The organism is Microvirga puerhi, assembly GCF_020089865.1.
GTDB classification, from domain to species: Bacteria; Pseudomonadota; Alphaproteobacteria; order Rhizobiales; family Beijerinckiaceae; genus Microvirga; species Microvirga puerhi.
The window spans coordinates 57,672-113,334 of the sequence record NZ_JAIRBM010000016.1 but is presented as its reverse complement, the minus strand read 5'-3'; the positions used below and the strand labels follow the sequence as shown (position 1 = coordinate 113,334).

The window sequence follows — 55,663 nt, the reverse complement described above, 5'->3', positions numbered from 1 at the left end:
GCTCAACCGCTTCCGCCGTCTCTCCATCCGCTATGAGCGTCGCGAGGACATCCATCTCGCCTTCACCACGCTTGGATGGGCTCTCATCTGCTTCAACCAATGCAGACGGTTTTGTTAGGAGCTCTAAATCAACAAAATCGGCACGTTCCTGACGTAGGCGGCATCAAGGGAAGCCGAGCTCACTCTCCGGAATACCCGTAGGTCCGCCGCTTATGCGGTGAGATATTACGTTGACCTGCCTCGCTGGGATCGTTGGTGGGTCTCTGGGGCGCCCGTGAGGATGCCCCGCTCAGCGCAGCATCCGGCGACGCTTGCGATAGTCCTCACCGCCGGACAAAGAACTCTCGGCCAATGACGGTGCCGAGCAGCGGCAACGCCGCTGCATATGCCTCAGAACTAGTCAAAGAAGCCGGCATCTTCCTCTTTAAGATAGCGCTTGGCGGCTTTAGCGTCGATTTCGAGACCGAGGCCTGGACCGGGTAGCAGATCGATCATCGAATTGTTGACGATGCGACCCGTCGGGAGTCCTAAGATGATGTCGTGCCACCACGGATCCGATGCGGTCGGATATTCGAAGGCGATGTAATTGGCGGGCAGCGTGGCGCACACGTTGATCAATGCGCCAAGCCCTAGGAGACCGTTTGCGGTGCCATGAGGCGCCATGAGGATCGAGTGCATGTAAGCGTGCTCGGCGACCCATTTGAGTTCTGCGATACCGCCGACATCAGCCGGATCGGGTCCGATGATGCGCACGGCCTGCGTCTCGATGAGTTCCTTGAAGTTGTGTCGCAGATAGATCTGTTCGCCGGTATGGATCGGCGTTGAAGTTGATAAGGTGAGTTCGCGATAGGCCTGAGGATTGACCCAAGGCACGTAATCGCCGGTGAGCATATCCTCGAGCCAGGTAATGTTGTATTTCTCGACTGCTCGCGCGAACTTGATCGCATCGGGCAACATCCAGCCTGGGCCGCAATCAAGCGCCAAGCTGACTTTGTCACCAAGTACCTCCTTCATCGCGATGACGCAATCGAGCATGTGGTTGAAACCATGCTCGCTGATCACGCCCTGGTCCATTGCGCCGTGGTAGCCTGAGCGCGTCTGGCGTACGCCATAATGGAAGTCCTCGACCGTATCCTTCATGTTGGAGTGGAAGCTGATACCTTGCTTCACCATGAAGAAGTTCTCGGGGAGTTCGGCCATCCACTTCACGTCGGCGGCGTAGTCCTCCGGGCGGTCGCCCGTCCGCTTCCTGCGCATATTCCCGTTGTAGCACCGAACCTTGTCGCGGACTTTGCCGCCGAGCAGCTTGTAGGTCGGGACGTTCGCCGCTTTGCCGGCGATATCCCAGAGCGCATGTTCGATGGCGCTCACGGCCGCGCCATAGGGCTTGAACGAGCCACGCTGACGAATCTTCAGCATCACACGCTCGACGTCGGTCGGGTTCTCGCCGATCAGTGCTTCGCGAAAATGCAACACCCAGGGCTTGATATAGCCCTTGGTGAATTCCACTTCGCCAAGCCCGTGAATTCCTTCGTCGGTGGTGATGCGGACGATGGGGTGCTTGCCAATGACGGCGCAGCGCAAGTCGGTGATCTTCATGGCCAAGCTCTCTTCGTATGGTGGATGGCTGGGATGCGATAGACAGGTGCAATCCCGACGACAGGCGCCGTTGCGACGCCAGCAGGCGCGCAGACCCTTCGAACGGTGACGTCAGCTCCAAGTGCGATCCCAGGAATATTCGTGATCCCAGTGATCCGTTGGTTGCCAGATGCCGGCAACACCTGGCTGCAGATGCTGGGCGATGACTTCGTCAACGATGTCGTCGATGCCGAGGCCCGGCTTATCGGGGACCTCAATGAAGCCGTTCTTTAGCAGCGGCTTAGGAAGGCCCGTCACGATATCATCCCACCAAGGCACATCGGCCGAGTGATACTCAAGCGCCATGAAGTTTTCGGTGGCGACGGCGACATGGGCCGCAGCCATCGCGGCGATGGGGCTCTCCGCCATGTGAATCGCCATGGCGACGCCAAACTCCTGCGCCATGTCGCCGATCTTCTTGGTTTCCAGGATGCCGCCCGATGTGAGCAAGTCGGGGTGAATAATCGAAATCCCAGCCCTCAGCAAAGGCTCGAAACTCTCTTTCAGATAGATATCTTCACCCGTGCAGATCGGAACCGATGTCGCCTCCTGCAAATGCCGATACTGTTCCGCATACTGCCATGGAATCACGTCCTCAAGCCAAGCCGGAACATATTTTTCGATGCGTTTCGCGAGTCTGATGCCGTTTTGCAGCGAGATGTGTCCAACGTGATCAATGGCAAGCGGGATGTTCGGGCCGATGACATCGCGGACCTCGCAGATGTACTGTTCGAGATAATCTAACCCTTTGTCCGTAAAGTGGAGGCCGGTGAACGGATGACGCACATTCTGCGCGTCGTAAGCGGCGTTGCGCCGCCGGCGCTCCTCCGGCGTATGCGCCCTGCCTTGCGCCGCACGCGAGCGGAGGCCTTCGAGAGTGCCGGCCGGCGCCACTACGGCGTCCGGCAGGTCGGCAATCTGCATTAACCCGAGATCCATTTTGAGGAACGTGAAACCGAGGTCCATGCGCTCTTTGAGGCGGATGCCCGTCGCCGTACCACTGGGTTGCTCCGCATCGGTGTCGCAATACATGCGCACCTTGTCACGGAATTTGCCGCCCAGCATCTGATAGATCGGCACGCCATAGGCCTTCCCGGCAAGATCCCACAAGGCGATCTCGACAGCCGAGACGCCGCCACCTTGCCTCCCATGTCCACCAAACTGCTTGATGCGGCGGAACAGACGGTCGATGTCGCAGGGGTTCTCGCCGAGAAGCCGGCTCTTCAGCATCAGCGCATAGGTCGCGCTGGCGCCGTCCCGCACCTCGCCGAGTCCGATGAGGCCCTGATTGGTGTATATTTTGACCAGCACGGACGCGAAGGGAGCGCCGACGATCTCGGCCACGCGCATATCGGTGATGCGAAGCTCCGACGGCTTGGAGAACGGATTGACTCGATTCAGCGCCTCGTCAGCGCTATCCAGCTTCTGCATGACGGTATCCTCCCTGTTCCCGACGTTCGGCCCGCGCGATGGACCGCAACCGCTTCGCCGGCATGTGTTTGTGGATTGCAGGCGTTACTCACTCCCGACTGCTCAGGCGCTGGCTCGACGCGCGTCGCACATTGTGTCTCAATCGACGACGTTGGCTTCGAGGTACTCGCGATTCATCTCGATGCCGAGACCCGGCGCAGGGCTGAGCTTGAGACTGCCGTTGGAATTGTCGAGCGGCACATTGATGAGAGGATCATATTTGGAGAGGTTCCATTCCGACGTTTCGAGTTTGTAGAAGTTTGGCACCGTCATCATCACCTGAGCACCGGCTACGACATTGATCGGCCCGGCGGCATCATGAGGCGAGACTGGGATGTAATAAGCCTCGCATAGCGCCGAGACTTTTTTCAGCTCGGTAATACCACCTGTCCAGGTCACGTCCGGCATGATGTAGTCGGCCAGCTTATTCTCGAGAATGGGGACGAAGTCCCACTTCGTATGTCCACGCTCGCCCCAGGAGATCGGCACGTTGATCTTCTCGCGCACTTGCTTGAGGGCATTGACGCTTTCTGGCGGGCAGGGTTCTTCGAACCAGTCGATGTTTCCGGCCTCCTCGAGAGACCGGCAGAGTCGGATCGCCGTTGGCACATCGAAGCGGCCATGGGCGTCGATCAGGATTTCGATGTGAGGTCCGGCCGTCTCCCGGATCAGCGCTGTCAACTCTGCAGCCGCATGCTCGTCCTGGCGCGTCATGCTGCCGTCGAGGTAGCCGTCGCGCTGCTCGCGCGCGATGCCATCAGCATGCGGGCCCTGCAAAGGAAACGGATCGAACTTGAGCGCGGTGTGTCCCGATTTCACAATCGCCTGAATCTCGGCGACGACGGCTTCCTTGCTCGTGAACTTGCGCTGATCAGGATGGGTATAGAGCGCAACCTCGTCGCGCACAGGTCCGCCGAGAAGCTCGTATATAGGCTTTCCAAGGGCCTTTCCCCTGATGTCCCAAAGGGCGATGTCAATGGCGCTAAGGCACTCCACAGCGGCGCCCCGGCTCCCCATGTAAGTGAAGGCGCGAAAGAGCTTGTGCCAGAGGCGTTCAATGTGCGCGGGATCCTCGCCGACCAGTGTCAAGCCGATCTGTCGTAGCATCGCCGTCAGGGCACGGTTTGCAATCTTTGTTGTCGTGGTGATTTCGCCCCAGCCGGTGATGCCTTCATCCGTGCTGACTTCAACAAACAGGAACTCTCCCCAGTAGGAGGCGCTCGACTTGATAAGCCACGGTCTGACGCTGGTAATCTTCATGTGTTCCGCTTTCCTGTGAATTCGAGAAGAGGCTGTGCCTCAGGTCGGAAACCTACCCTGCCTGGGCGGCAGCCATGGCTCGCATATGCTCGAGAATGTGGAGTCCGGATCCTTCGACATGCCGCGCTACGAGTTCGGCCGCCCGATCGGCGTCACCCGCTTTGATGTGGGCTATCAGCTCACGATGGTCGCTGATGACCTGCGCTCGCCGCGCAAGAGTGAAGCCGAACCGGCGGCTGACCGCTCGGAGAACCTCGCGATGCTTCCACCACAGTTCGGCAGCGTGCCGATTGTAGTGTCGCTGGTAGATCACGGTGTGGAACTTCGTGTCGAGCTCGCTGTGCAGGGTCTGGTCAGCGAAATTGTTGGCCTCGATCTGGCTCTGGACCGCTTCGAGTTCCGCGATGTCGGCCTCAGTGGCCATTCCGACGAACCAACGCGTCAGCGACGGCTCGATCAAAACCCCGATCTCATAGATGTCGCGAATAAAATCGCGGTCGATCGGCCGGACGCGCGCGCCGCGATTTCGCGTGAAAATGACGAACCCTTCGCCGCGCAGGAGTTGCAGCACCTCCCGAACTGGCGTCGTCGAGCTGCCATGACGCTTGGCGAGGTCTGCCACGACGAGGCGCTGATTGGCCTTGAGCCGCCCCGAGACGATGTCGTCTCGGATCACCTTATAGAGCAGCGCCGTGGAGTCGGTGGAGGCGCCAATCGGGTCAATCCCGATCGGCGGCGCCGCCTGGTAGTCACTTGCCCCCCTCAATCTTACCTCCAATGCCCAGATCATACGTCAGCTGACACAGATAATATACGATCTGACGCAATTGACATACAAGTCTAGCTCTGTAATCGTCGCTCAATAGGAGCATCGATCAAGAAAAAGCTCCAAAAGAGGGTGGAAGCCACAGTGCCAGTGCGCGCTGGCCCTGAAGAATTGGAGGGACTTGATGTCGACCTTTAACTTCGGCCAGGCCATTCGCGGTGGTGTTTCCGCGGCTGCTATCACGTCGCTGCTAATGTCGTCGCCAGTGTTGGGCGCGCCCCCCGTCGACCTGAGCAAGTGGTCGCCGGAATATGTGCGCTCGATTGCGGGCACAAAGGACTTCGACACCGCTGCCGACTGCAATAAAGTCACGCCACTCGATTACAAAGGACGTCTCACGTTCTGGTACCAAGGCGTGTTTGAGGGCGATCCTGACCTCTTGCGGCAGTACTATAAAGACTTCTTTGCTGCCTTCCGAAAGACCTACCCCAACATTGACTTGCAGGAGCAGGCGCTCACCTACAACGACCTGCTCGACAAGTTCCGGACGGCGCTGCTCGGCAACGCCGGGCCGATGATGGTGCGGCTGCAGATCTTGGGTGGCGTCGAATTCGCCTCCAAAGGATATCTCCAAGAGCTGAAACCCGAAGACGTCGGCTACGCAACGGAGGATTTCTGGCCCGGAGCCATGAAGTCGAACATGTGGAAGGGTAAAACCTACGGCATCCCGACCAACAACGAGACGATGGCATTCATCTGGAACGCGGACATTTTCAAACGGGCCGGTCTCGATCCCGACAAGCCGCCGGCCACCTGGGACGACGTCGTCAAATACTCCAAGCAGATCCACGATAAGCTCGGGATCGCAGGCTACGGACTCGTCGCCCGCAAGAACGCCGGCAACACACCGTATCGCTTCTTGCCTCAGCTCTGGGGCTACGGCGGCAGCGTGTTCGACGAGACCACGCAAAGCCCGACATACGGGCGGATCGAAATCAACAGCCGGGCAAGCAAGCAGGCTCTGCAAGCGTCGTATGACATGTATGTGCGCGACAAATCTGTGCCGGTTTCGGCATTGACCAACCAGCAAGCCGACAACCAACCGCTCTTTCTGGCGGGTCAGCTCGGAATGATGATTTCGCACCCGTCCGACTACGACGTGATGCTGGATCTAAAGAAAAAAGCGTCCGGGACCGATGTGCAGAAGGCTCAGACGGTCATCGACAACATGCGCTACGGGCCAATCCCGACCGGGCCGGACGGCAAGCGCGCGGTCGTGTTCGGCGGTTCGAACATGCACATCCTGAAGCCGGAATACGTGGACGGGGGCAAGGTGGATCTGCCGGCCGCCAAGGCGCTCGCTTGTTTCTGGGCAAGCCCGGAATGGTCGCTGAAAATGGCTTATGCCGGATCAAACCCTGGCAACCTGAATGGCTTCAAGACGAAGTGGATGAAAGAGCGCCTGGACAATATCAAGTTCCTCGACGTCACGACCTCCATGTTGCCTTACGGCGTCCCGTTCCCGACTATTCCCGAGACGCCTGAAATCATGAACATCGTTGTGCCCGATATGCTGCAGAATGCGCTCACGGGCGCGATGACGGTGGACCAAGCTACCGAAGACGCTGCCAAGAAGATCAAGAATATCATGAGCGGTGGAAAGCTCTAGCCAGCTTGGCCGGCGGTGGTCGCCGGTCTCTTTCCCTCACAGGAGAAGGGCGCCCCGATGACCATGGCGACGGGCCTGGTTGACGCTCCTTTGAAGGCAAAAGCGAAGCGTTTTGGCTTCCTTCGGCAGGCATGGGACCATCGCTTCGATTATCTCTACGTTTTGCCCGCGATTGTGGTGATGCTGATCGTGATCGCCTATCCGATCTACTACACCGTGGAACTGTCCTTTTTCACCACGCCACCGAGTCTCCAATTGCGTGACAAGGAGTTCGTCGGCATCGACAATTATGGGCTGATCCTGAGTAGCGACGTGTTCTGGCGCGTTACTGCCAACACATTCATCTGGACCCTCGCCTCGACTGCGTTCGCTTTTACTCTGGGGCTAGGGAGTGCGCTCGCTCTCAACCACGAGTTTCTCGGCCGTGGTGTTTTGCGCGCCATCCTCATCATTCCATGGGTCATAAGCGCGGTCGCCGCGTCCTATATCTGGAAATGGATTTACCATTCGGATTTCGGCCTGATCGGCGCCGTTCTGGTCGGGCTGGGTCTCGCCGAACGGCCGCCTAATCTCATCGACAGCGTGGGCACCGTTCTGCCATCGCTCATCGTCGTTAACGTATGGCGCGAGTTTCCGTTCGCGATGATCATGCTGACGGCCGGCCTGCAGACCGTTCCCGATCAGCTGCTTAGGGCGGCGAAAGTCGACGGCGCAGGCGCGTGGCAGCGTTTCTGGCATGTCACGTTCCCCCATCTTCAGGGCGTGTCCACCGTGACGATCCTGTTGCTCGCGGTGTCTAACTTTAACTCCTTTATCATTCCTTGGATCATGACCGGCGGCGGCCCATCGAATGCGTCTCATATCTGGATCACCCATATCTACGAGCTCGCCTTCGGGCGCCAGCGGTGGGGCATCGCGTCAGCCTACTCGGTGCTTTTGTTCCTCACTCTGATGACGCTGGGCTATTTCTATGTACGTGCTCTGAGTAGCGCCGAGAACAAGGAGCGCGTTGCTTAATGTCAATGACCAGCATCGTCACGACCAGGAGAGGCAAGCCGATCGATGCCTGGCGCTGGATCGGGCGGATCTTCCTTGTGATGATGCTCTTCTACACAGCGGTGCCAATGGCATGGATGTTGCTCACGTCGATCAAATCCGGTTTCGCAGCCATGCAGCTCCCGCCCCAATGGTTGCCCAACGAACCGACGCTCGCGAGCTACAAGAAACTGCTTGATCCCAATAACAGTGTCGGCCAGGACTTCCTGAGATTCTTCTGGAACAGTCTTTTTGTATCGACCATGACGACCGCGCTCGCGGTCATCGTCGCCGTCCCTGCGGCCTACGCTTTCTCGCGATTCGACTTTCCTGGACGTAAGTTCCTGTTCTTCGCGGTGCTGCTGCGCAACATGTTTCCTGCAGTTATCTTCCTTGTGCCGCTCTTCATCTTGATGCGGCTGCTCGGCCTTGTGAACACCCACGGTTCCCTGATTCTAACGTATCTCACGTTTGGCCTGCCGCTCGCAATTTGGCTGCTCAAGGGCTTCTACGACAATATTCCCTACCAACTTGAGCAGGCGGCGCGCATCGACGGCGCGACCCGATTCCAAGCGTTCGTACTGATCGTGATGCCGCTTTCCGCGCCGGGAATTGTGGCCACGGCCATCTATTCCTTCATCGGTGCTTGGAATGAGTACATCTTCGCCTACACGTTTCTCAACAAGAATGAGCAGTTGACGCTGCCGGTCGGCATTCAACGGTTCTTCTCTGAAAACACGACTGACTTCCCAGGCCTCATGGCCGCCAGTTTCATGATGAGCCTGCCGGTCGTCGTGCTCTTCCTCCTGCTGCAACGCTACTTTGTCCGCGCCCTTACTGAAGGTGCTGTCAAACATTAGGGGAAAGGTCTCATGGCCCATGTGGTCTTGAAGAGTCTGGTTAAGACCTATGGCGCCTTCGCCGCCGTCAACAACGTGTCACTCACAGTCGAGGACGGTGAGTTCGTTGCGCTGGTCGGTCCCTCGGGATGCGGCAAGACCACCACGCTCAATCTGGTCGCCGGGTTGATTCCGGTTACGTCTGGCGAGATCACAATCGGGGACCGCGTGGTCAACGACGTCGACCCGAAAGATCGCAACATTGCGATGGTGTTTCAGAATTACGCGCTCTATCCGCAAAAATCGGTCTACAAAAACCTGGCGTTTCCGCTGCAAATGCGCCGGCTCCCCCGTGACGAGATCGATCGGAAGGTTCGGGAAGCAGCGCGCGTGCTCGACATGACGCACTTGCTAGAGCGAAAGCCGCGTGAGCTTTCAGGCGGACAACAACAGCGCGTGGCCCTTGGCCGGGCGCTCGTGCGCGATCCAGCGGTCTTCCTCATGGATGAGCCGCTCTCCAATCTCGATGCCAAGCTTCGCGTGCAGATGCGCTCTGAGATCAAACGCTTTCACCAGGACCTCAAGGCAACGATTATTTACGTGACGCACGATCAACTCGAAGCTGTCACCATGGCCGACAAGATGGCCGTCATGAATGGCGGTTATCTGCAGCAGTACGATTCACCGGCTCAAGTCTTTGCCCACCCGGTCAACATGTTCGTCGCCAGCTTCATCGGTAGCCCGGCGATGAGCCTTATCCCACTTGAGGCATCGACAGTAAATGGGCAAACCGTGTTGACCGGTGCAGAAGGCTGGACCATGACGCTCTCGCCGCTCAACGCTCGGAAGGTGCAGCGTTCGACCACCAGAAAGATCGTGCTGGGGGCACGTCACTCCACGATCAAGCTGGCCAAGGACGCGTCTCCAAACGCGATTCCCGCCAAAGCCTACACCGTGGAACCAACCGGGGATGTGACTTTTGTGCAGGCATTAATGTCCGGGGCCGTCGTCAACATAAGCGTGCCACCTAACGTCGCCATCACACCGGACGAGCAGATCTGGCTCGAGTTCGATCAGGAACGCATGCATCTTTTCGATGGCGCGACCGAACTGGCCCTAAAGGTCGATTGAGACAGATCGATCCGATGGGGCGTAGGGGCAGGGGATGACCGCAAAGCTTAGGATTACTGAGATTATTCCCTACCCGGTTTGGGTCGGGGTGCGGAATCAGATGCTCGTCAAGGTCGAGACCGATCAGGGTGTCTTCGGCTGGGGCGAAAGCGGCCTGAGTGGACGCGAGAGAGCAGTCGCTGGCGCCATTGAGCACTATCGCGAGTTCCTGATCGGGCGGGATCCCATGCAGATCGGACGGATCTGGCAGGAAGCATACCGCAGTCAGTATTTCGAAGGCGGGCGGGTGCTGCAGGCCGCAATTTCCGCGATTGATATCGCTCTGCACGATATCAAGGGTAAGGTCTTGGGAGTGCCGGTGTACGAGCTGCTCGGTGGCAAGCAGCGCGACCGGGTCCCCACTTTCGCCTCCACCGGGGACGAGGCAGAGGGCAATGTCGCCATCGAGCGTGCCCGCGAACTGATTGCACAGGGATGGCAAACGATCCGCTTCTTCCCGGTCGGACAGAGCAGCAAGAAGATCTTCGAACCGCGCGAGTCGATCGGTGCGTCTGCCAGAATGCTCAACAAGGCCCGTGAGGAGCTCGGCAATGACGTCGTCCTTGGCATCGATTATCATCACCGTCTCTCCATTGCGGAGGCTGCAAGCTTCTGCAACAAGCTCGGTCGAGGCGTGCTCGATTTCATTGAGGAGCCGATACGGGACGAGACGCCCGAGGCCTATGAAGCACTGCGCACAATGACGGACGTTCCTTTTGCCATCGGCGAAGAGTTTGCCAGCAAGTGGCAGTTCCTGCCTTATATCGAGCGCGGTATCCACCAGTTTAACCGGATCGACGTTTGCAATGTTGGTGGGCTTACCGAGGCGATGAAGGTGGCCGGCTGGAGCGAAGCGCACTATGTCGATTTGATGCCGCACAATCCGCTTGGTCCCGTCTGCACGGCTGCTTCTGTGCATCTCGCCGCAGCGGTTCCTAATTTCGCTTGGCTCGAAACGAGAGCCCCTGAGACGAAGCTGGGCTTCGACAACTCGGACTTCTTTCCGGTACAGCCGCGCCTCGATGGTGCCGATTATCTGGTCAGCGACATTGTCGGACTTGGCGTGGAAATCAACGAAGCTGCGGTTCGGTCGCAGAGCCCGCGCTTTTGGGAAGCGCCGCATCTCCGGCGCCGCGACGGATCTGTCACTAACTGGTAACCCATTGGACCGAGGGGACAATGACGCAGACATCCGACATCGTAAGGCCCGCCAGAGAACTGATCGAGGGGCTCAGGGAAATCGGCGCCGCAACCGTCGCCGGTACGCTCGGACATATGGGTTTTCGCAATCCTCACATCGTCGGCCCGGTTGCGCAGAACCCTGGCAAGGCGATCGTCGGACCGGCTTTGACTCTTCAGTTCCTGCCTCAGCGACCCGACCTCTTCTCCGAGGGCGAGTATGCCGATCCAGAGACGCAACTGCATCGGCACGTGCTGTACCATGTCCAGGAGGGCGACGTGGTCGTGGTGGATGCGCGCGCTGACATGAGCTCGGGAGTCTTTGGCGACATGATGAGCACCTACTTCAAGGGTAGAGGAGGGGCAGGAATCATCATCGACGGGTGCATGCGTGATCGGCCCAATGTTACGCGACTTGACCTTCCGCTCTGGTTGCGCGGGTGGACGCCTAACTACCACGTGCAGACAAGTATCTATCCCAACGCTGTGAATGTCCCCATTGCATGTGGCGGCGTGACAGTGATGCCCGGCGATATCATCGTAGCCGACGACGACGGGGCCGTCGTGGTGCCCGTAACCATGGCAAAGGCCGTGATAGAAGAGGCGCAGAAGCACCATGAGTGGGAAGTGTTCTCACGAATGAAACTGTTGGAAGGGGCGCCGTTGCAGCGGTACTATCCGTTGCACCCGGATGCTGAAGGAGAGTACCAAGCTTGGCGAGCCGCGCATCCGAAATAATGTGCGTAGACCTCGTTGGCGATCGATGAGGTCTGGGGGAAGTGCCGCTACAGCACAAAGCGAAAATCCTCAGCGGGTTCGGAAGCCTTGGCCTCGGATGAGAGGGCGGCCTCGACAACAATGCCGCTCCAACAAGGGGCAGCAGACCGGTTCGGCCAGGCAGAGAAATTCTAGGCTCACCCTCCAACGTGAAGGGAAACCGATGAAGGTCACGGACATCAAGACGGCGGTCGTTGCCTACCACGGTAAGGCGACGCTGATTAGGATCGATACTGACATTGGCATTTCGGGATATGGCGAGTCTAATCCCGACGCCGGCGCTGCGGCAATCGTAGGTCTGATCTCCGAGCTGAAACCGGAGCTGGTTGGCGAGGATCCGCGCAACGTCGAAGCTTGCTGGGAGAAGATCCGGCGCAAGCACGTTTTTTCCGGCACACAATCGGGCATCTTTCTGATCGCGTTAAGCGGAATCGAGATGGCGCTTTGGGATCTCGCAGCCAAGGCGGCCGGTCAACCGCTGTACCGTATGTTCGGCGGCAAGTTCCGTGACCGCATCCGCCTCTACGCTGATTGCGGCGACGGAGACGACCCTTCGGGGTCCCCTGAAGGTTGCGCCGCCAGGGCAAGGTGCATGGTTTCGGAGGGTTTCACAGCACTCAAGTTCGATATCGACAATCTGGACCACCAGGCGAAGTTCGACGTAGCCAATCACACGATTAACGGCGCAGAACTGCGCTCCATGGTGGAGCGGGTGGCTGCGGTTCGCGATGCAATCGGGCCCGACATCGATTTATGCATCGATCTTCATGCGCGTTACGATGTGCCGAGCGCCTGTCGCATTGCCAGCGAGATGGAGCGCTTCAGCTTGCTATGGCTAGAAGAGCCGATCCCGGCAGAGAATGTCGAAGCGCTGAAGCAGATACGTATGCGCAGCAAGACGCCGATCTGCGTCGGTGAGAACCTTTATCTGCGTTGGGGGTTTCGTGAGCTCCTCCAGGGGCAGTGTGCCGACGTGGTAATGCCGGACGTTCCCAAGTGCGGAGGACTTTCGGAGAGCCGGAAAATTGCGCATCTCGCGGAGATCTACTACCTGCCTTTCGCCCCGCATCTCGTATCCACCCCCCTTGGCACCATGGCCACCTGCCATGTTTGCGGTTCGGTGCCGAACTTCCTCGTTCTCGAGTGGCACGCCCTTGAGGAGCGCGAGGTGTGGGACAGCTATGTCCATGTCCCTCACGGTCGGAAGTCGATCGTCAATGACGGCCACATCGCCTTGCCTGATGCGCCGGGTATTGGCGTCGAATTGAACCTCGAAGGCGTCCGCAGGCACGCCGTCGGGGGCTATGGCGTTTTTGATTAAGGCCTCATGCATAGCCCACCCGTCGCTCCAACATCCGGTCGGTCGTCGGGCTCACCGTCCCTGGGAGCATCGTGCGGACGAGTTGACTTCGTCTTCCACCATCAACGATGCTCTCCTCCGAGGAGAAAGCATCGGATTTAACCCACAAGCTCGAACCCTCTCTTTCGGTCTGATGCTTCAGGGCTCCCCACGAATGGGCCGCAATCTAAACAGGTCCCTTTGGCAATCCGGCTTGGCAGAGCGCCTCGACATAGGTCCGCAAAACCGGCTCGCTGACATAAGGCATCCGGTCAGGGAGATTGGCGACAGTTGCGTCCGGCTCGATCTTCAGGATCTCGTCACCGATCCCCCGTGCACTGTCCATCTCACCCATTATCACCAGGGCGACCGCGAGGCTGCGAAGTGCGAGAGCAAAGCGGCGGTTCCGGATCACCGCCTGTTCTGTCCACAAAGCCGCCTCTGCATATTTGCCTTCGACGATATACGTGAATGCCATCCCGGTCAGCGCAACCCATGGCGTTGGCTGCGTGGGATTGAGACGCGTGGATTTTTCGATCAACTCACGGCCGGCTGCGGGATTTCCATTCGCGGCCTCGACCTAGCCTGCCAGTGCTAAGGCGATGTCGGAGTTCTGATTGATGTTCAGTGAGCGCCGAAACAGCTCCTGTGCGCGGGGGCCATCCTTGGCCAAGTCCCAGATCGCGAATGCCGCCATCCACAGCGCGTTGGGGTCATGGGGCAAGGGCAATCGCGTCCCACGCCAGATTCCCCCCTTGATCCTGGCCCTTCCGACGGTCCTGCCCACCCCTGGAATTGGCATAAGTCACGATAGCACGCCGATGCGGCCATGGCTTGAGCGTAACCAGGTTCGCACACCATAGCCTTGTCGAAGCATTGTATGGCTGCGGTCGTGGCTTCGGCGCTGTATTCATTGATCAGTGAGAGCCCCCGAAGATAGAGGTCATAGGCATCCAGGCTCTGCGGCGGCCGACGACGGACCCGGTCGGCCTCGCTAAACAGAAGCTTCGGCTCGTTGGCCGCAACGACGTTCGCGGTGATCCGGTCCTGGAGTTCGAAGACATCTTGAAGGACCCCATCGTAGCGGTCGGCCCACAAGTGGATTCCGAATCGTGCATCAATGAGCTGGGCCGTAATACGAAGTCGCCCGTTGCTACGGCGGACGCTGCCTCCCAGCACATAGCCCACGCCGAGCTCTTGCCCGATCCGACGAATGTCAATCGATCGTCCCTTGAATGCGAACGAGGAGTTCCGGGCCACGACGGTCAGCCCAGTACACTGGGGTCAGCGCAAGATCTGCTCCTGATCATACGCTAAGATAGAATAGATCAGGAACTCGCCTCTCCGCTCCTTCACGATCCTATCGTCCGGCGCTCTCGGCGATTAGCCGGAACCCTACTGGTAACGATACCCAGAACGTAACGTGTGGATACGGAGGTTAGCAGCTGTACGGGGTTCGTGGATCTCGCACCAATGTCCGGCTCCTCAGGAGCGATTGAGCCGACAATCTGCGAGGTGATCGATGGCGCGCCGGTAACTCTTATCCCCTGACGAACGCCAGGCTTTGCTCGGTATCCGGTCGCCGGACACGGGGTCCGGCAGTGGATAACGCCCGCGTCCTTCCGGCCCTCGTTGCGGGGCAGACGTTCGAAGGGTACCGTTTCCGGCTGTGGATCGGCGGCGAATTCTTGCATCTGGCGGGGCAGGCGCCCGCATGTGCGTTGCGCCCACGGGACGCCGACTGCCATATGCTTCACGCAGCGCTGGGGAGCTGTGTGATCAGCTTGTCGAGAGTGATCGGATAGTTTCGCACGCGGATTCCGGTAGCGTTGTAGACCGCATTCGCCACCGCCGCGCCGACGCCGCACAGTCCAAGTTCACCAACGCCCTTAGCCTTCATCGGCGACGACATCGGATCGATCTCGTCGAGGAAGATCACCTCCTGGTGCGGAATGTCGGCATGGACCGGAACCTCGTAGCCCGCGAGGTCGTGATTGACGAAAAAGCCGCGCCGCTTATCGACGGCGAGTTCCTCCATCAGGGCGCCTCCGACGCCCATCGTCATCGCGCCGATTACCTGGCTGCGCGCGGTCTTCGGGTTGAGGATCCGGCCTGCCGCGCACACCGAGAGCATTCGCCGTACCCGCGTCTCCGCCGTCGCCGCGTCGACGGCTACCTCCACGAAGTGGGTTGCGAAGGTCGATTGCTGATGCGTCTTCTTGAGGTCGCCGAACTCGATCGCATCCTCCACGGTGATTTCGCCATTGCTGGCCGCGTGGGCCAGTAATGCACGCCGATCTCCCGACCGGACCTCGCTATCAGCGAAGACAGCATCCGTAGAGTTGAATCCAAGGCGTTGCGCCACAATCTCGCGCAGCTTGACGCAGGCGGCATAGACGCCGGCCGTCGCGCTGTTGGCACCCCATTGGCCGCCCGAACCTGCCGAGACCGGGAAAGCCGAGTCCCCGAGGCGCACCGAGATCCTCTCGATGGGAAGGCCCATCATTTCAGCGGCGGTTTGAGCGATGATCGTGTAGCTGCCGGTCCCGATGTCAGTCATGTCGGTCTCGACCGTGACCACGCCGCGACCATCAAGTCTCACTCGGGCGCCCGACTTCGTGGTGAGGTTATTGCGGAAGCCGGCCGCGACCCCAATGCCTTTGAGCCAGCGACCATCCCGCGCGGTCCCCGGACGGGCATTGCGGGCCGACCAGCCGAAGCGCTCGGCGCCGATACGCAGGCATTCCACGAGTTGGCGATGGGAGAACGGCCGATTCGGATTGCCGGGATCGACCTGCGTGTCGTTGATCACCCGGAACTCGATCGGATCAAGCCCGAGTTTCTCGGCCATTTCATCCATGGCGATCTCAAGCGCCATCAGGCCGGGCGCCTCGCCCGGCGCCCGCATGGCGTTGCCTTCGGGCAGGTCAAGCGTCGCAAGACGGTTGCCCGTCAAGCGGTTGGCACCGGCATAGAGCAGCTTGGTCTGATCCACTGCATTCTCCGGATCGCCGTCTGGCAAATTCCCTGACCAACCCTCGTGCGCAATGGCCGTGATCCTGCCGTCCCGCCCAGCGCCGATCCGGATGCGCTGGATGGTCGCCGGCCGATGGGTCGTGTTGTTCATGAGAAACGGCCTCGGCAGCGCGATCTTCACGGGCCGTCCGGCGGCGCGAGATCCAAGTGCAGCCAGGATAGTGTCAGACCGCACGAACAACTTCGACCCGAACCCACCGCCGATATAAGGAGAGATGACGCGCACGTTCGCCGGGGGGATCTTGAGTGTTTTTGCGACGTCACCGACGCTCCAGGCGATCATCTGGCTGGACGTCCAGATCGTCAGCTTGTCGCCGTCCCAGGCTGCGAGAGAGGCATGCGGCTCCATCATCGCATGCGATTGGTCCGGTGTGGTGTAGGTCTCGTCGAGCCGCACGGCCGCTTCGGCGAAAGCCGTCTCGAATTCACCGACCTTCACGTCGGAATCGGTCGGCCCAAGGCCATCCTTCTCAGCGCTGAGGTCGAACTTGCCCTCTGCTTCCTCGTAGGTGACATGCACAAGCGCCGCGGCCGCGCGGGCCTGTTCGAACGTCTCGGCCACCACGACGGCAATGGCCTGATGATAATGCTCGATGACCGGGCCACCCAGGAGCGTCGCCGTGTTCAGCGATCCCTTACCGAGCTGGCCGGCCTCCTTGGCCGTCACGATCGTGACCACACCCGGTGCTGCGCGAGCCTGCGAGAGATCCATCGTAGCGATCCGACCCTTGGCGATGGTCGATCCGACCGGGTAGCCGTAGGCGAGCCTTGCATCGGGATCATGCCACTCATAGGCATAGGTTGCAGCGCCCGTGACCTTGAGGGGACCATCCACTCTGTTGACCGCCTGACCCACGATCTTGAGTTGGTCGATCGGGTTTGTCGTCTCCGGCTTGTCGAACTTCATGGCTCAGCTCCTCGCCTCTTCCAGTACGGAGCCGAGCGTTCGCTCGACCAACGTCACCTTGAATGCATTCTCATGGCTCGGCTTTGCGCCGTCCAGCAACCGCTCAGAGGCTGCCTTCGCGCCACGAGGCAGCTCAGCCTCGGCAGCCTCGACCCGCCAGGGTTTGTGGGCGACGCCACCAATCGCCACCCGACCCGTGCCATCTTGCTGGATGACCGCAGCCACCGAGACCAGGGCGAAGGCATAGGACGCGCGGTCGCGAACCTTGCGGTAGAGGTGCTTGCCGCCGACGGGCGAGGGGAGCGTGACCGCCGTGATGAATTCACCCCGTTCCAGCACGGTCTCGATATGCGGCGTATCGCCGGGTAGGCGGTGAAACTCGGCGATCGCGATCCGGCGTGTTGTTGCATCGGGCTTCATTGTCTCGACCGTTGCGTCGAGGACCCGCAGACCAACAGCCATGTCAGACGGATTGGTGGCAATGCAGGCCTCACTCGTGCCGACGATGCCGAGCTGGCGGGAGAACCCGCCAATGGCGGAGCAGCCGGAGCCAGGCTGACGCTTGTTGCAAGGTTGGGCGGTGTCGTAAAAGTACGGGCAGCGGGTGCGCTGCAGCAGGTTCCCGGCCGTGGTCGCCCGGTTGCGAAGCTGTCCGGACGCACCGGCGAGGATCGCCCGCGACAGCACCCCGTAGTTGCGGCGCACCCGCTCGTCGGCGGCAAGGTCGGTGTTTCGCACCAGCGCCCCGACCCGCAATCCGCCCTCGGATGTAGCCTCAATGGTGTCGAGTCCGAGCCCGTTCACGTCGATCAGGTGGGTGGGCGTCTCGATCTCGAGCTTCATCAGATCGAGCAGGTTGGTGCCGCCAGCAATGAACTTCGCATCGGGATTGGCCGCAGCGGCAGCCGCCGCTTGGACCGGGGATGCCGCACGCTCGTAGGTAAACGCCCTCATCCTTGCCTCCCGGCGACTTCGGTCATGGCCTCGACGATGTTGGAATAGGCGCCGCAGCGGCAGATGTTGCCGCTCATGCGCTCGCGGATCTCCGCATCGCTTAATGTGACCGGCTGTGTCAGATCGGATGTGACGTGGCTTGGGATCCCGGCCTTGATCTCACCCAATACGGCGACACCGGAGCAGATCTGGCCCGGAGTGCAGTACCCGCACTGATAGCCGTCGTGCTTGATAAAAGCCTCCTGCATGGGGTGAAGATTTCCCGGGGTACCGAGACCCTCGATCGTGGTGATCTCCATGCCCTCGTTCATGATCGCGAGCGTGAGGCAGGAATTGACCCTGCGACCGTCGATAATGACCGTGCAGGCACCACATTGGCCATGGTCGCACCCTTTCTTGGACCCGGTCAGGTGCAGGTGCTCGCGCAGGGCGTCGAGAAGGGTCGTTCGCGTGTCAATCTCAAGATCGTGGGATTGGCCATTCACGGTGAGTGATACCTTCGTCAAGGCAAGCGCTCCTGCTGGGGATGGTTGGGCTTGAACAACAGTAGGGACCGCAGTCAGGGCCGCCAAGGTGCAACCGCCGACCATCAGGTCGCGTCGGTTGAGTTCCAGCTCATGAAGGATCGGCATGTCAGTCGATGCTCCTTCTATTCAGGTCTGTCGGCATGTCTCGGGCATGTCCGCCGCTGGTGCGAGGACACACAGATTGGGCTTGGCTGGAATGAGTCTAGGGTAGGAGCGGGTGAAAGATTATGCCCTGATGCTGCATGCACTTATTTCCAGGGCTTATGAATGGCCTGTGAGCTTGGTAAGACGTCGTTGAATTCCATCATAAAGAGCGACCGGTCCTGGCCAGCCCGGGTATCGGACTTGGCCTGGGTTGGCGGTCTCACGATGTTGTGACGCGACGGTGAGCCTCAACGATCTGGGACGAAGCCGAGAGAGGGCAAGCGTCGCGGGGGCGCGGGCCGATGGGATCAAGCCGAGTGGTGAGACGATGCGCTCCAGGGCCCCCTGTCGAACACCCCTGCCACGAAGGGTGCGGAGACAGTTGGCATGGGTCTGACAGCTTCCCATCGGGCCGATAAAGAAGGCCGGCTGCGACAGAGCCGTTCTTGTTCCCGCCCCCACTTGTGACCCAGTACTGGCCTTCCAGTTTCTGTTGCATAATCCGGGCAACGGCGCAGTGCTTGGCTTTTCAGGACATCCCGCTCGCCGAGCAGCTTTGACGCTCGCCCTCTCACCGCCGCGCGCAACGAAGTTCCTGGCATACCAGAACCCGGATCGATGCGGCCCAGATGCAGCCGAAGGGCTGGCGGACAGGCCGTCTTCCACTCATCGCGGAGCGGGCCTGTTAGTTGCCGCAACGTCACACTTGGTAGGAAAGCTTGCCTGCAACGCTCAATCCAATGGACTGCGGGGCAGCCAATCTTATGGTGCCCGACGCTCCAGGCCGCTGAGGTGTGCCTGACCCACCAGGAAACACCATGCGCCAATCTTCCCGTCACCTCGTTGAGCCGGTTCTGAAGAGTTCAATGCCGACATCGCAGCCCAAAGCAATCGTCTCACGGGCCTTCTTGCTGGCATCAGCCTCGACCGCTGTGCTGGCCTTCTTGACGGGGGCTGCTCAAGCCATACCACCGAATACCGTGGTCGAAGGAGCACCCGTTACTGTCCCTGGTACCGAGGCCTCACCCTGGAATATCTTAAACAACCTTATGGTTGGTAATACGCTCGGTGGTACCTTGATCATTGGACCTGGCGGCCAGGTCAACGGCACCACGGCCCGTGTCGGCTCCGATAACGTCACGGGGACGGTGACGGTGCAGGGCGCAAATTCGGCATGGACCAACACCGGTACGATCTCCATCGGCGTGGGCAGTGCCGGTTTTGGTTTCCTGAATATCCTGAATGGAGGGAGCGTCAGCGACACAACCGGCCAGGTCGGCGACAACGCTGGCGGGACCGGGTCTGTGACCGTGAGCGGCGCCGGCTCGCAATGGACCAACAGCCAAACCCTGGTGGTTGGATGGTATGGCAACGGCACGGTGATGATCGACAACGGTGGCGTTGTCAGCGCCCCCACCACCTGGATGGGAGCGGTTCCATCGTCAGCGGGGACATTGACCCTCGGTGGTACGGCTGGGAATCGCGGCGTGCTGACGACCGGTCTCCTGGCGAAGGGGCTTGGCGACGGGCGGTCGGGTGTTGCCACGCTCAATCTCAACGGCGGTATTCTGCGCGCCAGCGCCGACCGGGCCCTTTTTCTCGCGGATCAGGCCGATTATCGCTATGGCTTTGCTCCCGGGGATGTGGTGATTGGCACCGGTGGCGCCTTCATCGACAGCAACGGCCACAATATCGGCATTTCAGCAGCACTTGGTGGCCCGGGCGGCCTGACCAAGCTCGGTGCGGGAACTCTGACGCTCTCCGGCGCCAATACCTATAGCGGCGGCACGACGATCTCGGGCGGCACCCTTGTGGCCAATGCAACCAGTCTCAAAGGGCCCGTTCTCAACAATGCGGCTTTGGTGTTCGATCAGCCTGTAGACGGCACGTTCTCGGGCAACATCAGTGGGTCTGGATCTCTCACCAAGGCCGGCGCCGGCGCTCTGACGCTCACCGGGACCAACACCTACACGGGTGGGACCCAGGTGAATGGTGGAACGCTGGTCATCGGCGCTCCCGATGCGCTCGGCAGCGGTCCTGTCACGTTCGGTGGCGGTGTCCTCCGGTTCGCCTATACCGGCGCGCTTGACCGCCCCATTACCGTCAGCTCCGACGGCTTCACCGTCGACACCAACGGCAATGCCCAGACGATGTCCGCGCCGCTCACAGGCAGTGGTCCGTTCACCAAGGCCGGCGCCGGCAGCCTGAACCTCACTGGAAACAACTCGCTCTCCGGTCCGACCTCGGTTCAGGCCGGACGCCTTGCGGTGAATGGTTCGCTGGCGAGCTCCTCCATTACCGTTCAGAACGGCGCGACGTTGGGCGGCAATGGCACGATCGGCGGTCTCATCGTTCAGAGCGGCGGCTCTGCGGCTCCGGGCAACTCGATCGGTCGGCTGAGCGTCGCCGGAAATATCCTCTTTCAGTCCGGCTCGATCTATCAGGTTGAGGCGAACGCAGCCGGTCAGGCCGATCGTATCGATGCGTCGGGCGCAGCGACGCTCCAAGGCGGGACGGTCCAGGTCCTTGCCGAACAGGGCACCTATTTGCCGAGAACGACCTACACGATCCTCTCGGCTGCCGGCGGAGTTTCGGGCCGGTTTAGCGCCGTTAGCTCCAACTTGGCCTTCCTCCTCCCGTCGCTGGATTACGGCAACAACGACGTTACCTTGACGCTAGCCCGCAGCTCCAATCCAGCCCCGCAGCCCATCGCCTTCAGCTCCGTGGCGACCACGATCAATCAGTTCCGCACCGCTAACGCAGTCGAGGCCTTGGGCGAAGGCAACTGGGTCTTCGATACGGTGTTGAGCCAGAGTGTTGCAGGCGCCCGCCAGGCGTTCGATGCGCTTTCCGGCGAGGCGCATGCCAGTGCTGTGACGGTCGCGTATGAGGATGCCCGCTTGGTGCAAAACGCCATCCTCACCCGGCTCAGAGATTCGCTCGGCGGCCCAGCGCTGCCGCGCCTGGCGCAAGACTTGTATCCGGCAGCGTTCGCGGCCGATCAGCCTGGCAGGGCCGTCCCACCGGTGGCGGTGGTGCCGCAGCCACTGCCACCGCGCTATGTGCTGTGGGGCGAGGGCTTCGGCTCGTGGGGCCAAGTGCGCTCCAACCATAATGCCGCCTCCCTCGACGCCTCGACCGGCGGCTTCATTCTCGGCGGCGACGCTCTGGTCGCTGATGGAATCCGGCTCGGTTTAGCGAGCGGCTACACATCGACCTCGTTCGATGTCGATCAGCGGCTCTCCTCCGGCTCCAACGAGAGCGTGTTCGGCGCCCTCTACGGCTCAGGATCCTGGGGCAATCTGAGCGTTCGGCTCGGCGCGTCCTATGCCCGGCACGACATCGATGTCAGGCGCACGGTCAGCGCTCCAGCCCTCGCCGATGCCACCAAGGCGTCATACGATGGCAGCACCCTGCAAGCGTTCGGCGAGGTCGGCTACCGTTTGGTGTGGGGTCAGGTGCAACTGGAGCCATTTGCGGGAGCCTCTGTACTGAGGCTGGAGACCGACGGCTTCCAGGAGACCGGCGGCGCGGCAGCGCTGACCGGCTTCGGCCGGACCTATGAGCTCGGCACCACGACGCTCGGCGTGCGGGCGGAAGCCCGCTTGAGCAGCGAGGCGCCGCTGACGGTCAAGGGGCTTGTGGGCTGGCGGCACGCTATCGGCGATGTTGCGCCGCAGGCGCTCTTGGCGTTTGCCGGTGGCGCCTCTGCCTTCACGGTGGCCGGCGTGCCAGTTGACCGCGATGCGCTGGTGGTCGAGGCCGGGCTCGATTGGCAAGCCTCGGAAGCGCTGAGCCTCGGCGTCTCCTACAGCGGCCAGATCGGCTCCCGCGCCCAAGACCATGCTCTCAAGGGCAACCTCACCTGGAAGTTCGATACACACTAGAAGTCGACGTGCGGGACCAGGCAATGCTCCATGCGCCGCCGCTGGTGAGCGTGTTCAGGCGTGGACGGTTGCCGCATTTGCGCGAACCGGAAGGTCAGCTTCTGGCACAAAGGGGACCTTGCGCGCCGACTACGCGGCATCCTTTCGCTCGCTCAGGCGATGATCTGCAAGGCTCCGTCCGTCGTGAGAATGACCGGCATGGCCTTCGGGTGGATCGGCTTCACCTGAGCATTCGGCTCGCAGGTCAAGGAACTGTAGAGCAGATGCTCGCCCTCGACCGGCTCAGCCTTGGTGCCGCGCGTGCCGGCCTATGGCCGCCAGATCAGCTGGTTAGGAGGTTAGCGTTAACCCTTGCTAGCCAATGGAACGACTGGTGGAACGGTTAATGCTACTGGACTCTAGACTGACATTTGCAAGTCGAAGCACCAGTCACCTCTCCTGCTTGGGCAGGAGAGGTCACTTGCAGTTGGGGCCAAGTGCAGATTTGCCCTGCCTCCTCACGAGGCGATATAGGATACCGGAAGTGATCCTTGCAAGCTTTTGAGGTTCTGCAGCATCGGCAATGCTGAGATCGCACAGAACCCGCGAGCGGAGCTCCCGGATTCGACAATCAAAGGCTCGACTCCTGCTTATCCGAAGCCTTCACCGTCGCTACTGCGTCAGCTTGCTGTACTTACCGTCCCTCCAGACATTGATGTCGTAGCGTGGATTCTTGACGTCGCCCTTCTCGTCGAAGCTGACGGGTCCGAGAACTGTATCGACGCTCGTAGTGCGTAGGGTCTTCGCAACGGCGACAGGGTCCGTGCTGTTCGCCTTGGCAATGCCGCCAGCAATCGCCTGGATCACCGCGTAAGAGAACAGAGTGAAGCCCTCAGGCACAAAGTTGATCTGCTTGAACTGCTCCATGGCGCCCTTAGCCGCCTCGGTCTCGCGGGCATCGGTCGGGAAGGTAAACAGCGTGCCCTCGCCCGCAGGCCCGGCCACGGACCAGAATTCAGGCGTGGCGAGGCTATCGCCCATCATCAATTGGAATTGGTAGTTCTGATCGCCCGCCTGCCGTTTGATGAGCCCGGCCTCCGTGTGATAGCCCCCGAAATAGAGAAACTCGACACCGGCGCTCTTGAGACGATTCACCACAGCGCTGTAATCCTTGTCGCCAGCATTGATACCCTCATAGAGCACTTCCTTGATGCCGGCCGCGTTGAGAGATTCCTTCACCACGTCGGCGAGGCCTTTGCCGTAGGCGCTCTTGTCATGCAAGATCGCAATCTTCTTCGTGCCGTAGTTCTCCTTGATCCACGGTCCGATGAAGCGGCCTTGCGCATCGTCGCGGCCATAGAGCCGCATGATTGTCGTAAAGCCACTCTTTGCGGCATTGTCCGTGAGCTTCGGGGCACTCGAGGCCGGGCTCATCATCAGGATATTGTTCTCGCCATAGACTTCGGCGGCCGGGATGGACGAGCCGGAGCAGGCATGGCCATCGACGAACTTGATACCTGCCGACAGGATGCGGTTGGCGATGGCGACTGCCTGTTTCGGATCGCAAGCATCGTCTTGGATCGAGATCTGAATTTTCTTGCCGTTGACGCCACCGTTCTTGTTGATGGCCTCCGCCGCCAACTCGGCCCCATGCCTGATCTGCTCACCGATCGAGGCGACGGCGCCGGTCATCGGGCCGGCAACTGCGATGGTGATATCCTGCGCGCGCGCCGCCCCTGCGGCCGCCAAGAGAGACAGAATTGACAGGGAAGACAGCGACCTGACGGACATGACATTCCTCCGATGGATTGATCAGGGATACCATGAGATGCCTACATCCTGAACATCGTTTTTGCTCCGCTGGCGCGACCGGATCTCACATCGACAACCGAGCAGCTTGGCTTCGCCCACGAGGGCATTCCAGCCGAGGCTCTTGATGGTGGAACCGTAGCCTTGGGTGCCGGCCGACCTGCCCATGGTGCCGGAAGCGAAGCTGCCTCCGCGCGACGCCCACGGTCGCACCGTGTGGGTGACGCGAGCCCGTCCCAAGGTGAACCGTGTCGCCTGCGCACAGAGTGCTGGCCGTCGAGAATGGCTGAAGGCGCGCCCCCGACGAAGACGCCTGCTGCCTTCAGGGCGTCCGCGTCCGCAATATAAGAGCCAGAGTGGGTGTCGCTGGTTTGACCAGAGCGAAGGCCGCTTCGTCGCGATAGACAATGAGTATGTATTTCAAGGCTGTTCTCCTGATGTGGATAGCTCGGACGGGGCTACCACACCAATGTCGATCGAGCCCGGGCCAATTCGACAGCATCCACAATGAGCGCCCGATTTTCCGCTCGATAGTAAGCGGAACCTCCAAAGGCTGCTTCGAGGCCTTGCTCGCTCTTCATTCCGCCGCCGCCAAACAGTTTGAGCGGCTTGTGGCATGGATGTCGGCCAACGTCCTTGCGTGTTTCTATCCGATAAGGTTTGCCACAAAACCCTTCCTACAAGTCCTAACCCCATACGTCTCGGAGGACACGGAGCCAGTTGCCGGAAAGGATCTTGTCGACATCCCCGGCTGAATAGCCGCGCCGGCGCAATCCATCGACAATCCGTGGCGTATGCACGATGGATGAGAAATCCACATTCAGGCGGGTGTCCCATTCATACCAAGGGCCAAGGATTCCTGTGATATTCGGATAAAGGCCGCGCGGGCCAAAGGACTTCTCCCACTTGTCACGATCCTGTGGGAAACCTTCCGCGATGTCGCTGGCGAAGCCAATATGCTCGATACCTGCAACGTTGACCATATGGTCAACGTGATCGAGATAATCGTCGAGGGTAGGGCGCGTCTCGTGCTTGACCGCTGGCGCCCACATGACCGCGCCGATAAGGCCGCCATTCTTCGCAATGGCGCGCAGCAGTTCGTCCGGCTTGTTGCGAGGGCTCGGGCATACTGCAAAGGCATTGGCGTGGCTGAACACAACCGGCTCCTTTGCCTCCGCCAAATAATCTGCACTGGTGCGATGGCCGCAATGGGAGAGGTCGATAAGGAGATCGTTGCGGTGCATCTCTGCCACCCAGGCACGGCCGGCCTCGGTGATGCCCTTGTCGGCTTCCCCCATGTCGGGAGCGCCCTGTCCGAAGAGGCAGGGCTCGTTGTAGGTGGGCTGCAGGATCCTCATTCCGAGGCGCTTGAAGGTAGCGAGAAGAGTTACATCGCTCTCCACCATCAATGAACTCTGAGAGCCGATGATGACGCCGAGCTTGCCTTCCTGGTGCGCAGTCTCGATGTCGTCCGCGGTTTTCACGATCACGGCGATGTCGCTCATCGCCTCGATCGCGCTGAGGTTGGACTCGAGTTCCTTCAGACTCTTCGTCAGGTCGGACCAAGGCTGGACCGCGGTGAGATTGATTGCCGAGATGCCCCCCTCGAGAGTACGCTCGAACTGATCGCGCGTTACTGCTGCGCAATTCAGGCCATCTAACACCATTGGGCGCGTGCTTTGGCTAGGCAGCGTGGCGACTTGGGACGACATGTCTCTCTCCTATGTCATGCAGAGGATTTCGAATTCCGCCGGCGGGAATTCGCCGATCTGGTCACTTGGGGGGATCGCGATAGTTGACCCACAGGATCCGCGCGGGCCGCGTGCCTGCATTGATGAAGCGGTGAGGCCTTGCACTGGCGAAGCGGAAGGTGTCTCCTTCGCCTAGAACATGCCTGCGTCCATCGACGATGAGCTCCATGCCGCCTTCCATGACAAGGCCTGCCTCTTCGCCTTCATGAATGTATGCGACATCGCCCGAGCTGCCGCCGGGTTCGAGTGTGATGAGATACAAGTCCAGTCTTGGCGTCTGATCAAACGGGGTCATCCAGCGCTTCTCCGCGCCAGTGCTGCGCATGTCGAGGCTCTTGTGCTCGGATGCGCGCGCGACGATGCGATGGTGATTGTCGGTTTCATCCTGTGCCGGGCCGAACAGTTCGCCGATACCTACCTCAAGCGCATCCGCGAGGCGTGCGAGCGTGCGAACCGATGCCGATGATAGACCGCGCTCAATCTGGCTGAGGAAACTTACGGAAAGACCCGCTTCTATCGCAGCTTCCTTTAACGACTTCCCGCGCGCCTTGCGCAGATGACGAATGCGCTCGCCGAGTGCATCACTCTCGAGTTCGTTACGAGCGGGCGCGGGCCGCGCGAAAACTCCTTCGGACAAATTGCGCTCCACAGCTGGTTGCTGAGCCGACAGTAAAGTGAAAATTTTATTTGTAAATTCATTCCCACTGCGTATGATAAGAAAAATTACAAAAAATATTGAACCAGAGATTTGAAAATTGCTTCAACGCAACATGGGAGAAGAGGATGCAGAGGACTCGCCGTTCGCTGTTAGCTGCCGTTGCTCTACTGATGGCCTCTGGAGTCACTCTAGGGAGCTCAGGCATAACCTCTCCCGCATGGGCGCAAGCGGGCAAGACCCTCACAATCGCCCAAGGATTCGATCCACAAACCCTCTGGCCTAACGGGACCACCGCATCGGACAATCTCAATGCGGGCGGTGCAATCGTCGAGTCGCTTCTCTGGACGAATCCTGTGACCGGAAAACCGGAGGGAATGCTGGCGGAGAAGTGGGAACAAATCTCTCCCACGGCCATAAAGCTCACACTTCGCCGCAATGTGAAGTTCAGCAACGGTGAGCCGTTGAACGCCGACGCGGTCGTGCAGAGCTTCAAGGTCTTCATGGATCCGAAGCAGGCGCCGGCCTATGCGAATTACGCGGCTGCTCTCGACCGGGTCGAAAAGCTCGACGACATGACGGTGACGGTGCACACCAAGCATCCGTATCCTCCATTCGAGCTGATGCTGACCCAGGTTTACGTTATACCTCCCGCGTATTGGGCGAGCGTCGGCCTTGATGGTTATGGGCAAAAGCCGATCGGCACCGGTCCCTTCAAGCTTCTGGAATGGGTGAAGGACAACCGCCTGGTCATGGAGCGCAACCCAGATTATTGGGGTAAGGGGCCAACCGGCGTTGACCGTGTGATCTGGCGCCCTGTTCCCGACGACACCGCGCGCGTCGCAGGCTTCGTGACCGGTGAATACGACTTCGCAACCAACATCCCGATCTCGGCCATCGATGAGATCAACAACCAGCCGGATCGGAAGGTTGTCGAGATTCCCAGTTACCGCATCTTTCAGCTCGTGCAATCTTCGCTGGAAGAGCACGACAGCCCGCTGAAGAATAAGCGGGTACGCCAGGCGCTCAACTTTGCAGTCGACAAGAAGGCGATTATCGACAGCCTCTTCGCCGGACGGGCCTTTGCGCTCAATGGGCAGCTGCTGCGCAAGGAACAGCTCGGTTATGACCCTTCTCTGCATGACTATCCCTACGATCCGGCAAAGGCAAAGGCGCTTCTGAGCGAGGCTGGCTATCCAAACGGGTTTGAGATCGTGTTCAAATTTCCCTCCGGGCGCTATGCCCAGGATCGTGAAGTGTCCGAGGCCATCGCCGGAATGCTCGCCAAGGTCGGCGTGCGCACCAAAATGACATCGCTCGAGCCCGGCGAGTTCCTGCGGCAACTGCGCGCCAGGGAGCTGTGGCCGCTCGCCTATCTTGGCCTCGCACCTCTCGACGACCCCGACTTCCAGCTGGCGCAATACCGCTCTACCTGGCGCTATTCGTATATTCGTAACGCAGAGCTTGACGCGCTGATCGATGCAGGTGCCCAGGAGATCGATCGCGAGAAGCGCGCTGCGATCTACCGCAAGGCCGCGCAGCTCATGCACGAAGAGGCGCCGGTGGTCTTTCTCTTCGGCGGCTACGATTTCTATGGGGTGAGCAATAAGCTCGATGGCATCGTCCCGCGCGGCGACCAGCGGTTCTTCCTGCAGAACGTCACACTCAAGCCCTGACCGGCAATCGCCGCATCCCGGCTCCAGCGACACTCCCTGGGGCCGGATATCGCAAGAGCAGGCGGCTCTCTCGTGCCGCCGGTACCCTAATGCAAATCCGGCATTGCAGCTGCCGAACCCTGAGGAGCGTTCCTGATGGGCACATATGTCACCAGGCGCCTGATCCTTACGCTCCCGGTTTTGGCGGGCATTCTGGTGATTACTTTTCTGCTGACACGACTGAGCGGTGATCCGACCGACCTGATGCTGCCGCCGAACGCGACGGATGAGGCTCGCGCGGCGTTCCGGATGGTCAACGGCTTGGATCAGCCTTTGTGGACGCAGTTCATTCGCTTTGCAGGCAACGCGCTCGTCGGAGATTTTGGAGCCTCGTTGCGTTTCGGCCAGTCGGCGATGAGTCTCGTCTTGGAGCGACTTCCGGCGACAGCCGAACTCGCGGCGGCCACCATGGCGCTTGCGCTTCTATTCGGGATTCCAGCCGGCGTAATGGCAGCTGTATGGCGTGGAACGGCAACGGATGTCAGCATCAGGCTCGTCACGTTGCTCGGTCAGGCCGTGCCCTCGTTCTTTCTCGGGGTCGTCGGCATCATCGTCTTCGCCGTCTGGCTGCGCTGGCTTCCGACCGGGGGAAGGGGAAGCTTCGGACAACTCATTCTCCCGGCAGCGACTCTCGCCTTCAACCTCGTTGCGCTTATCGCCCGTGTAACGCGGTCCTGCATGCTGGACGTGTTGAAACAGGATTATGTCCGTACCGCCCGCGCCAAGGGCGTGTGGGAGTCGAAAATCATATGGTTCCACGCTCTGCGCAACGCGTTCATTCCGGTGCTCACAGTGATCGGCCTCCAGGTTGGTCTCCTGCTCGGAGGCGTCGTCGTCACTGAGACGATCTTCTCCTGGCCCGGAGTCGGCCGACTGGCCATTCAGGCGATCTACGCCCGCGATTTCCCCGTAGTGCAGGCAGTCGTTTTTGTCTTTGCGACAATCTTCGTGGCGGTGAACCTCATCGTCGACCTGCTCTATGCCATTCTCGATCCACGCATCAGCTACCGGTGACATGCGATGGCTGAGCTGAAAGCAAGCGCCGACACCATGGCACCCGCACTACCTGCTTCGGAGAAGCCTGAAGGTCGCCTGAGACAAGTCGCGGCGCGGATGCTCGACTCCTGGCCGGCAAGGATCAGCCTGGTGATCCTTGGAATCGTCCTTGTTTGCGCCCTCGTGCCAGGCTTTCTGGTAACACACGATCCTTTTGCCCAAGATCTGTCGCTTCGCCTCGTGCCGCCCGTGTGGGCTGAGAAGGGCGTCGCGGGTTACTGGCTTGGGACCGACCAGCTCGGGCGCGATACGCTTTCCCGCATTATTGAGGGTACGCGCATCACCGTTCTGGTCAGTCTCTTCGCCGTCGCCGTATCCGGCCTCGTTGGCATCGGCGCGGGCCTCGTGGCGGGATTCTACGGTGGCAAAGCTGACGCAGTGATCCTGCGTCTGATCGACATCCAGCTCGCCTTTCCTCTGATCCTACTCGTCATTGCGATCGTTGCGGTCGTTGGCCCGTCACTGACCAACTTGATCATCATCATGGGCCTGTCGGGCTGGCCGCGCTTCGCCCGTGTGGTGCGTGGGTCCGTTCTCACTGTCCGTCATCTCGAGTTCGTCGACGCGGCCCGCTCCATCGGTGCAAGCCGCATCCGGATCATGACCCAGCACATTCTTCCCAACATCCTTTCCGCGATCATCGTTTACGCGAGCTTCGAGATCGCACGCATGATCCTGCTCGAAGCGACCTTGAGTTTTCTGGGGCTCGGCGTTCAGCCTCCGACACCTACTTGGGGCGGCATGATCAGCGACGGCCGAAAATACGTCAGCCTGTCCTGGGCTGTATCACTGGCACCGGGGATCGTAATCGCCTTCGTCATTCTGGCCTTCAACATTCTTGGCGATACGTTGCGCGATGCGCTCGATCCTCAGTTTGATGAACGCATATGAGGGTGAAACTCGGGTTGCGCTCCTGTGCAGTGAAGTTTGACGGGTCGATATCTTGGAAGGGGAAAGACGATGCAGCTCGAGATCTTGAGAAAACATTCCGCAGTGATCGACGGACTGAACTGTGCTCCGGTGACACGGGACCAGATGCTCCGTACCCTGGAAGGGGGAGTGACGGCGATCAACCTGACGTCGATCCGGCCGCCGCATGACTTCAACACGGCGATGCGGGATCTGGCACGGACGCTCACCGCGATCGACGCGAATAGAGATATTGCCTGCATTCCTCTCTCGGTGCGGGACATCGAGCAGGCGCGCGAGGACAGCAAGCTTGCGATCATTCTGGGCGCGCAGAACTCCGTCGTTGTCGAGGAAGATGTGGAACTCCTTCGCATCCTGCAGCGCGTCGGGTTCAGAATCCTGCAGCCCACCTATATGGAGCGCAACGGCTTCGGCTGCGGAGTGCTAGCCAAAGGAGGCGATGATGGCCTCACGGACAAGGGGCGACGCTGGGTCGAGCTGATGAATGAGCTTCGGATGCTCATCGACCTCTCTCATGTTGGCTATCGCACCGCGGCCGACATATTAGCTCTTTCGAAGCGGCCCGTGATCTTCAGTCATTCCAATGCACGCGCTCGCTGCAATAGCTTGCGCAATATTCCAGACGACCTCATCCGTGCCGCAGCCGGAACGGGTGGCACCGTCGGTGCTACCCTGTGGCCGCCTATGGTTCGGCACGAGGCTCGTCCGACCATCGATGACTGGGCGGAGCAGGTCGTTTACATGGTCAATCTCGTCGGCATTGATCATGTGGCCTTCGGCAGCGACCTCTCCGAGAACAAGTACAAGTCGGAGGAGGAGTGGCAGAAGAGCTTCGGTCCGCGCGGGATCTATCCCGAGGTGACAGCGGTGCTCGGTCCATGGTTCCAGTTCGAGTCCCGCCTGACGGAAGGCTATGAGAGCCTCGCATATACACCGCGCCTGGCCGACGCGCTGCAGCGACGCGGATTTTCTCAGGATGCTATTGATAAGGTCATGGGCGGCAATCTGCTGCGTGTCTACCGCGAGGTATGGGGGGAATGATCATAGGCGGGACAAAGGCTCTCGACAGACTCGACGAACCCGCGACGGCGCAGGACGACCCTGTCCTTCAGGTTGAGGACCTGAAGGCGCATCTCCACTTCGGAGCGGGGGTGGTGCGGGCCGTGGACGGCATCTCGTTTACGATCCGCAAAGGTGAAACGCTGTGCATCGTCGGCGAGTCGGGCTGTGGCAAGAGCATGACTGCCCTTGCGATCATGGGTCTCCTGCCGAAGCCGGCGGGACGGATCGTCGGTGGGCGGGCAGTACTTCAAGGGGTGGGCGATCTGGCGCGCCTTACTACGAAGAGGATGCGTGAAATCCGCGGCCGGGCGGTGTCGATGGTGTTTCAGGAGCCCATGACGTCGCTCAATCCCGTGTTCCGGGTCGGCTGGCAGATCGAGGAGGCGATTCGGGTTCACGAGAAGCTCTCCCGAGCCGAGGCGCGGAAACGCGCTATAGCGATGCTCGACCTAGTCGGTATTCCGTCACCGGAAGAGCGCTACAAGGCCTACCCTCATCAACTCTCGGGCGGCATGCGCCAGCGCGTCATGATTGCGATTGCCCTGGCATGCCGCCCGAAGCTGATGCTTGCGGATGAGCCGACCACGGCGCTCGACGTCACAATTCAAGCTCAGATCCTGCGGTTGCTGAATCGGCTCAAGTCTGAAACGGGCGCCTCGCTTCTTCTGATCACTCATGATCTTGGTGTTGTAGCCCGCATGGCGACACGCGTTTGTGTGATGTACGCGGGCGTGATCGTTGAACATGGCGACGTCGGGGATATTTTTGCAACGCCGCTTCATCCCTACACTCAGGGTTTGCTGGCCTCGATCCCGGCTTCCCGCGGAGGCGGTGAGCGTCGCCGCCTTAACACGATCCCCGGCATAGTACCGAGTCTTGCAAACCTGCCGACCGGCTGCCGTTTCGCGGATCGCTGCCCTCACGCGTATGAACGATGCCGCAAGGAAGAGCCGCCCTTGGCAGAACCACGAGATTCCTCAAATGGAAATGAAGCACAGAAGGTTCGGTGCTGGCTGTATCTCGATCCGCAGCGGGCAGGGGAGGGCACATTATGGCGGAACGCGTGAACGCAACGGGCCATGAGCCGGACGGCCGCCCCCCTATTGACTCCGACTCGGGCGGGGCAAGCGCCGGGCCGCAGCCCCTGCTCGTCGCTCGCGGACTTGTGCGGCACTTTCCGCTTCCAGGCGGTCTGTTTCGCAAAAGTGAGCGTAGCGTCAAGGCCGTCGACGGCGTGGACTTGATGATCGGCGCCGGGGAAACCTTAGGACTTGTGGGCGAGAGCGGATGCGGGAAGTCGACGCTCGGGCGCATGCTGGTACGCCTTGACGAGCCATCCGCCGGAGAAATCCTCTTTGACGGGCACAATATCTCGACGTTGCGTGAGGGCGAACTCAAGGAGGTACGCCGCCGGATCCAGATGGTGTTCCAAAATCCATTCTCGTCTCTTAACCCTCGCAAATCGATCGGCGACACGATCAGTGAACCTCTCATTATCCACGGCATCGGCGATGCGGACAGCCGGCACCGGAGGGTACTGGAGCTCCTCGACATTGTCGGTTTGCGCCGGGAGCATTACCAACGCTACCCGCATCAGTTCAGCGGGGGACAGCGGCAGAGGATCGGCATCGCGCGCGCCTTTGCGCTCAAGCCGAAGCTGATTGTCTGCGACGAGCCAGTTTCCGCGCTCGATGTGTCGATCCAGTCTCAAATTCTCAACCTGATCGAAGATCTGCAGCAGGCGTTCGGCGTGTCGTACCTGTTCATCTCGCACGACCTTCGGGTCGTCGAGCATGTGAGCGACCGCGTCGCGGTGATGTATCTGGGACGGGTGGTGGAGGAGGGCTCTACGGCGGACTTGTACCGGTCGCCGCGACACCCCTACACGCAGGCCCTATTGGCCGCGGTTCCTATCCCGGATCCCGCGGTTGCGCAGCCGGACAGCGTACTCGAGGGAGGCGTTCCTAACCCCATCGATCCGCCTCGGGGCTGCCACTTCCATCCGCGCTGCCCACTCGCCGTCAACCGCTGCCGGGCTGAAATGCCCCCCCTGATGGCCGAAGGTAGCCATAAGGTGCGTTGCTGGGTAAATGCGCCGGCCGCATACCGCAGCGGTATCGCGCCAGGCTGACAACAACATTACGGATTCAGTGGAAGGGGAAGCTCGAGAGCGGCATCCGGCAGGAGAAGAACTCCGCGGCGGCGCAACTCGTTCATGATCGGTAGACCATTTTCGGTCGCGCCTGCGGCCTCGGCAGCTGCGAGAAGGGTTGCTCGACGATCGTCTCGCGTCGCGGTCCGGACGCCAAGGTATTTCGCCAGGCGGTGACTGTGCTCAAAGCGCGTCGGGATGCGCCGCGCATAGGACGCGAAGGCACCAGGGGTGATCCCGAGTTGCTCCGCCACATAGGAGACCACTGCAGCGGGCGGATCCTCGCCCATACCCAAGACCCGGCCGGGATAGCGCATGATGCAGAGCTGGACCGCATAACCTAACTGATTGTGAGGACGTCGGCGGACTTCGGCTTGAATACGATCCTGCGGAGACGGGGTGTAGTGCCGGATCAGGCTTTCCTCATCGTCTGAAATACCGAGCAAAGCCTGGCGTTCGTCAGGGGATAAGAGTTACCGGCGCGCCATCGATCACCTCGCAGATTGTCGGCTCACTCACTCCTGAGGAGCCGGACATTGGTGCGAGATCCACGAACCCCGTACAGCTGCTAACCTCCGTATCCACACGTTACGTTCCGGATATCGTTACCAGTAGGGTTCCGGCTAACCGCCGAGAGCGCCGAGTTGCTGTTTCCCAGTAAGTGCGCTCGGCGCCAGACGACGGGATTATTAAGAAGCGGAAAGGCGAGTTCCTGATCAGTTCTATCTTAGCGTATGATCGGGAACAGATCTTGCGCTGACCTCAGCGAGGACGTCCGTTCACGGGTGAAGAGCGGACCTTCACACGGCTTCGCTCAATATCCGCTCGTGACCCATTCCGGACTATTCGTTTGCTCTATCCCATAGGTCCGTTCTGCGAAATCGCCTTTGGGAGCCTACCTCTGAGTCACACGGCCCAATTCTGTGCCACCAAGTCCGTTGATGTACATCAGGATAGCGGATATTCGGCCTCGCGCAGGCCCCTCCGTCAGGAGAACTCATGTTTGACCACGTCAAATTCGGAGTCAGCGACTATGCGGCGAGCAAAGCGTTCTTTCTCAAGGCACTCGAACCGCTCGGCGTAGCTGTTGTCTGGGAGGGGCCGTTGGGTGTCGAGCTTAGCCCAAAGGGTAAGGCTTCATTGTGCCTGTACCAAACCGAAGAGAAACCGGCGCATCTTCACTTGGCGTTCATGGCCGAGAACCGCCAGCAAGTCGAAGCTTTCTATCGCGCAGCTCTAGAGGCGGGTGGGAAAGACAACGGTGGGCCTGGTCTGCGCCCGCACTACCATGCGAACTACTACGCAGCTTTCGTCACTGGTCCGGACGGGCACAACATTGAAGTGGTTTGCCACGAACCCGAGGCCGTAAGCCTTTAATAAACATAGCACTCAGCCGCGCCGCCACTCGCAAGGTCAGGAATTGGCACAACTGGGACCTCAGTCCGGCCGTCGCTGGACCGTCACATGAACACGTCAGGTGCCACGCTGCAATTGCCCAACCTCTCCCGGCCCGATCGTCGACACCGTTCGGATTCAGAGAGGCATCGTGGCGACATAGATCGCCAGCATCAGCAGAACACAGGCTCCCAGAATGCCGGCCAGCCATGGCGCGAGCTGGGTCCCGTAGTGCTCTTCCAGGCGTCTTTGGCGCTTGCGATGGGACATCGTCGGCAGCCTCCCGATGGATGGCGCGCGGGGACGTGTCGGAACGATCATAATCTGCGGGCAGCTCCGCGACGACAACAATTCCGAGCGTTCGAACGTCGGATAGGAAATGCGGCAGTTCTTGGCCAGCGCTTCGGTTGTGTGGGTCCGACTGGCCTCTACACAATGCGGGTAGCCCCTCTGGGTGTTTCAGGCTGAACTCCTGGCGGTCAGCCGTTGCTTCATGGAGCATCAAGGTCGAGACCGCCTCGTAGGATTGCACGATCTCTCTCGGTCCTGGAGGCATCGACCTTCGGGAAGGTCGCGCCCCTTAAATCCGGTCCTGCGACGGCATCCGGGCCCGCCAGGAACTCTCTTAGCGCGAACCGCAGGACGACACCGAGGGATGCGGCAAGCGGAATGGCAATGAGCAGGCCGACGAATCCGAAGAGATATCCGAATGCGAACAGCGCGAACATAAGCCAGACCGGATTGAGCTTGACGCGGCTGCCGATGATCCGCGGTGACAGAACATAATCGGCGAGGATCTCCCCGACCAGGAAGATGCCGGCCACGATGAGCAGAGGCGTCCAGTCGGGCCAGAATTGGGCAACCGCGACACACGAGGCGACGACGAGGCCGACCCCGAGTCCAAGGTAGGGGACAAAGCTGATCAGGCCGGTCGTGATGCCGATCAAGATGCTATGGTTGATCCCAGTCAGCCGCAGGGCAGTGGCGTAGAAGACGGCCAGGATCAGGCAGATGACGACCTGACCACGCACGAAACCGGAGACCGTCTCGTGGATCTCCTGTCCCAGGGCGCGTACATCCGCCCGATGCTTGGCAGGAACCCATCCATCGATCGTGACGATCATCCGGTTCCAGTCGGACAGCAGGTAGATGCTGACGATCGGAACCACGACGATTAGCGAGAGCAGGGAGAACAGGGCCTTTCCGCTTGCCCAGACCGAGAGGATCAGGTCATCGAGCCATTCGCTGCCTGTCGCGGCCGCAGCGTGGGTGATCGATTCCTCTAACCGGTGCTCCGGACCTAGGATCTTGGGTAGCCAGGATTGCTCCTTGTCGGCGATAAGAGACTGGACACGTGCGACATAGCGCGGGAATTCGTCTATGAAGAACCGCAGCTCTCCAATTAAGGCGGGCAGCATCACCAGCGCGAGCCCGGCAAAACCCACTGCGAGCAACAAGACAAGCAGCAAGGCTGCGAGCGAGCGATTGATCCCGGCCTGTTCCAACCGATCGACGGCCGGAGCCAGCAAATACGCAAGCGCCATGCCGACGGCGAATGGCAGCAGGATCTCGCGCAACAGCACCAGCATCACCAGTGCGATGAGGGTGATCGTGATCCAGAAGATGGACGGGCGTGCAACCGTCATTGCATCCTCTTCACTTTTGACTCGCCCCGTGGACGATCTGCTGGTCGCGACACATGCTTAACCATAGCCGCCCTTCCATGCTCGCGCCTGTCAGGCGATATCGACCGGATCTTCGGGGCATACGGGTCATACGAGCCGATCGGGGCGCAACCAAGCAACGCACGTCGGATGGACGCGCAGGAGCATCCTAGGCCGATCCGTGAACCCTGCTTGACCGGATGCGTCACCAGCTTGCCAGATTCGGACATCCCTGCCGCAAGCCAAGGCGCCGAGTGGGTAACTGTGATGCCAAGAGGCCGATCTCTCCCTCGCCATCGGGCCACGGTCCAGGTCGGCGGCGTGGGCAGCGGGTGCGTGGGCGTTCGCCCGCTCCGGTACCGACGACTGGCTCGCGCCTTGTACCTGCTACTCATTGGCACCTTGGCACGCTCGGTGGCGCCTGACCAGTGACCGCCCGCTGTGACCAGCGAAAGCCAATCTCGTTGAAGTACGGATCGGCCAGATGAGGACTGATGTGGTGGAACACGCCTGAGACGGTGCAGCGGACCCGATCATTGAAACCTTCCGCCGAGTTGATGTGCACCGATCCACAAGCGTACTCGCGAGCCTTATGATGGACGGTGCTATAGGCTGCAAACGCAGTGCCAAGAGAGACGAAGGCCTTCCATTCGTCCTCATCAGATGAGCCTCAGGATCAACAGCTTTTGTAAGAACCCGATCGGCCTCGGACAGATCCTCGATCACTGTGGCTCGCGTTTCACCAGCGGGTGCGCCGACGATCGCATCCGGTGGTCGCTGCGCGGCCACGAGCGCCGGTGTTTTCTGGGTCTTCGGCTGGCCTTTGCGTCCGCGCCTGGTGGGAAATTAGTTCTTCTCTCGCCGAGGCTTGCCGTCCACCAGAGCCCGTCGATCTCAACGACACCATCCAGCGCCTGCTCGCGCCCAACCATCAAGTGGAGAGCATGACCCATGCGCCGAGCCGTCGGCTGGGTGACGCCAAGCGCTTCGGCCAGACGGATGGAGGAGATCCCCTTGTCGGATTGCAGCATTAGCCAGAGACCGGACAGCCGGACCCGAAGCGGGAGCTTGGTCGCATGCAGGGGCGTGGGGGTCGTGGCGGTGAACTGGAAGCGGCATGGCCGGCCCGAGCGCATGGTGATTGACGGCAGTCAGACCAACCGAGAGGTGATTCTGTCCTGTGACGCGACCAGTCGGTTTCAGGGCAGATCGGGGTGCAAGCTGAAGCGGATCAGGATCAGGCAGAGGCGATATCTCAATAACCGCATCGAACAGGATCACCGTGCGATCAAACGCCGTGTGCGTCCGATGCTCGGCTTCAAGTCCGCTGACAGCGCCCGCGTGATCCTGGGTGGCATCGAGTTGATCGATATGATGCGCAAACAGCAGGCGAAATATGCCTGCAGTCAACAGCTGTCGCTCACCGAGCAGTTTTGCGGGCCCGCCACATAACGCCGGCATGATCCGCCAGCAGCTTTCTTATTCCTGTTCCGGAGTTGCGACAGATCCCGACAGAGGCATGATGCTTCACAATATCCATCATGCCGTCGGCACTCTTGTCGCTGCCGAGTGCCGGAACGACACAACACGGCCCTACCACATCCGGGTGCTGGCGCAGATCCCGGAAAACCGCTTCAAGGTTGAACGGTACATGAGCGCCATCGAGGACTATCGGACATATCGGGCGCACCGAGAAGCAGACGTTCCCTGGTCCCTCGGTTGCCCCCGACGGAAGCATTTAGGGGGCGGAACAGTTCTTGTTCCGGCCTCATACTCGAGAATTTAGCGAAGTGCCCGCGGGCTATCAGAATAGGCAAAGCCCAATTCAGCGTGTGGCTGAACGGGGCTTTGGGAGTCTCCTAGCCTGAAGGCCTTCATGGCTCATTCCGTATGCAGAGCCGGTAAACAGACCGTTGTCAGCTGGGCCAGCGTACGCTATGCCGCTTGGACGCCTGTCAAGAAGTCGGTCACCTCGCGGCTAAGATCCTCGGAATGGCGCGACAGCTCCTGCGCGGCTCCCAACACTTGGGAAGCAGCTGCTCCGGTCTCGCCGGCTCCCTGGCGCACATCCTCGATGCTGCCTGTCACCTGCTCGGTGCCGCGGGCCGCCTCTTGAACATTACGCGCGATCTCTGCGGTCGCCGCTCCCTGTTCTTCCATGGCGGCTGCAATCCCGAGCGAGATTTGCGACATCTCAGAGATCGTCCGGGCGATCTGCTGGATAGCGCCCACCGTCCGACTGGTCGCTTGCTGCACCGAGCTGATCTGTTGGGAAATCTCCTCGGTCGCTTTGGAAGTCTGGGTCGCCAGTTCCTTCACCTCGGAGGCTACCACCGCAAAGCCCTTGCCGGCTTCTCCCGCGCGGGCGGCCTCAATGGTGGCATTGAGCGCCAGCAGATTCGTTTGACCCGCAATGGTATTGATCAACTGTACCACGTCGCCGATCCGCTCGGCCGATGATGCGAGAGTCTGCACCATCTCGTTGGTCCGGTGCGCCTCCTGAACCGCCTGTTCGGAAATCTGGGAGGATTTCGTGACTTGGCCGGCAATCTCGCGGATCGATATGGAGAGTTCCTCGGTCGCGGCGGCAACCGTCTGAACATTCGCCGAGGTTTGCTGAGCAGCCGAGGCGACTGTCACCGATTGGTTGTTGGTCTGGTTGGCCACAGCCGTCATCGACTGGGCCGTCGCCTCCATCTCCGTGGCGGCACTCGACAAGCCATGGGTCAAAGCAGCAACGTTGCGCTCGAACTGTTTGGTGAGCTGATCCAACACCTCTGCCCGGCGCATCTTGGCTTGGTTTTCCGCCTCCTGCTCAGCTGCCAGACGGCGTGCCTCGACGGCATTATCCTTGAAAACCTGCAGCGAGCGGGCTAGTTCTCCTACCTCATCCTTGCGATGCGTGCCGATCACATTCACGGCGAGATCTCCGTTCGCGAGATGGCCCATCGAAGCGGTCATGGCAGAGAGCGGCCGGGTAATGCCATAGATTGTGATAACTCCCAGTAGGCTTAGGGCAGCCAGGATGCCAATTGCAGCCGCCGTGATCAGGCCCAAAGCGGTACGTTGAGCCAAGTCTCGAGCGTCTTCCTTGGCGCGTTGAAGAGCTTTCCCACTGGCTGCAACGCGCTCGTTCATATAGTCACGAAGCTTGACACGCGCCTCGCGTCCTGGACCATCTGAGATCGCGAGAGCCGCCTCATCATCATTTTGAGACCCAAGGGCAACACTTTTGTCCGTAATCTCGAAGTAGCCGACGATCCGGGCTTTAAAATCAGTATAGATGGACTTGAGTTGCGGTGTATCCGCAAGGCCGATCAGCTCGTCAGCACTCCGAAGAGCAAGACCCTTATACTGATTGTAGGTGTCGGCAATGGTCTTGATCCGATCCGGGCTGTTGACCGCCAGGAGGTTCTTCTCCTGCGAGGTCACCTCATTCACGAGAGCGTTGAGCTGAAGCGTCGTGGCACGACGCGCGGCTTCGACATCGACAAGCTTCTGGGTGTCCTCTGCCATCGTATTCAGGCCGATTATCGCAAAAGCAATCAGGCCGACTGTAACAGCAACGAAAACAAGGACAGGGATTGCCAGTTTATGAAGGAATTTTAGATTGTTAAGGAGTTGCATCGACTTTCGGTGGCCTGCCCGCATCGCCGCAGGAAGCGCGCGCCCCCAGACGCGTCATATGTTCAGGCGTTGTCGTATTGCCGGGGCCACATAAAGTTTATGTTAATGCTCCTGAATTTTACGGAAGATAGTCAGGGAGATGTCGCGACGTGCTTATGAAGTGGACCTCCGGCACCGTCAACTTAACCAAAGAGTGACCTGGGTCGAGCTATCCGTGAGGGATGGAAATAATCCGTACCCCGGTTGTGTCGTAAATTTGGAGAGAGGACGCGAAAGGGCCCATCAATCTGTAAGCGTTCAGGCTGCAAGCAACGCAAACTGCTCGGCCAGCGATGACTGCGGATTGCAGGCATACTTCCCCTGCTGTCTGCGCATCATGTGAACCATCTCAATGCCGCTCAAGATCGCCCGAGATGCCGCGCTCGGTCGTCATCTCCTCCAGATTTCGGAGGCTGAGATTGTAAGCCAAGTACCATCGGACGCAGAGCAGGATCACGGATCGATCAAAATGCCTACCCTTAAACCCACCACCCTCCGTCACTGAACTGAGGCGGATTGGCTGAAACTGGGAAACAAAACGTTTGCGACGGATCCCTGCCGAATGGATCATCTCAACAGGTCAGACTTTGCTCACATCGGTCTGGTTCAATGGATAAGAATCAGAATCTCAGAGGCATCGTGGCCGATTTGGATTGGCTTATAATACCAAAAATGGGATTATCGCGGAGTCTTCCGGGGACCCAACGCTAGCCGCTTTGAGGAGAGATGAGAGTGGATCCCGCAGTGGGCAGAAGTGCCCGATGAGAAGCACGGTTCGCCGGACGTAATATCCATTGAAGCTGAGGTGCTCTCAGCTGCACCGCCAACGAGTGTACGAGGCACTATCCGAGACTGGATGATAGGCAAGGGTCGGCTGCCGGCACTTCTGCCAGAAGGTAGTGAAGCCTTCATGAATCCGCCCGCCGGGGAGAAGCCCGTCTCTCCTGGCACCGATCATGCGCAATGGTACACCGAAATTGCCGAAACCTTCCGTCGGTCACCTGCACGGTCATATCCGGCGCCCTTTATAGACAATTGAGCCGGACCTCTCGATCAGGCCTAATGGCCATCGTCTTGGATATCCATATCCCCGATCAGTCGGGCCTCCCAGGGATTCACCAATCTATCCCGGGAGTCGATTCCGGCCGTGCGTGCCGAAGCGGACCGCGGCGGAGGAATACCCCGGAATCCCGGATTCGGAGGCGTCCTGTCGAGTTCGAAGCCCTTAACAGCCAGGAGATAGATGATGGCGAGCAAAAGCTCAACGAATGTTGGAAAGCCCGACCCGGACGATGTCCGCTCGTGGGTGTCCGGCGTGCCGCCCGGATTGCGTTCATTCATCGACTCGATTCAAAATGTGCTCATGGGCACACTCGGCAACGAGAAGCTCAGTACCTCGTCCGGTAGCACTGTCGTCTTCGGCCTGGCGGGTGACGACACCCTGCGCAGCTCGCACGACAACACGGCACTCGTCGGCGGTCGCGGCAACGACACGCTCATCACTGAATTCACCGTTAAAGCGCCGCCCGGCGGCACCGCGCATGCCACCGCGTTCCAGGTGGGCGGGGATGGCAACGACACCCTCAAGGAGATCGTGAGGGTGCAAGGGCTGTTGGGGGACAACGGGCTCACATATCAGGACCTCTACGCGGATGCCTATGCCGACAGCGGGTCCGGCAACGACGACATCAGCGTGACCGCCAGCATCGATCCGGGAGACCTCCCGGGAACCACCGCCAACGTCACGTTGAAGACCCACGTCTACGGCGGCGACGGCAACGACACCATCTATGCCCTCGCTGACGGGCACCACGCCATCGGCGGCATCAATCAAGTCGAGAACTACATCGATGGTGGGTCCGGTAACGACCGCATTACCGTTCATGCCCAGACCGACGGCAACGCGTTCAGGGGGACGGCGATTAACACCGTCTACGGGGGCGACGGCAATGACGTGATCGAGGCCACGATCATTGGGGACTCGCTGGCAAACACCCTGGCGAAGAACGCGCTGCACGGCGGGCGGGGCAACGACATGATCTACGCCTACAGCAGTGTGAACTCGGACGATCAGTACGGGACCGGGATCAACGAACTGTGGGGCGACGAGGGCAACGACACCCTGGTGGCCGTCCAGATCGCCCGCAGAGGGGTCAGCAGTACCTCGAACTATCTCGACGGCGGCACCGGCAACGACAACCTCAAGGCGGAGATCACTGCATGGGGCTACCGCATCACGGCCGAGAACCACCTTGAGGGCGGGTCAGGGGCGGATACCTTGACCGCCAGCATTGTTGCCACCGCGTTTGGCGGCCCTGGTAGCGGAGACCTATACCATGTTTCGAACATCCTTAACGGGGGTGACGGCAACGACTCCCTCTCGGCGTACCTTTCGGTCGACGCGTCCGAAATGCGCGCGCCTGACGGGTCGACCTACGAGAACCGCCTCGACGGCGGCACTGGCAACGACACTTTGGTCGCGACCGTCGCGCCGGGCTCTCTCGGTTCGAACTTCCTTTTCGGTGGCGATGGCAACGATCGTCTCACCGTCATCGGCGGCACCGGGAATGTCCTCGACGGCGGGAATGGCAACGACACCCTGGTCGGCAGCAGCGGCGATGACTTGTTCACGGGCGGGCGCGGGTCGGACACCTTCGTGTTCGGCCCCTCCACTGGTCACGATATCATTACGGACTTCGAGCACGGCAAGGACAAGGTCGACATGAAGGCGTTCACGGCCGCAGCGGTTCACAGCCTGAAAGACCTGACCATCGCCTCACTGAACGGTGATTGTGTGATCCGTTTCGACGCCAGCAACGACATCACGGTAAAGGGCGTGTCTTCCTTGTACGCGAACGACTTCCTGTTCGCTTAGGAGACCATCAGGCCATGGTGGCATCGAGCAGCCCTGGTCCTCTCTATGCCAAACGGTGTGAGCGCTAGGTTCTAGAGGGGATCATTCAGACCGAACCCGCGGCTGTTCCTCCCTCGTTCGCTAGAGGAGGGACCCGACCAGCTGCAAAAGATGCAAAGACAGCCAGCGGCGAAGATTATCAGAACAATGGCTTTGAGAATTTCAGCAAGTTTTTGAGGGCTTGATCGCGGCTCTCGGCGAGCTCACTCAGTTGGCGGGTACCCACTTCCTCTCGGACGCCCTCGGACAACAAGGTGCGTGCATTGGCATCGAGCCTTGGCGACCCGAGCTCCGCCCACCATGATTCGAATGCCGGTCCAAGGTGACCAATAAACTTATCTATGCCGCCGTCACCGCCCGCTAGGTGCAAGGTGAGGTGCGGTCCCATGAGCGCCCAGCGCAGACCTGGACCGGCGACAACTGCGGCGTCGATATCAGAGACCGACGCCACGCCTTCAACGGCAAGATGCACGGCTTCGCGCCACAGAGCGGCCTGTAGACGATTAGCGATGTGGCCGTTGATTTCCTTGCGTAAATGGATGGGTCGCTTGCCAATTTCGGCGTAGAACGTAAGCGCTGACGCGATGGTCTCCTGACTGGTTTGCCGGCCGCCGACTACCTCTACCAAGGGCAATAGGTGGGGTGGATTGAAGGGGTGGCCAACGATAAATCTTTCGGGACGGGTCATGCCGTTCTGCATATCGGAAGGCATGAGGCCCGAAGTTGACGAGGCAATGATCGCGGTGTCGGCGATGCTTTCCTCGATCTCGGCCAGCAAACGGCGCTTCAGGTCAAGCCGTTCGGGCGCATTTTCCTGGGCGAAGTCGGCGCCGTCGGCGGCTTCGCCTGGAGTTGCAAGGAAGTTCAAGCGGCTTTGTGCCTCAGCCAAATCCAAGCTGTTCTCAGCTTCGCTCAAGGCGCGGTCGACATAGGCGCGAGTGAATGTTTCGGCCTCGGCTGACGGATCGGAGCATCGCACGGAAAGGCCCCTGGCCAAAAACAGGCTTGCCCAGCTTGCGCCAATCGTTCCGGCGCCAATAATTGCAATAGTCTTGGGTGTAGACATTGCTCGCCTCATATCGGTGATCCGTATCGGGAATCATCTATTCGATAACACCACGTGCACAAGTAGTTTCTATGCGAGAGCAGGAGGTCGATGGTCTGCCCGCGGGGATTAACGGCACGGTAGATATACACCCACCGACCCTGCACCCGTATGTAGGTCTCGTCCACTCGCCACGAGCCATTCGTCATCCGGAGATGCGATCGAACGCGCTTGTTCAGCTCTGGCCAATAGGTCTGTGTCTACCGAAACAAGATCGTGATCGATCTGAACGCCGCGATCAACCTGCATGGGGCTGATGCCGAGCAGCCAGACCTTGAACTGCAGGATTTCCAGAGCTGGGGAAGGATTGGGCAGCCCAGGTTTGGATAGGGTGCGCTTTGGCAAATGAAGGTGTCCCGCAGCCTTGTTTCAACTGGCCGGAAACCTTGTACCGCCGACCCCTTATCAAATTGCCCCACGACTCCTCATGCTCTCCACAATGCCGCTCCAAGAGTGCGCACTGTTGCGGCGACTGTCGCAACTTTCGTAACTCGCGATGGTCTCCTGGACACCCTCCGAACGGGAGAACCCGCTGACATCCTGCCTCAGTGGATCGATACGCTGTGTCACCTAATGTCAGGCGTCGCTAGTGCATTTGCATCAGTTGATTTTCGAAGGCAAACTCGACACAGCCCTGAATATGTCGTTCCAGCGCTCTTTGTGCCTCGACCGCATCCCGGGACAATGCGCATGTCAGAAGGGCTTTGTGCTCGTCTGCAGCGATCTGCCCACGGAAGATCACGAAGACCATCTGATATCGGAGATATCTGTCATAGATCCCCGAATGGAGATCCAAAAGAGCTTTCGACCCGCACGCTGAAACAAGGGCCTGATGAAACTCCCAGTCATAGCGCTTCCATCGCTGTGTCACGGCATCGTTGCCGGCCAAGAGTTCGGTCTCCATCCTCACCAACTTGTGGTGGGCCGCGACGACTCGGCCCTCCCACTCCATATCCCCGAGCCGGAACGACTGAACGAGGGCGCTCTTCTCAAGAAGCAGGCGCAAATCTGCGATTTCCTTGAGATCCTCTGGCGTACACGGCGCGACCTGGAAGCCGCGCTGACCTTCGGCAACAACGAAGCCTTCGGGTGCCAGCCGACTCAGGATCTCTCGTAGGGTACTGATCCCAACTCCATATCCCGGCCTAAGCTTTTCAAGTGTTAAGCGCTGCCCCGGCCGCAGTCGGCCGAAGATGATATCGGAGCGAATGGCCTCGTAGGCCTGCTCTCCTGTCGATAGCGGTTGAGCGCCATCGGTCAGACTGCTCGTCACCATGGTTACCGTGTCATCCAAGATGCTGAACGGCAAACCTACAGCAACCCTCCCAGACAAACCAGCTCGATTTATACGACGATAGTTTAAGTTAGTGCTATTTCCAGAAATATCAGTTGATTAGCGATTCACCGCATATAAGCTGCCGCTTGAGTTGACGTGAGCGTGTCTCCAGCGCCGACCAACACAACATTGGAGGAGACGGGTGTCCGAAACGACACTCGACTGTAGCCTTACGAGTTCGGATGATTTCGCTGCTGAGCCCCGAGTTCACGGGCGAGTTCTCGCATGCGATCGCACCCGAGGGTTCGAAGCAAGGGCCGACATGTTCAGTGGATTGGCAAATGGCAGAAGGCACGTCACAGGTTCGCCGAGGGGTTCAACGGCATCACCTTCTCCGCGTGTTGAGGCAAAAGGAATTTCGACCTCGGCACGTGTTGCAGGCGGAGCGTCACTGCTTGATGCATCCTCCAGGCGGCGAGGGGTGAGGAAATGAGCAATCGCATCTATATCCTCAACGGACCAAATCTTAATCTTCTCGGTCAGCGCGAGCCTGAGATCTATGGCACGACCACGCTTGCCGAGATTCGGGATCGCTGCTCGGGAACGGCCGGCAAGTTGGGATTCGAGGTCGATTTTCGTCAAACAAACTTTGAAGGTGAACTTGTCGAAAGCGTGCACCAAGCCCGGATCGAGGCATGTGGCATTATTATCAACCCGGCAGGCTATACGTTCACGTCGATCGCTTTGCTGGACGCACTCAAAATGTTCAACGGGCCCAAGATCGAGCTGCACATCTCAAACGTGCATAAGCGGGAAAGCATCTACCACAACTCGTTGGTCTCGCGAACGGCGACCGGAATCATCATAGGATTCGGCGCAGCCGGATATGACCTTGCAGTTCAAGCCATGGCTAGCTTGGCCAAGAGGAACTGACCTCTCAATGGGAATCCATGGAGAAATATTTCGTCGACCGAGTGAAGGGCTTGGGTCCAGCATCTCACCGACAGAGCAGGCGCAGCACGGTTTCGATGACGCATGCGCGCCGGCGCTTGAGGGCATCTGCGGACCCCATATCGTAACCGAAGACTTGGCGTATCGTCGCTCTGTTCGAGACGTTGTAGAAACTGAGGGCGCTGATCGTCAGGTGGACATCGACTGGATCGAGCCCCTCCCGAAACAAGCCCTCGCCGACCCCACGCTGATAGACCTCCCGGATCATCTCGATCGCAGACAAATTCAGCTCTCCGATCTTCCGGGAACTTTTGAGATGCCTTGCATGGTGAATGTTCTCGACCATGACAAGGCGAACGAAGTCTGGATTTTCGACATGATAGTCGAAAGTGAAGCCGGCCAGGGCAGCGATTGCCTCGCGGGGCGGCAACGCTGCCAAGTCGAGGCTCCGCTCGAAATTGCGGATGCGGGCATACATCTCCTCGAGAACAGCGAGATACAGTCCCTCCTTATCCCCGAAGTAGTAGTATATCATCCGCTTGCTGGTGGCTGTCTTGGCGGCGATCTCATCGACCCGTGCGCCACTCAGACCGTTCTCGACGAATTCAGCACTCGCCACCGCAATGATGTTTCGCCGCACTCCATCCGGATCCTGTGTCCAAGTCGGTGGCTTGCGTGTTCGCTCCGTTCGCCTCTGGCTGGGCATCGTCCGATCCGTCCCTATCCCCTTGGCAGGCAGACCTTAACCAGGTCGGCGCCTCTGTAAATGGACTGCCCGGTTAACTCAACTTGACCAATTGAACTATTTAGTACATTTTCGGTGTCGCAACAAACACCTGATACGTCAACCTTGATCGACCAAGGCGCCCTCCAAGAGGCGTCAGACTACCCGCAGGGATTTGGACCAGCCCAAAAGAAGGCTGGCGGTATGGGAACGTGCCATGAACTACACGCTCGACTTCGGGCCGGTAATAGATGCGCTTCCGAGCCTGCTTGCAGGGTGCCTCGGCACAATCGGTTTGGCGATCGGCGGCATGGTGCTCGCCATTGTCATCGGAATCGGAGGAGTCATATTGCGGGACTCCCGGATCCGACAGATCCGCTGGCTCGTTCTCGCGTTCGTCGAGATCATCCGCAACACGCCTTTCTTAGTCCAGATTTTCTTCATCTACTTTGCCCTTCCGCTTGCAGGTCTGAGACTCGATCCGACCCCTACCGCCATCATCGCACTTGGTATCAATGGGGGCGCATACGCCATCGAGATCATCCGCGGTGGAGTGCAATCCATTAATCGCGGTCAGATCGAGGCCGGGCTCGCGTTGGGACTGCGCAAAGCTCAGGTTTTCAGGCTGATTGTTCTGAAGCCTGCGCTGCGCGCAATCTTTCCGTCGCTCGCGAGCCAGTTCGTCCTGCTGACGCTGACAACCAGTGTGGCCTCGGCAATATCAGCATACGAACTGACTTCCGTTGGCCAACGAGTGGAATCGGAAAGCTTCAGAAGCTTCGAAGTCTTCGGAACCATGACCCTGTTCTACCTAATCATCTCCTGGCTTCTTATGCGTGTCTTCGGGATGATCACTACGCGCTACTTCTCCTATCCCGTAAAGTAGAGGTGAGGAGCATGGGGCACGACGAATTCCTTTTTCTCCTCGCGGGCCTCAAATGGACCATAGGTCTATCCGTGATCGGCTTCATCTGCGGCGGAATTTCCGGGCTGGGCGTCGCCCTGGCGCGCACTTCCGGCAATCCGGTGCTGGAGCGTGTAATGAAGGGCTATATTGCTCTCTTTCAGGGCACCCCCCTGTTGATGCAGCTCTTTGTCGTTTACTACGGCCTTGCTCTCATCGGGTTGAAGTTAGACGCCTGGGTCGCCGTATCGATCGGCTTCACACTTCACGCCAGCGCCTACCTTGGCGAGATCTGGCGCGGGTCGATCGATGCAGTCCCGCGCGGGCAGACCGAGGCGGCCGAGGCCCTGAGCCTGACCTATCTGCCACGCATGAGGGATGTGATTCTGCCTCAGGCGCTGCGTATCTCGCTGCCGGCGACGATCGGTTTCCTCGTTCAGCTCATCAAGGGGACTTCCCTGGCATCCATCGTGGGCTTCGTTGAGCTGACGCGGGCAGGAAATATCATATCCAACCAGATCTTCCAGCCGTTGTTGGTCTTCGGCATCGTTGGGTGTCTTTACTTCATCATCTGTTGGCCTCTGTCACTCTTCGGAACCCATCTGGAGCGCCAATTCGCCACGAGCACGCGCTAGTTCGAATTGAGCTAGAGGCCAAAAGCAAGAAGCCCGAAACAACCGGGAGCGGTTTTCAACCAAGGAGGAAGTCCATGAAGAAGTTACTTAACGGTTTAACAAAGCGTAGCGTATTGCTAGCAGGTCTAGCGGCGATCTCACTACCTGCAATGCTTCAACCATCACAGGCAATCACCCCAGCCGAGATCAAAGCAAAGGGCAAGCTTGTAGTCGGCATTCAAGGTGATAACCCACCCTGGGGCTTTGTCACCAGCGGCGGCAAGCAGGATGGCCTTGATGCCGACATTGCCACCCTATTTGGCAAGGAACTCGGCGTGCCGGTCGAGTTCGTTCCGCTTGAAGTTAACAACCGCATTCCCGCCTTGACCACCGGCCGCGTCGACGTGCTGTTTGCTACGATGGCCATGCTGCCCGAGCGAGCCAAGGCAGTGCAGTTCAGCAAACCTTATGTGGCCAATACTATCGTATTGATCGGCCCTAAGTCGGCCCAGATCAGGACCAACGCCGATATGGCCAAGTTCACGATCGGCGTGGCCAAGGGTGCCGCACAGGACACGCAGGTGACCAAGAATGCCCCCGAAGGCACGACGATCCGGCGTTATGACGGTGACGCGCCGAGCATCCAGGCTCTGGTATCGGGTCAGGTTCAGGCGCTGGGTGGCAACATCTTCTACATTCAGCGTATCGAGCAGGCGCGACCGGGCGAGTTCGAGAACAAGCTTGAGTTCCAAAACCTGTACAATGGCGCCTGTACACGTCTGGGGGAGAAGGAGCTCAACGCCGCACTCAACACCTTTATCGACAAGATCAAGGCTAATGGCGAGCTTCAGAAGATTTACGATAAGTGGATGAAGGTGCCGGTCCACAAATTCCCCGATAGCATCGAAGGTATCCCCTTCACGGCAAGTTAATCAACAGACCGACAGGACAAACAGCCATGAGCGCCTCGTCCGTTTCTGAACCCCATTTGGCGACCAAAGTCATGATCAGCATGACTCACGTCGAGAAATGGTACGGGGCGTTCAAAGCGCTGTCCGATATTAACCTGTCGGTTCGCCAGGGCGAGAGGATTGTCCTGTGTGGCCCATCGGGCTCGGGGAAGTCGACCCTCATCCGGTGCATCAATCATCTGGAGGCCTACCAGAAGGGTCGGATCCATGTGGGAGGGATCCTGCTCACCGATGCGAGTAGTACCATCAATTCCATCCGGCGAGAGGTCGGTATGGTCTTCCAGCAGTTCAACCTCTTTCCACATTTGACAGTGATGCAAAACTGCATGCTTGCCCCTATGAGATCCCTTGGCCTCGGCAAGGCGGAAGCCGCGACAACGGCGCGGAAGTACCTCGATCGTGTCCGGATCCTGGAGCAGGCTGAGAAATATCCGGCGCAGCTTTCGGGTGGGCAACAACAGCGTGTCGCAATCGCACGCGCTTTGTGCATGAGACCAAGGGTAATGCTTTTCGACGAACCCACTTCGGCTCTGGACCCCGAAATGGTGAAGGAAGTCCTTGATACGATGATCGGGCTTGCCGAGGACGGCATGACGATGATCTGTGTCACCCACGAAATGGGATTCGCCCGCCAAGTCGCCGACCGTGTGATCTTCATGGCAAGCGGATCGATCGTGGAAGAAGCGCCCCCTGCACAGTTCTTCAGCAATCCGACACATGAGCGGACCAAGAAGTTTCTCGGCGATATCTTGCGGAAGCATTAGAGGACGTTTGCGCACGGAAAGTTCGGTCCGACGGAGTTCTCGATGAATGTGATCAACCTCATCGTGATGGGAGCGGGTCTCATGGGCACGCGTCACGCTATCCATATCGGGAAGGAACAGAACGCGGCTCTGTGCGCAATTGTCGATCCGAGCCAAGCCGGGCGCGCACTCGCGTTAAGATCAGGTACGAAATGGTATGAAAACCTCGCTCAGGCGTTAAGTGAGCAGCGCGCCGACGGTGTTATCATCGCCACTCCAAATCAGTTGCACGTCGAGACCGGCCTTGAGGTGATCGCGGCAGGTCTCCCGGTTCTTATCGAGAAGCCTATTGCCGATGATGTCGGTGCTGCAACGACGCTTGTCGAGGCCGCAGAAGAGGCCTCGATTCCTCTCTTGGTCGGGCATCACCGGCGGCACAACCCGATGGTTGGCAAGGCGAAGGAAATCGTCGAGTCAGGACGGCTTGGCACGTTGCTGACCGTTACAGGTCACTTCTGGCTGAAGAAGCCAGACGATTATTTTGATGCCGCTTGGCGGCGCGAGGTCGGGGCCGGCCCTATATTCATCAACCTAACGCATGACATCGACCTCTTCCGCTATCTCTGCGGGGAGATTGTCTGGGTGCAGGCGCAAGAATCGAACTTGGTGCGCGGCCATGCCGTTGAGGATACGGCGGCGATCTTACTTCGTTTCGCCAATGGGATACTTGCCACATTCAATGTTTCCGATGTGGTTGTCGCACCTTGGAGCTGGGAGCTAACCACTGGTGAAAACCCTGCGTATCCGCGGCAGGACCAGTCCTGCTATCAAATCGGCGGCACCCACGGATCGCTCTCGATTCCGGATCTTGAGCTTTGGTCGTATCCTGGGCAGAAAAGCTGGTGGGAGCCTCTCCAGCGTCAGCGCGTGCCATTCGTGCCGGACGACCCGATGGCAGTCCAGCTTCGCCACTTCTGCGATGTTATCCGACGTGGAGCGGAACCGGTCGTTTCGGGGCGCGACGCACTGAATACCCTCAAGGTGATTGACGCCATCAAGCGCTCGGCCCGAGAGAGCACGCCCGTAACCCTCACGGCATGAGGAAGGAAGATTTCTCGTCATGATCAGCGGCTCTACCCGCATCATCGCCCACCTCGGCTACCCGACCGAGAGCTTCAAGGCGCCGATGATATACAATCCCTATTTCGAGCGGGAGCGCATCGATGCGGTCGTGGTGCCATTCGGATGCAAGGCCGAGGATTACCCGACCTTTCTTCGGCTCCTGTTCAAGCTATCAAACATTCATGGCGCACTGGTGACCATGCCCCACAAGGTGACCACTATCGAACTAATCGATGAGGCAAGACCAACAGCCATGGTCGCGGGCGCCTGCAACGCGGTCAGGCTCGACCCAGATGGAAGACTGGTCGGGGATATGTTCGACGGCGAAGGCTTCGTTCGCGGAATGCTGAGCAAAGGCCGCGTCATCGAGCGCGCACAGGCTTTGGTGGTTGGGACCGGTGGCGTCGGCTCGGCAATCGCGGCATCGCTTGCGCGAGCTGGCGTGTCGGCGCTCGCGCTCTTCGACAGGCATGCGCCGTTGGCGGAGGCACTCGCCGGAAGACTTCAGAAGTATTATCCGAGACTCTTGCTCTCCACTGGTTCCAACGACCCTTCGGGGTTCGACATCGTGGTCAATGCGACACCCTTGGGCATGCAACCCGGCGATCCGCTTCCCGTCGACGCCGAGCGAATTTCCCCGGCAACGTTCGTGGGCGAGGTGGTCATGAAGCAGGAGATCACACCTTTCTTGGCTGCGGTACGCCGCCGTGGCTGCGCGTACCAGGTCGGAACGGACATGCTGTTCGAGCAGGTTCCAGCGTACCTCGAGTTTTTCGGCTTTCCGACCACGACGCCGGATGACCTGCGCACGATTGCACAGCTTGAGCAAAAGTGCGTTCGGTCGTGATTCCTTCGACGGTGGCTGATCATCCCGCCGCCGAAGCAAGCCGCCCTGTCAACTCTGTTCCGGGGAGAATACTATGAAGACCTCGATCGCGACCGTATCGATCAGCGGTGAACTGCCGGAAAAGCTGGACGCTATCGCGAAGGCCGGTTTCCAGGGAGTCGAAATCTTCGAGAACGACTTTCTCGCGTTCGACGAGACCCCGTCCCAGGTTGGCAGGATAGTCCGTGATCTCGGTCTTGAGATTACCTTGTTCCAGCCGTTCCGTGATTTCGAAGGCATGCCTCCCGCCCTTCGCCAGCGGACCTTCGATCGTGCCGAGCGCAAGTTCGATGTCATGCAGGAGCTTGGAACCGACCTAGTGCTGGTCTGCTCCAACGTCTCACCGGTCTCGCTCGGCGGGATCGACCGGGCAGCTGAAGACTTCCGCGAGCTTGGCAAGAGAGCGGCCCGGAGAGGCCTGAGGGTGGGTTATGAGGCGCTTGCCTGGGGGCGCCATATCAACGACCATCGTGATGCCTGGGAGATCGTCCGGCGCGCCGACCACCCAAACGTTGGCCTCATCCTGGACAGTTTCCATACGCTGTCGCGCAAGATCGACATCAACTCGATCCGCTCAATTCCAAAAGACAAGATCTTCATCGTCCAGCTTGCGGACGCACCTTTGATCGACATGGACCTCCTCTACTGGAGCCGTCATTTCCGCAACATGCCCGGCGAGGGTGACCTGCCGGTCACTGCATTTACTGCTGCCATCGCCGATACGGGGTACGACGGTTACTTCTCGCTGGAAATCTTCAACGACCAGTTCCGTGGCGGCTCTGCTCGAACGATCGCCGCCGATGGCCATCGCTCGCTGATTTACTTGGGCGATCAGGTTAAACGGGCCGCCGCGGTCAGCAATCTCACTGTCATCCCGATGCCCGATAGATCACCCGTGAAGGGCATCGGGTTCATCGAGTTCTCGGCCGACCCTGAGGACGTCGACGAGCTAGTCGGCATCCTTCGCACCCTGGGTTTCCGTAAGGCCGGCAGGCACAGGAGCAAGCAGGTTGACCTCTACCGTCAGGGAGATATCCGATTGATCGTCAACACTGAGGGCAAGGGCTTTGCGAACGCAGCGGTCGCACGGCACGGTACATCGGCCCATGCGATGGCGCTGCTTGTCGAGAGCGCGAGCGAAGCCTTTGCCAGGGCAGTCGCCTTGGGCGCGGAACCCTTCACCCAGGCGGTCGCCCCTGAAGAAGTCGAGTTCCCTGCCATTCAGGGCGTCGGCGGCGGCCTGATTTATCTCATTGACGACACGAGTGATCTGGGGCGCTTTTCGGAGATCGACTTCATCCCGGTCGAGGATAAGGAAGGTGGGCCGTCTGCGCACCTTCAACGCATCGACCACGTGGCCCAGACTGTCCCTTATGACGAGATGCTGACGTGGCTCCTATTCTACACATCGACATTCGAGACGCGAAAGTCGCCGGTGGTCGACATCATCGATCCGTCGGGCGTCGTGCGAAGCCAGGTCGTAGAGAATGCGTCCGGCACTCTGCGCATCACCATGAACGGCGCCGAGAACCGGCGTACGCTTGCCGGGCACTTCCTGGCGGAGAAGCTCGGCGCTGGCATCCAACATCTGGCATTCCAGACGGAAGACATCTACGCCACGGCGGCCGCCCTGCGAGAGAACGGCTTCCATCCCTTGCCGATCTCACCGAATTACTATGGGGACGTAGAAGCACGGTTTGGGTTGGATCCCGAGCTGACGGAGCGACTCAGGGCCGACAACATCCTCTACGATCGGGACGAGCAGGGTGAGTATTTCCAACTCTACAGCAGGACGTTCGGAGAAGGATTTTTCTTCGAGATTGTCGAGCGCCGCGGCTACGGGGGGTACGGTGCCCCCAATGCGATCTTTCGGATCGCTGCGCTGAAGAAGTCCTTGAGGTCAGAAGGTGTTTCCCCGAACGGGCAATGACGCCACGAGGAGAATGGTGCCGCTTACAGTTGAGCACCTGCCGCTCCGCTCAGTCAAACGTGATTCGACGTGCCATTTTCTGCTGACGGCTTGGTTGCGAAGATCAAATCGCTTGAGCAGTTCAGGCGAGTACCGCACAACCGATCTGTGCATGGTCGCGTGGTTGACGGAGAGGATCTGCCGCAACTCCGGAACGGGAATAAGAAAGCAGCAGGTGGATCATGCCGGCCTTATGTGGCGGGCCCGCAAAACTGCTCGGTGAGTGACAGCTGTTGACTGCAGGCATATTTCGCCCGCTGTTTGTGCATCATATCGATCAACTCGATGCCACCCAGGATCACGCGGGCGCTGTCAGCGGACTTGAAGCCGAGCCTCGGACGCCCACGGCGTTTGATCGCACGGTGATCCTGTTCGATGCGGTTATTGAGATATCGCCTCTGCCTGATCCTGATCCGCTTCAGCTTGCGCCCCGATCTGCCCTGAAGCCGACTGGTCGCGTCACAGGACAGGATCACCTCTCGGTTGGTCTGACTGCCGTCAATCACCATGCGCTCGGATCGGCCATGCCGCTTGAGGGCCCGTCTCAGAAACCGTTTGGCAGCGGTGAGATTGCGCCGCTCACTGAACCAGAACTCAACCGTGTCACCATTGCTGTCGATGGCTCGGCAGAGATACATCCATCGCCCGCGCGCTTTGATATACGTCTCATCGACATGCCATTTCCGGCTGACGGGTCGCTTGTGTCGGTTGAACCGCTCCAGCAGAAGCGGTGCCTAGCGCACAGTCCAGCGGTGGATCGTGGCATGATCGATGGAAATGCCTCGCTCGGCCATCATCTCCTCGAGATCGCGTAAGCTGAGGCTGTCAGCGAGATACCACCGCATGCAGAGCAGGATGATTGAGCGGTCAAACCGCCTGCCCTTGAACATCTCGCGTCACCCTCTTTCACCTGCGCAGGCCATAGCCCGAGAGAGGAAAGAAAGAGTTGCGACAGAGCCCTTCAGGAGTCCTGCTTCATCCAGTAGGGCAGAAGAGCGGCGGACCCTCGCGGCCCTAGTTCAGTGGCTCACCGCACCAGAACGCGCGGGGCTC

43 protein-coding genes and 9 pseudogenes (1 of these 52 running past the window's edge) are annotated in these 55,663 nt (G+C 59.7%); 27 read left to right on the top strand and 25 right to left on the bottom strand.

Annotated elements, in window-relative coordinates; genetic code table 11:
• A pseudogene (locus K9B37_RS18685) lies at window positions 1-118 on the top strand (IS5/IS1182 family transposase); the annotation flags it as partial.
• A gap of 278 nt (window positions 119-396) precedes the next feature.
• Here K9B37_RS18685 and K9B37_RS18680 read toward each other — a convergent pair.
• From K9B37_RS18680 to K9B37_RS18665, 4 genes are all read right to left on the bottom strand, one after another.
• On the bottom strand, window positions 397-1,599 hold the full coding sequence (locus K9B37_RS18680; protein WP_224315038.1) for a mandelate racemase/muconate lactonizing enzyme family protein: 1,203 nt from the start codon (window positions 1,597-1,599) through the stop codon (window positions 397-399).
• 111 nt (window positions 1,600-1,710) lie between these two features.
• On the bottom strand, window positions 1,711-3,069 hold the full coding sequence (locus K9B37_RS18675) for a mandelate racemase/muconate lactonizing enzyme family protein (RefSeq protein WP_224315037.1): 1,359 nt from the start codon (window positions 3,067-3,069) through the stop codon (window positions 1,711-1,713).
• 138 nt (window positions 3,070-3,207) lie between these two features.
• Window positions 3,208-4,368, bottom strand: coding sequence for a mandelate racemase/muconate lactonizing enzyme family protein (locus K9B37_RS18670; protein ID WP_224315036.1), 1,161 nt, complete (start codon window positions 4,366-4,368; stop codon window positions 3,208-3,210).
• A 52-nt stretch (window positions 4,369-4,420) separates the two neighbouring features.
• On the bottom strand, window positions 4,421-5,158 hold the full coding sequence (locus tag K9B37_RS18665; protein WP_439651754.1) for a GntR family transcriptional regulator: 738 nt from the start codon (window positions 5,156-5,158) through the stop codon (window positions 4,421-4,423).
• A gap of 160 nt (window positions 5,159-5,318) precedes the next feature.
• On the opposite strand from K9B37_RS18665, the gene K9B37_RS18660 reads away from it, so the two are divergent.
• The 7 genes from K9B37_RS18660 to K9B37_RS18630 all read left to right on the top strand — a co-directional run bounded on the left by K9B37_RS18660 (window position 5,319) and on the right by K9B37_RS18630 (window position 13,124).
• Window positions 5,319-6,803 (top strand): ABC transporter substrate-binding protein, encoded by a 1,485-nt coding sequence (locus K9B37_RS18660; protein ID WP_224315034.1) that lies wholly within the window; start codon window positions 5,319-5,321, stop codon window positions 6,801-6,803.
• Between the two features lie 57 nt (window positions 6,804-6,860).
• Window positions 6,861-7,820, top strand: coding sequence for a carbohydrate ABC transporter permease (locus K9B37_RS18655; protein ID WP_224315033.1), 960 nt, complete (start codon window positions 6,861-6,863; stop codon window positions 7,818-7,820).
• Window positions 7,821-7,825: 5 nt separating this feature from the next.
• The gene (locus K9B37_RS18650; protein ID WP_224315042.1) at window positions 7,826-8,698 is read left to right on the top strand and encodes a carbohydrate ABC transporter permease; all 873 of its coding nucleotides are present in this window, start codon (window positions 7,826-7,828) and stop codon (window positions 8,696-8,698) included.
• A gap of 12 nt (window positions 8,699-8,710) precedes the next feature.
• Window positions 8,711-9,808, top strand: coding sequence for an ABC transporter ATP-binding protein (locus K9B37_RS18645; RefSeq protein ID WP_224315032.1), 1,098 nt, complete (start codon window positions 8,711-8,713; stop codon window positions 9,806-9,808).
• Window positions 9,809-9,842: 34 nt separating this feature from the next.
• On the top strand, window positions 9,843-11,006 hold the full coding sequence (locus K9B37_RS18640; protein ID WP_224315031.1) for a mandelate racemase/muconate lactonizing enzyme family protein: 1,164 nt from the start codon (window positions 9,843-9,845) through the stop codon (window positions 11,004-11,006).
• Between the two features lie 20 nt (window positions 11,007-11,026).
• Window positions 11,027-11,764, top strand: a complete 738-nt coding sequence (locus K9B37_RS18635) for a ribonuclease activity regulator RraA (RefSeq protein ID WP_224315030.1) — start codon at window positions 11,027-11,029, stop codon at window positions 11,762-11,764.
• Window positions 11,765-11,966: 202 nt separating this feature from the next.
• Window positions 11,967-13,124: a mandelate racemase/muconate lactonizing enzyme family protein gene (locus tag K9B37_RS18630; protein WP_224315029.1), complete on the top strand. Its 1,158-nt coding sequence runs from the start codon at window positions 11,967-11,969 to the stop codon at window positions 13,122-13,124.
• A 205-nt stretch (window positions 13,125-13,329) separates the two neighbouring features.
• Here the strand turns inward: K9B37_RS18630 and K9B37_RS18625 are convergent, their stop codons facing one another.
• The 5 genes from K9B37_RS18625 to K9B37_RS24965 form a co-directional block, all read right to left on the bottom strand.
• Window positions 13,330-13,683, bottom strand: a complete 354-nt coding sequence (locus K9B37_RS18625) for a tetratricopeptide repeat protein (RefSeq protein WP_224315028.1) — start codon at window positions 13,681-13,683, stop codon at window positions 13,330-13,332.
• A gap of 1,212 nt (window positions 13,684-14,895) precedes the next feature.
• Window positions 14,896-17,085, bottom strand: coding sequence for an aldehyde oxidoreductase molybdenum-binding subunit PaoC (paoC, locus tag K9B37_RS18620; protein ID WP_224315027.1), 2,190 nt, complete (start codon window positions 17,083-17,085; stop codon window positions 14,896-14,898).
• Between the two features lie 3 nt (window positions 17,086-17,088).
• Window positions 17,089-18,039, bottom strand: a complete 951-nt coding sequence (locus K9B37_RS18615; protein ID WP_224315026.1) for an FAD binding domain-containing protein — start codon at window positions 18,037-18,039, stop codon at window positions 17,089-17,091.
• Window positions 18,036-18,671, bottom strand: coding sequence for an aldehyde dehydrogenase iron-sulfur subunit PaoA (gene paoA / locus K9B37_RS18610; RefSeq protein ID WP_224315025.1), 636 nt, complete (start codon window positions 18,669-18,671; stop codon window positions 18,036-18,038). The genes K9B37_RS18615 and paoA overlap by 4 nt, the downstream gene beginning before the upstream one ends.
• Before the next feature lie 156 nt (window positions 18,672-18,827).
• Window positions 18,828-19,172 (bottom strand): XdhC family protein, encoded by a 345-nt coding sequence (locus K9B37_RS24965; protein ID WP_224315024.1) that lies wholly within the window; start codon window positions 19,170-19,172, stop codon window positions 18,828-18,830.
• 356 nt (window positions 19,173-19,528) lie between these two features.
• Here K9B37_RS24965 and K9B37_RS18600 point away from each other — a divergent pair, with 356 nt between their 5' ends.
• Entirely contained in the window at window positions 19,529-22,597 is a 3,069-nt protein-coding gene (locus K9B37_RS18600) for an autotransporter outer membrane beta-barrel domain-containing protein (RefSeq protein WP_224315023.1), read from the top strand.
• A gap of 176 nt (window positions 22,598-22,773) precedes the next feature.
• On the opposite strand, the pseudogene K9B37_RS18595 reads toward K9B37_RS18600, so the two are convergent.
• Together K9B37_RS18595 and K9B37_RS18590 are read right to left on the bottom strand one after the other, a co-directional pair.
• Window positions 22,774-22,902: pseudogene (locus K9B37_RS18595) on the bottom strand (SOS response-associated peptidase); the annotation flags it as partial.
• 346 nt (window positions 22,903-23,248) lie between these two features.
• Entirely contained in the window at window positions 23,249-24,367 is a 1,119-nt protein-coding gene (locus K9B37_RS18590; RefSeq protein ID WP_224315022.1) for a branched-chain amino acid ABC transporter substrate-binding protein, read from the bottom strand.
• Between the two features lie 101 nt (window positions 24,368-24,468).
• On the opposite strand from K9B37_RS18590, the pseudogene K9B37_RS18585 reads away from it, so the two are divergent.
• Window positions 24,469-24,644 (top strand): annotated as a pseudogene (locus K9B37_RS18585) (sulfurtransferase); the annotation flags it as partial.
• 427 nt (window positions 24,645-25,071) lie between these two features.
• Here K9B37_RS18585 and K9B37_RS18580 read toward each other — a convergent pair.
• Entirely contained in the window at window positions 25,072-26,097 is a 1,026-nt protein-coding gene (locus K9B37_RS18580) for a dipeptidase (protein ID WP_224315021.1), read from the bottom strand.
• 61 nt (window positions 26,098-26,158) lie between these two features.
• Window positions 26,159-26,773: a cupin domain-containing protein gene (locus K9B37_RS18575; RefSeq protein WP_224315020.1), complete on the bottom strand. Its 615-nt coding sequence runs from the start codon at window positions 26,771-26,773 to the stop codon at window positions 26,159-26,161.
• Between the two features lie 146 nt (window positions 26,774-26,919).
• Here K9B37_RS18575 and K9B37_RS18570 point away from each other — a divergent pair, with 146 nt between their 5' ends.
• The 6 genes from K9B37_RS18570 to K9B37_RS18545 all read left to right on the top strand — a co-directional run bounded on the left by K9B37_RS18570 (window position 26,920) and on the right by K9B37_RS18545 (window position 33,685).
• Window positions 26,920-28,467 (top strand): ABC transporter substrate-binding protein, encoded by a 1,548-nt coding sequence (locus K9B37_RS18570; RefSeq protein ID WP_224315019.1) that lies wholly within the window; start codon window positions 26,920-26,922, stop codon window positions 28,465-28,467.
• A 135-nt stretch (window positions 28,468-28,602) separates the two neighbouring features.
• Window positions 28,603-29,520, top strand: a complete 918-nt coding sequence (locus K9B37_RS18565) for an ABC transporter permease (RefSeq protein WP_224315018.1) — start codon at window positions 28,603-28,605, stop codon at window positions 29,518-29,520.
• Window positions 29,521-29,526: 6 nt separating this feature from the next.
• Complete coding sequence (locus K9B37_RS18560; protein ID WP_224315017.1) at window positions 29,527-30,453, top strand: ABC transporter permease; 927 nt, start codon at window positions 29,527-29,529, stop codon at window positions 30,451-30,453.
• 69 nt (window positions 30,454-30,522) lie between these two features.
• Entirely contained in the window at window positions 30,523-31,533 is a 1,011-nt protein-coding gene (locus K9B37_RS18555; RefSeq protein ID WP_224315016.1) for a dipeptidase, read from the top strand.
• Window positions 31,530-32,621: an ABC transporter ATP-binding protein gene (locus K9B37_RS18550; protein ID WP_224315015.1), complete on the top strand. Its 1,092-nt coding sequence runs from the start codon at window positions 31,530-31,532 to the stop codon at window positions 32,619-32,621. The genes K9B37_RS18555 and K9B37_RS18550 overlap by 4 nt, the downstream gene beginning before the upstream one ends.
• The gene (locus tag K9B37_RS18545; RefSeq protein WP_224315014.1) at window positions 32,606-33,685 is read left to right on the top strand and encodes an ABC transporter ATP-binding protein; all 1,080 of its coding nucleotides are present in this window, start codon (window positions 32,606-32,608) and stop codon (window positions 33,683-33,685) included. Before K9B37_RS18550 ends, K9B37_RS18545 begins: the two co-directional genes overlap by 16 nt.
• 8 nt (window positions 33,686-33,693) lie before the next feature.
• Here K9B37_RS18545 and K9B37_RS18540 read toward each other — a convergent pair.
• A pseudogene (locus K9B37_RS18540) lies at window positions 33,694-34,167 on the bottom strand (DUF4158 domain-containing protein); the annotation flags it as partial.
• A 538-nt stretch (window positions 34,168-34,705) separates the two neighbouring features.
• On the opposite strand from K9B37_RS18540, the gene K9B37_RS18535 reads away from it, so the two are divergent.
• Window positions 34,706-35,083: a VOC family protein gene (locus K9B37_RS18535; RefSeq protein WP_224315012.1), complete on the top strand. Its 378-nt coding sequence runs from the start codon at window positions 34,706-34,708 to the stop codon at window positions 35,081-35,083.
• 156 nt (window positions 35,084-35,239) lie between these two features.
• Here the strand turns inward: K9B37_RS18535 and K9B37_RS24690 are convergent, their stop codons facing one another.
• The 3 genes and pseudogenes from K9B37_RS24690 to K9B37_RS18525 form a co-directional block, all read right to left on the bottom strand.
• Window positions 35,240-35,371: a hypothetical protein gene (locus K9B37_RS24690; RefSeq protein ID WP_255616663.1), complete on the bottom strand. Its 132-nt coding sequence runs from the start codon at window positions 35,369-35,371 to the stop codon at window positions 35,240-35,242.
• Between the two features lie 221 nt (window positions 35,372-35,592).
• The gene (locus K9B37_RS18530) at window positions 35,593-36,747 is read right to left on the bottom strand and encodes an AI-2E family transporter (protein ID WP_224315011.1); all 1,155 of its coding nucleotides are present in this window, start codon (window positions 36,745-36,747) and stop codon (window positions 35,593-35,595) included.
• Between the two features lie 436 nt (window positions 36,748-37,183).
• Window positions 37,184-37,913, bottom strand: a pseudogene (locus K9B37_RS18525) (IS1595 family transposase); the annotation flags it as partial.
• Here K9B37_RS18525 and K9B37_RS18520 point away from each other — a divergent pair.
• A pseudogene (locus tag K9B37_RS18520) lies at window positions 37,876-38,217 on the top strand (DDE-type integrase/transposase/recombinase); the annotation flags it as partial. The pseudogenes K9B37_RS18525 and K9B37_RS18520 overlap by 38 nt on opposite strands.
• Window positions 38,218-38,700: 483 nt before the next feature.
• Here the strand turns inward: K9B37_RS18520 and K9B37_RS18515 are convergent.
• Together K9B37_RS18515 and K9B37_RS18510 are read right to left on the bottom strand one after the other, a co-directional pair.
• Complete coding sequence (locus tag K9B37_RS18515) at window positions 38,701-40,392, bottom strand: methyl-accepting chemotaxis protein (RefSeq protein WP_224315010.1); 1,692 nt, start codon at window positions 40,390-40,392, stop codon at window positions 38,701-38,703.
• Between the two features lie 403 nt (window positions 40,393-40,795).
• Window positions 40,796-40,933: pseudogene (locus K9B37_RS18510) on the bottom strand (IS6 family transposase); the annotation flags it as partial.
• Between the two features lie 741 nt (window positions 40,934-41,674).
• Here K9B37_RS18510 and K9B37_RS18505 point away from each other — a divergent pair.
• A complete protein-coding gene (locus K9B37_RS18505) occupies window positions 41,675-43,306 on the top strand; it encodes a calcium-binding protein (RefSeq protein WP_224315009.1) in 1,632 nt (543 codons plus the stop codon).
• Window positions 43,307-43,484: 178 nt separating this feature from the next.
• Here the strand turns inward: K9B37_RS18505 and K9B37_RS18500 are convergent, their stop codons facing one another.
• From K9B37_RS18500 to K9B37_RS18490, 3 genes and pseudogenes are all read right to left on the bottom strand, one after another.
• Window positions 43,485-44,411: a 3-hydroxyacyl-CoA dehydrogenase NAD-binding domain-containing protein gene (locus K9B37_RS18500; RefSeq protein WP_224315008.1), complete on the bottom strand. Its 927-nt coding sequence runs from the start codon at window positions 44,409-44,411 to the stop codon at window positions 43,485-43,487.
• Window positions 44,412-44,485: 74 nt separating this feature from the next.
• Window positions 44,486-44,641 (bottom strand): annotated as a pseudogene (locus K9B37_RS18495) (DDE-type integrase/transposase/recombinase); the annotation flags it as partial.
• 395 nt (window positions 44,642-45,036) lie between these two features.
• Window positions 45,037-45,726: a GntR family transcriptional regulator gene (locus tag K9B37_RS18490; protein ID WP_224315007.1), complete on the bottom strand. Its 690-nt coding sequence runs from the start codon at window positions 45,724-45,726 to the stop codon at window positions 45,037-45,039.
• 489 nt (window positions 45,727-46,215) lie between these two features.
• Between K9B37_RS18490 and aroQ the strand changes: the two genes are divergently transcribed.
• Window positions 46,216-46,659, top strand: coding sequence for a type II 3-dehydroquinate dehydratase (gene aroQ, locus K9B37_RS18485; protein WP_224315006.1), 444 nt, complete (start codon window positions 46,216-46,218; stop codon window positions 46,657-46,659).
• 64 nt (window positions 46,660-46,723) lie between these two features.
• Here the strand turns inward: aroQ and K9B37_RS18480 are convergent, their stop codons facing one another.
• Entirely contained in the window at window positions 46,724-47,317 is a 594-nt protein-coding gene (locus K9B37_RS18480; RefSeq protein ID WP_224315005.1) for a TetR/AcrR family transcriptional regulator, read from the bottom strand.
• Between the two features lie 301 nt (window positions 47,318-47,618).
• On the opposite strand from K9B37_RS18480, the gene K9B37_RS18475 reads away from it, so the two are divergent.
• From K9B37_RS18475 to K9B37_RS18445, 7 genes are all read left to right on the top strand, one after another.
• A complete protein-coding gene (locus tag K9B37_RS18475) occupies window positions 47,619-48,287 on the top strand; it encodes an amino acid ABC transporter permease (RefSeq protein ID WP_224315004.1) in 669 nt (222 codons plus the stop codon).
• An 11-nt stretch (window positions 48,288-48,298) separates the two neighbouring features.
• Window positions 48,299-48,940, top strand: coding sequence for an amino acid ABC transporter permease (locus K9B37_RS18470; RefSeq protein ID WP_224315003.1), 642 nt, complete (start codon window positions 48,299-48,301; stop codon window positions 48,938-48,940).
• Window positions 48,941-49,014: 74 nt separating this feature from the next.
• Window positions 49,015-49,851: a transporter substrate-binding domain-containing protein gene (locus K9B37_RS18465; protein WP_224315002.1), complete on the top strand. Its 837-nt coding sequence runs from the start codon at window positions 49,015-49,017 to the stop codon at window positions 49,849-49,851.
• Between the two features lie 71 nt (window positions 49,852-49,922).
• On the top strand, window positions 49,923-50,654 hold the full coding sequence (locus tag K9B37_RS18460) for an amino acid ABC transporter ATP-binding protein (RefSeq protein ID WP_224315041.1): 732 nt from the start codon (window positions 49,923-49,925) through the stop codon (window positions 50,652-50,654).
• A 42-nt stretch (window positions 50,655-50,696) separates the two neighbouring features.
• Window positions 50,697-51,734: a Gfo/Idh/MocA family protein gene (locus K9B37_RS18455; RefSeq protein WP_224315001.1), complete on the top strand. Its 1,038-nt coding sequence runs from the start codon at window positions 50,697-50,699 to the stop codon at window positions 51,732-51,734.
• Window positions 51,735-51,753: 19 nt separating this feature from the next.
• Window positions 51,754-52,602, top strand: a complete 849-nt coding sequence (locus K9B37_RS18450) for a shikimate dehydrogenase family protein (RefSeq protein ID WP_224315000.1) — start codon at window positions 51,754-51,756, stop codon at window positions 52,600-52,602.
• Between the two features lie 73 nt (window positions 52,603-52,675).
• Window positions 52,676-54,571 carry a bifunctional sugar phosphate isomerase/epimerase/4-hydroxyphenylpyruvate dioxygenase family protein gene (locus K9B37_RS18445; RefSeq protein WP_224314999.1) on the top strand — a complete coding sequence of 632 codons (1,896 nt, stop codon included), beginning with the start codon at window positions 52,676-52,678 and terminating at the stop codon, window positions 54,569-54,571.
• A 230-nt stretch (window positions 54,572-54,801) separates the two neighbouring features.
• On the opposite strand, the pseudogene K9B37_RS18435 reads toward K9B37_RS18445, so the two are convergent.
• A pseudogene (locus tag K9B37_RS18435) lies at window positions 54,802-55,500 on the bottom strand (IS6 family transposase).
• A gap of 137 nt (window positions 55,501-55,637) precedes the next feature.
• Window positions 55,638-55,663: the 3' end of a hypothetical protein gene (locus K9B37_RS18430; RefSeq protein WP_224314998.1), read on the bottom strand. 265 nt of this gene lie beyond the right edge of the window; 26 of the gene's 291 nt are visible here — the last part of the coding sequence; its start codon lies beyond the right edge, outside the window — the gene reads right to left on this strand; the stop codon is at window positions 55,638-55,640.

Excerpts from the sequence above, each read along its gene's own strand:
- K9B37_RS18680 (WP_224315038.1), bottom strand. The coding sequence starts at position 1,599 with ATGAAGATCACCGACTTGCGCTGCGCCGTCATTGGCAAGCACCCCATC.
- K9B37_RS18675 (WP_224315037.1), bottom strand. The coding sequence starts at position 3,069 with ATGCAGAAGCTGGATAGCGCTGACGAGGCGCTGAATCGAGTCAATCCG.
- K9B37_RS18670 (WP_224315036.1), bottom strand. The coding sequence starts at position 4,368 with ATGAAGATTACCAGCGTCAGACCGTGGCTTATCAAGTCGAGCGCCTCC.
- K9B37_RS18665 (WP_439651754.1), bottom strand. The coding sequence starts at position 5,158 with ATGATCTGGGCATTGGAGGTAAGATTGAGGGGGGCAAGTGACTACCAG.
- K9B37_RS18660 (WP_224315034.1), top strand. The coding sequence starts at position 5,319 with ATGTCGACCTTTAACTTCGGCCAGGCCATTCGCGGTGGTGTTTCCGCG.
- K9B37_RS18655 (WP_224315033.1), top strand. The coding sequence starts at position 6,861 with ATGACCATGGCGACGGGCCTGGTTGACGCTCCTTTGAAGGCAAAAGCG.
- K9B37_RS18650 (WP_224315042.1), top strand. The coding sequence starts at position 7,826 with ATGACCAGCATCGTCACGACCAGGAGAGGCAAGCCGATCGATGCCTGG.
- K9B37_RS18645 (WP_224315032.1), top strand. The coding sequence starts at position 8,711 with ATGGCCCATGTGGTCTTGAAGAGTCTGGTTAAGACCTATGGCGCCTTC.
- K9B37_RS18640 (WP_224315031.1), top strand. The coding sequence starts at position 9,843 with ATGACCGCAAAGCTTAGGATTACTGAGATTATTCCCTACCCGGTTTGG.
- K9B37_RS18635 (WP_224315030.1), top strand. The coding sequence starts at position 11,027 with ATGACGCAGACATCCGACATCGTAAGGCCCGCCAGAGAACTGATCGAG.
- K9B37_RS18630 (WP_224315029.1), top strand. The coding sequence starts at position 11,967 with ATGAAGGTCACGGACATCAAGACGGCGGTCGTTGCCTACCACGGTAAG.
- paoC (WP_224315027.1), bottom strand. The coding sequence starts at position 17,085 with ATGAAGTTCGACAAGCCGGAGACGACAAACCCGATCGACCAACTCAAG.
- K9B37_RS18615 (WP_224315026.1), bottom strand. The coding sequence starts at position 18,039 with ATGAGGGCGTTTACCTACGAGCGTGCGGCATCCCCGGTCCAAGCGGCG.
- paoA (WP_224315025.1), bottom strand. The coding sequence starts at position 18,671 with ATGCCGATCCTTCATGAGCTGGAACTCAACCGACGCGACCTGATGGTC.
- K9B37_RS18600 (WP_224315023.1), top strand. The coding sequence starts at position 19,529 with ATGCGCCAATCTTCCCGTCACCTCGTTGAGCCGGTTCTGAAGAGTTCA.
- K9B37_RS18590 (WP_224315022.1), bottom strand. The coding sequence starts at position 24,367 with ATGTCCGTCAGGTCGCTGTCTTCCCTGTCAATTCTGTCTCTCTTGGCG.
- K9B37_RS18580 (WP_224315021.1), bottom strand. The coding sequence starts at position 26,097 with ATGTCGTCCCAAGTCGCCACGCTGCCTAGCCAAAGCACGCGCCCAATG.
- K9B37_RS18570 (WP_224315019.1), top strand. The coding sequence starts at position 26,920 with ATGCAGAGGACTCGCCGTTCGCTGTTAGCTGCCGTTGCTCTACTGATG.
- K9B37_RS18565 (WP_224315018.1), top strand. The coding sequence starts at position 28,603 with ATGGGCACATATGTCACCAGGCGCCTGATCCTTACGCTCCCGGTTTTG.
- K9B37_RS18560 (WP_224315017.1), top strand. The coding sequence starts at position 29,527 with ATGGCTGAGCTGAAAGCAAGCGCCGACACCATGGCACCCGCACTACCT.
- K9B37_RS18555 (WP_224315016.1), top strand. The coding sequence starts at position 30,523 with ATGCAGCTCGAGATCTTGAGAAAACATTCCGCAGTGATCGACGGACTG.
- K9B37_RS18550 (WP_224315015.1), top strand. The coding sequence starts at position 31,530 with ATGATCATAGGCGGGACAAAGGCTCTCGACAGACTCGACGAACCCGCG.
- K9B37_RS18545 (WP_224315014.1), top strand. The coding sequence starts at position 32,606 with ATGGCGGAACGCGTGAACGCAACGGGCCATGAGCCGGACGGCCGCCCC.
- K9B37_RS18535 (WP_224315012.1), top strand. The coding sequence starts at position 34,706 with ATGTTTGACCACGTCAAATTCGGAGTCAGCGACTATGCGGCGAGCAAA.
- K9B37_RS24690 (WP_255616663.1), bottom strand. The coding sequence starts at position 35,371 with ATGTCCCATCGCAAGCGCCAAAGACGCCTGGAAGAGCACTACGGGACC.
- K9B37_RS18530 (WP_224315011.1), bottom strand. The coding sequence starts at position 36,747 with ATGACGGTTGCACGCCCGTCCATCTTCTGGATCACGATCACCCTCATC.
- K9B37_RS18515 (WP_224315010.1), bottom strand. The coding sequence starts at position 40,392 with ATGCAACTCCTTAACAATCTAAAATTCCTTCATAAACTGGCAATCCCT.
- K9B37_RS18505 (WP_224315009.1), top strand. The coding sequence starts at position 41,675 with ATGATGGCGAGCAAAAGCTCAACGAATGTTGGAAAGCCCGACCCGGAC.
- K9B37_RS18500 (WP_224315008.1), bottom strand. The coding sequence starts at position 44,411 with ATGTCTACACCCAAGACTATTGCAATTATTGGCGCCGGAACGATTGGC.
- K9B37_RS18490 (WP_224315007.1), bottom strand. The coding sequence starts at position 45,726 with ATGGTGACGAGCAGTCTGACCGATGGCGCTCAACCGCTATCGACAGGA.
- aroQ (WP_224315006.1), top strand. The coding sequence starts at position 46,216 with ATGAGCAATCGCATCTATATCCTCAACGGACCAAATCTTAATCTTCTC.
- K9B37_RS18475 (WP_224315004.1), top strand. The coding sequence starts at position 47,619 with ATGAACTACACGCTCGACTTCGGGCCGGTAATAGATGCGCTTCCGAGC.
- K9B37_RS18470 (WP_224315003.1), top strand. The coding sequence starts at position 48,299 with ATGGGGCACGACGAATTCCTTTTTCTCCTCGCGGGCCTCAAATGGACC.
- K9B37_RS18465 (WP_224315002.1), top strand. The coding sequence starts at position 49,015 with ATGAAGAAGTTACTTAACGGTTTAACAAAGCGTAGCGTATTGCTAGCA.
- K9B37_RS18460 (WP_224315041.1), top strand. The coding sequence starts at position 49,923 with ATGATCAGCATGACTCACGTCGAGAAATGGTACGGGGCGTTCAAAGCG.
- K9B37_RS18455 (WP_224315001.1), top strand. The coding sequence starts at position 50,697 with ATGAATGTGATCAACCTCATCGTGATGGGAGCGGGTCTCATGGGCACG.
- K9B37_RS18450 (WP_224315000.1), top strand. The coding sequence starts at position 51,754 with ATGATCAGCGGCTCTACCCGCATCATCGCCCACCTCGGCTACCCGACC.
- K9B37_RS18445 (WP_224314999.1), top strand. The coding sequence starts at position 52,676 with ATGAAGACCTCGATCGCGACCGTATCGATCAGCGGTGAACTGCCGGAA.